Source organism: Geomonas oryzisoli (genome assembly GCF_018986915.1).
GTDB lineage: Bacteria > Desulfobacterota > Desulfuromonadia > Geobacterales > Geobacteraceae > Geomonas > Geomonas oryzisoli.
The window spans coordinates 1,750,831-1,808,501 of record NZ_CP076723.1; the positions used below are offsets into that span (position 1 = coordinate 1,750,831).

The window sequence follows — 57,671 nt, forward strand, 5'->3', positions numbered from 1 at the left end:
GGGCGGCTGGTACTGCAAGTGGCTCGGTCTCGCCTGGCACCTGGGCCGGCTCGGGCGCTGGCCCGCGCACGCCGACCGCGACCGCGTGGAGCGGCGCATGAGCTACCCGGTGGGGGCGTCGCTCATGGCGAGCCGTGACTTCATCGAGACGGTGGGGCTTCTGTGCGAGGATTACTTCCTCTTTTTCGAGGAGCTCGACTGGGTGCTGCGCGCGAACGGTCGCTTCCCGCTCTCTTGGGCGCCGGAAAGCCTGGTGTACCACAAGGTGGGTGCGAGCGTCGGGACGAGCAGCAATCCGGCCCGCAAGAGCGCTGCCTGCGACTACTGGAACGTGAGAAACCGGATCTTCTTCACACGGCGCTTCTTCCCGTGGGCGCTGCCGACGGTATACCTGGCACTGTTATGCACCCTGGTGACCCGGCTGCTGCTCGGGAGGTGGGACCGGGCGGCGATGATACTGCGCCTGCTTTTGGGGCGTGAAGGGGGGATACAGTGAGCGGCACCAAGGAAAAGGCCATCAACCTGTTGCGCCGCACGCTCCCCGTGTGGGAATGGTTCCTCGCTCCCTTTACCCTTTTGGGCGCGCTTTTGTTCGCGTTGATCAGGAGGGGAGGCATCGAGCGTCTGCCGCTTACCCGCAGGATCCTCCTCCAGGTCGGGGTGTTCCCTATCTCGCGCCACTACTACGAGCCGCAGTTCGACCATCGGGCTATGCGCCGTCCGCTGGATGCCGAGCGTCCGCTCCCCGGCATCGATTGGAACGAAGCCGAGCAGATCGAGCTTTTGGGCCGTTTCCATTACGCCGACGAACTGTTGCAGTTCCCCGAAAGGCCCCGGGACGGGCGTATCGAGTTCCACTACGACAACGCCATGTTCCCACCCGGCGACGCCGAGATCCTCTACTCGATGGTCCGTCATTTCCGCCCCGGGAGCGTCATCGAAATAGGAAGCGGCAACTCCACCCTCATGGTGGTGAACGCGCTCCAAAAGAACGCCGAGGAGGAGCAAGGGTACCGCTGCCGGCACATCTGCATCGAGCCGTACGAGATGCCTTGGCTCGAGCAGACCGGCGTCACCGTGCTGCGCGAGCGGGTGGAGAGCGTGGACCGCGAACTGTTCGCGACACTGCAGGCGGGGGACATCCTCTTCATCGACTCGTCGCACATGATCAGGCCGCAGGGGGACGTGCTCGCCATCTACCTGGAGATCCTCCCCCTGCTGCGTCCCGGCGTCCTGGTGCACATTCACGACATCTTCTCGCCGCAGGACTACCCGAGGGAGTGGGTGGTCGACGAGGTGAAGTTCTGGAACGAGCAGTACCTCCTGGAGGCCTTTTTGACCATGAACCGCGAGTTCCGCGTGGTAGCGGGCCTCAGCTACCTGAAGCTCAACCACTATGACCTCCTTTGCGCCTGCTGCCCGGTCTTTGCCCGGCAGGGGGGCGGCCCCGGTTCGATGTGGCTTAGGAGGGAGCAGGCGCGGCCATGAAGATAAGCGTCATAACGATCTGCTACAACAGCGCCCGCCACATCGAGAAGGCGATGGCGAGCGTCCTTGCCCAGTCGTACCCGGATCTCGAGTATATCCTCGTGGACGGAGGCTCCGTCGACGGCACGGTGGACATCATTCGGGAACACGCGGCGCGGGATGCGCGGATAAAGTGGGTCTCCGAGCCGGACCGCGGCATCTCCGACGCCATGAACAAGGGAGTGGCCCTCGCCACGGGGGAGGTGATCGCCCACCTGCACTCGGACGAGTACTACCTGGACCGGGAGGTGCTGGCCGAGGTGGCGGCGACCTTCCGCCGCTCTCCCGGAGCACTCTGGGCCACCGGCGGCTTCCACTTCGTGGACTCGCAAGGGCGCTTTCTCAAAGAGATCAAGGTGCGCCGTTACTGTTACCGGAGGCTCATCCACTCGAACATCATCCTGCACCCGGCCACCTTCATACAGCGCGACGCCTTCCTTGCCGCCGGAGGCTTCGACCTCGGTGTCCACTACTGCATGGACTACCATCTCTGGCTCAGGCTCGGGGCCATGGGCGACCCGGTTCCCATCCGCCGGGCCGTCGCCTGTTTCGGTGTCCATGGCGGTAGCCGTTCGCTGGCTCAGGCCGAGGCGGCCTACGCCGAGGAACTCAAGGTGCGCCTGGATTTTCTGAAGAGCCGCTCCATGTGGCAGTTTCCCTACCGACTCGAGTACCAGGTGAAGAAGCGGCTGAACCGGCTCTTCGTGCGCAGGCTGTTCGCGGCTGCGGACGCGCCCCCAAAGGAGGCACCGTGACCGGCTTACGACCGAAGGTGTCGGTGGTGATTCCCTGCTACAACCACGGCATCTACCTCGACGAGGCGGTGGACTCGGTCCTCGCGCAAAGCTTTACCGACTTCGAGATCGTCATCGTCAACGACGGCTCCACCGATCCCTACACGGTCGATCTCCTTGCGCGTTACCGCCGCCCGAAAACCCGGGTCCTGCACACCGAAAACGCCGGCGTCTCCAGTGCGAGAAACAGCGGCATCGCAGCCGCCCAGGGTGACTACATCCTGCCGCTCGATGCCGACGACCGCATCGCCCCGAGTTACCTCGAAAAGGGGGTCGCCATACTCGACGCCCGCCCCGAGGTCGGTATCGTCTACTGCGACGAGCAGATGTTCGGGGAGCGTGACGACGTCTGGATCATGCCCGAGTACGATCCCGTCGCGCTGCTCTTCGACAACCAGATCTTTCCGTCCGCCTTTTTCAGGAAGAGCGACTGGGAGAAGGTGGGGGGATACAGTTCCCGCTTCGTCTACGGGTGGGAGGACTGGGACTTCTGGATCACCATGTCCACTCTTAAGAAAGAGGTGACAAAGATACCGGAGCTGCTGTACTATTACCGCATTCGCAGCGAGTCTCGCGATCATTCGATGCGTGTATGGCAGAAGATCGCGATGATGTCGCTCATAATCCTGCGGCACAAAACCCTGTACTTGAATAACACCCACCTTCTTTGTCACAAGATCCTCCAGTTGACGATCAAGTACATGAAGTCGGCTTTTCTTCGGCATGACAAACACACCGGCTAAGGTCCGACATTGTGGGGCTCGTTTTGAACAACAGGAGAGGCTCTAAGTCTGACATGGCAGAACAGCAAGAGATTGTCATAACGCCCGGGACCGGCGCGCTCCACTACTGGCGCGAGATCTGGCGCTACCGTGAGCTGTTTCTATATCTGGCATGGCGCGATATCGTGGTCCGCTACAAGCAAACGGCGATAGGGGTTGCGTGGTGCGTGATCCGGCCGCTTTTGACCATGCTGGTGTTCACCCTGGTGTTCGGCATGCTCGCCAAGCTCCCTTCCAACGGGGTTCCCTATCCGCTGATGGTCTTCGCGGCGATGCTCCCCTGGCAGTTCTTCGCCAGCGCTCTCTCCGAAAGCAGCAACTCGCTGATAGGTAACGCCAACCTTCTCACCAAGGTCTACTTCCCCCGGCTCATCGTTCCCGTCGGTGCCATCATGGTGAGTCTGGTCGACTTCCTCGTCTCCTGCGTGATCCTGGCCGGGCTCATGGCGTGGTACCGGTGCGTCCCTGACTTCAGGATACTGCTGCTTCCCGTCTTCCTCCTGTTGCTGGTGCTCTCGTCCCTGGGGGCAGGGCTATGGTTCTGCGCTCTCAACGTGCAATACCGCGACTTCCGCTACGTGGTGCCGTTTCTGCTGCAACTGGGGCTCTACGTTTCCCCGGTTGGCTTCTCCAGTTCCATCGTCCCCGATGCGTGGCGCTCCCTGTATTTCCTGAACCCGATGGTCGGCGTCATTGACGGCTTCCGCTGGGCGCTTCTTGGTGACGGCTTTCCCGTCAACTGGTCCGGTCTCGCCTTCTCGTCGCTTCTTGCGGTTCTCATACTGGCCAGCGGGGTATGGTACTTCCGCATCACTGAACGCAGTTTCGCGGATGTGGTCTGAGCATGGCTAGCGTCATTACGGTGGAAAATCTGGGCAAGAAGTATCTTCTTAACCGCCAGGCGGGGCGGCAGTCTTACGTGGCGTTGCGCGACGTGCTGGCGGAGGGGGCGAAAAACGCCGGGCGGCGCCTTCTTGGGCGAGGCGGCGCGGTCTGCGGCGCCGCCGGCCAGGAGGATTTCTGGGCGCTGCGGGACGTTTGCTTCGAGGTGAAGCAGGGGGAACGCGTCGGCATCGTCGGACGAAATGGAGCCGGAAAGTCGACGCTGCTTAAGATCCTGAGCCGCATCACCCCCCCTACCACCGGGAGCGTCCGGCTGCGCGGCAGGGTGGCGAGCCTGCTCGAGGTCGGTACCGGGTTTCATCCCGAACTCACCGGCCGCGAAAACATCTACCTGAACGGCGCCATCCTCGGGATGGGGCGGAGCGACGTCCGCAGGAAATTCGACGAGATCGTCGCCTTCGCCGAGGTGGAGAAGTTTCTGGACACGCCGGTGAAGCGCTACTCGTCCGGGATGTATGTGCGGTTGGCTTTCGCGGTCGCGGCCCACCTGGAGCCGGAAATCCTCATTGTGGACGAGGTGCTGGCGGTCGGAGACACGCAATTCCAGAGGAAATGCCTCGGGAGGATGGAGCAGGCGGGGAGAGACGGTCGTACCGTGCTCTTTGTCAGCCATAACATGGCGGCGGTGAGGGAGCTCTGCAGCAAGGCGATCGTCCTGTCTGCCGGGCGGAACATCATGGAGGGGGGGACCGACGAGGCGATCACCACGTACCTCAACTCGCTGCAGCCTTCCGCCAGGCGGGACGTCATCAGGTCGAAGTGCGACAGGTTCGAACTGAAGATGCCGTACTGGGTGAACCGCAAAGGCGAACCGGTCACGGGATACCGCTTCGGCGACGACTGCATCCTGCGCTTCGAATTCAACTTCCTTGTCCCGGTGCGGCGCATCAACCCCGGCTTCGCGGTACGGGAAGCGCAGGGACGGCGCATCTTCACCTCTCACCTACTTGACGACGGCGCCTTCGCCTTCCCCGATCAGTTCACGGGGAAGGTTGTCATCGACACCGACCTCAATCTCTGCTCCATCGCACCCGGAACCTACGAGGTGGTCTTTGGCGTTCGCGATGAGAACGAGCAGAACGTGCTCTTTTCGGAAGGGGAGCTCTGGCTTGAGATCAACCGGTCCGGACCGGCTAAAAACGGCGCCGAGGGCGTGCTGTGGCACACCAGCAGCTGGCAGTTACAACGGGATATCCAATGACGAAAAAGACAAGCCTCATCATCACGACCATCAACGAACCGTCGGTTGCCGTCAAGGCCTTCTCGGCCATCGACGGCCTGGCGCTGACCGTCGTGGGGGACAAGAAGACGCCGCAGGCTTGGTCATGCGCGAACACCACCTATTTGCCGGTGGACGCGCAGCAACAGCTGGGATACGCCATCTGTCGCCTGCTTCCGTATCATCACTACGCGCGCAAGAACGTCGGTTACCTCCACGCCATGAAGTGCGGGGCGGAGGTGATCATCGACACCGATGACGACAACGTTCCCAAGGAGGGGTGGGGCTTTCCTGCCTTTTCCGGCGACTACCTCCAGACGCCGCGGGACCACGGTTTCGTCAATGTCTACAGCTACTTCACCGATCAGCACATCTGGCCGAGGGGGTTTCCGCTCAACCTGATCAGGCCGGGCGGCGCAGCCCTTCCCCCCCTTGCCACGGGCGACATCCGGATCGGTGTCTGGCAGGGGCTTGCCGACGGCGACCCGGACGTCGATGCCATCTACCGCCTGGTGCTGAACAAGCCGTGCACTTTCAAGGAGAAAGAACCTCTCGTTCTCGCCGAGGGGACGATCTGCCCGTTCAATTCGCAGAACACGGCCTTTGCACGCGAGGCATTCCCGCTGCTCTACCTGCCGTCCTTCGTCACCTTCCGGTATACCGACATACTGAGGGGGCTTGTGGCACAGCCGATCATGTGGCGGTGCGGCCTTCACCTTGGCTTCACTCAGGCGACCGTCGTGCAGGAGCGAAACCCTCACGACTACATGCAGGATTTCGTTTCCGAGATCCCCTGTTACCTGCACGCCGACGAGGTGGTCGAGGTCGTCTGCGGCGCCCTGCGGGGTGACTCGTCGGTGGCCGACAACCTGTACCTGGCCTACGACGCCCTGCGCCGGAAGGGGATCGTCATGGAAGCCGAAATGGAGCTCCTCTCGCTTTGGCTGAAGGATCTCCCATGACCGGCACGAACGGGGAGCCGATCCTTCTTTCCATAATCATCCCGTCCTTCAACCAGGGGCACTTCATCGAGAACGCGATCCTGAGCGTGACCAAACAGAGCTATCAAAACTGGGAGCTCATCATCCAGGACGGCAATTCCGGTGACGAGACCGCGGAAATCTGCCTGCGCTACACCGCGGCCGACCCGCGCATCAGTTTCGTGAGTGAGCCCGACCGCGGTTACGCCGACGCCGTCAACAAGGCGCTCAAGCGCTGCCGGGGGACGGTCGCGGCCATCCAGAGCTCGGACGACTTCTACGCGAGCGACAGCGTCTTTTCCGAGGCAGCGCGCATCTTCCGGCAGCACCCTGCGCTCGTGATGGTTTCCGGCTACTCCGTTCTCGCCGATGCCGATTTCCGCCAGGTGCTCGCCCCGTTCGACCCGCAGCAAAACGGCTTCATCCGCCCGGAAACCGTCTTCACGCTCACCAATCATTTCGCCCAGGGCGCAACCTTCTTTTCCGTGGCCAGGGCGCTGCTGGTCGGTGGTCTCGACGCCGAGGTGGACATGGTCGCCGACACCGATTTCTGGGTGCGGCTCTCCAATTACCACCCCGCTGTGGTCAATAGCGTGTACCGCACCTCGCAGACGTGGGCCTGCGTCACCATCCACGAGGAGCAGAGGAGCACGAAGCTGCACCGCTTCTATCTCGGCCGGGCGAAAATGGCGCTACGGCATCTTAGAGACGACAGGATCCGTCTCGACCACGGCTTCAAGGAGCGAAACGCCATGAACCTGATCGCCACGGCCTACGATTACTACCGCCTGATCGGCGAGGATACCGCGCCGGTGGAGGAGCTGCGGCAGTCACTTGGTGCGAGCTCCCCGTGCGAGCCCCTGTGGCGGCGGGTCGCAAGCCGGCTTGGCAGGGGGCGGCGCATCGCCGAGGACAGCTCCATGCACAGCCTGACCACTCACGCTCTTGGCCACAACCTCAAATGGTTCTAAAGAGGGTATGGATATAACCGCGCCGATTCTTTTTCTCGTGTTCAACCGCCCGGAGACGACGCGCAGGGTCTTCGAGGCGATTCGCCAGTCCAGGCCGTCACGCCTGTTCGTCGCGGCCGACGGCCCGCGCGGGGAGGTAGCCGGTGAACGGCAGAAGTGCGAGCAGGTCCGGGCGATAGCCACCGCGGTCGACTGGGAGTGCGAGCTCGTCACCCTTTTCCGCGACCGCAACCTGGGGTGCAAAAAGGGGGTCAGCTCGGCGCTCGACTGGTTCTTCAGCCACGTCGAAGAGGGGATCGTCCTGGAAGACGACTGCCTCCCCGAACCCTCGTTTTTCCGGTACTGTCAGGAGCTTCTCGCCCGCTACCGGGATGACGCCCGCGTCATGCAGATCTGCGGTCTCAACGTCCTCGGGGAGTGGCCGGGGAGCGGCCACAGCTATTTCTTTTCCGGCTACGGGCCGATCTGGGGGTGGGCCTCCTGGCGCCGCGCCTGGCGCCACTACGACGTGGAGATGAAGCTGTGGCCCGAAGTGAGGGGGAATGGGGTGTACCGTGACTTGTGCCAGGACGGTGCCGAGGCGGCGTACCGGCTGCAACTCTACGACCGGCTGCACGCCGGCGAGATAGATACCTGGGACTACCAGTGGGGATTCGCCAAGATGGTCAACTCCGGGCTCTCCGTCATCCCCGCCGCAAACCTCGTTACCAACATCGGTTTCGGCGCTGATGCTACCCACGTCAGCGACGCTACCGATCCTTATGCCGAGCTGAAGGTGTACCAGGCCGACTCAGTGCTCAGGCATCCGCCGTACCTCGTCCGTGACCGGCGCGCCGACCGCAGGTACCTGGAGGAGTTTGTTGGTGTGAAGCCTGCTTCGTTCCGGGAAGCGGTCCTGAATCTGGTGAGACGGAGGGGAAGATGAGCGAGACCCCCTACGCCCTGCTCATGTCGACGGCGAACCGGCTCACCATGAGTCACTTGCGGGAGTTCTGGCGCTCGCTGCTCGTCCCGATGGATTACACCCGCACCAGGGAGATTCCGGCGCTGCTCGCGCAGAGCGGGATCCTCGAGCGCAAGGGAGAGCCGCTAAAGATCCTCGACATCGGTTCGCCCCAGATCCTTAGCCTCACGCTTTGCCTTCGCTGCGATGACTGGGAGGTCACCTACCTGAACCCCTTCGAGCCCGAGTTGGAGGACATGCGCCGCAAGGCATCGGCGCTGGGAGTGAGTTCGCTCAACATCCTGAAAGGCGATATCACGCGCCAGGAGGCGCTGGCCGATTTGGGTACCTTCGACTACGTATTTTCCTGTTCCGTCTTCGAGCACATCCACCCGGAGCATGGCGGCGATGTGATCGCCTCAAGGAACATAGCCCCCCTCCTGAAGAGGGGGGGGAGCTTCGTGTTCTCGGTCCCGTACGCCAGGGAAGGGTTCCACGAGTACATCGAAGGCGATGCCTATGCCGTCAAGGGGGACGCCTCCAAGAAAACGTTCTTTCAACGCTTCTACGACGAACGGTCTCTGCGCGAGCAGATCCTGGCGCCTTCGGGGCTCACCACAGCGGGGCAAAGGTATATCGGTGAGCGGCGCTATCACGGAGACGACATACGCAAGAGGATGGCCTTCCTCATCGGTTTCGGATGGCGGGCCCTCGTTCTGGGGAGGTTCTTCCGCGCTATCTCCGGCTTCTTCATGGAGGAGTCGCCGGAGTACACAACGCTTGCCAAGCCGTACCTCGCGGTATGCGCACTGGTTAAGGAATAGATGACAGTTATGAAGATCGGGCTTATCACCACCCTCGACACCAACATCGGCGACGATTTCATACGCGATGGCATCCGCGGTCTTCTTTCGGAGCGGTACCGGGGGCGGACCATCGAGTTCGTCAGCGTCAATAAGCACTCCCCGTTCACCGTGTACCCGCCCTGGCATCCGGTCCACGTCCGCAACCTGGCCGGTCTGCTTCCGCTGGGACGCGACCGCGTCAGGAGCGCCATCGAAAGGGTATGCTCCCGCATCGGGGAAACCAGATTCGATTCCTGCGATCTCATCGTCCAGTGCGGCGCTCCCGTCTTCTGGCCGGAATGCAGCGCAAGCGAGTGGGCGGTCCCGCTGTGGCACCAGGTGGTTGGGCGGCTTAGCAGCCGGATCCCGGTGCTGAACCTCGCCGCAGGTTCCTGCTATCCGTGGGAGCGGCAGCCCGTAAAACTGGAACCGGAGGCGGATGCGAAGTATGTCAGGGACATCCTTGGCTACTGCCGGCTGACCACCGTGCGCGATCCGCTGGCCGAGAGGCTGTGCAAGTCCGTGGGCGGCGACGTCGTTCGCCTTCCGTGCAGCGCCTTCCTCGCCTTCGAGCCGCCGGCTGCGCGCGAACCGGAGTACGTCCTCGTCAACTACATGCCGGGCGGCGGGCACTACGAGTGGGACCAAGGTATCGATCCCTCCATCTGGGAGGGGACCGTCCGGCGCCTCGTCGCTGAACTGCGCAAGAGCGAGAAGGTTGCCTTCCTCTGCCACGATGATCGCGAGCTCGCCCTGGCGCGCGCTCTCGCTCCGGACCTCCCCGCCTTTTTGCCAAGGAACTCGGTGGAGTACGGCGCATGCATAGCCCGGGCGAAATTCGCCCTCTGCAACAGGATGCACGCCTCGGTCGCCATGGCGGGAATGGGGATACCGTCCATCGCCGTCTGCACCGATACGCGACTGCTCATGGTCGCGGAACTGGGGCTTCCCGCCTATTACGTGAAGGACGCGACCCCGGACCTGCTCCTGGAGCGGACCGGGCAGATGCTGCGGACTCTCGACGACGAGCGTGAGCGGCTGCTGACCCTGCAGGCGCAAACGCGGCAGGGGTACCTGGCCGCGCTGGACGGCGCTCTCTCCGCGTCATGAGCCGCTTAAGGGTACTGATCCTCAGGCCGGACAATATCGGCGACCTCGTCCTCTTCAGCGGGGCGCTCCCTCACATCAGGGAGCTGTACCCGGATGCGGAGATCACCCTGGCCGTGCAGGAGCATGTTACCGGCCTTTTCCTCTCCTGCCCCTTCATCGACTCCTGCGTCCCGGTCGGCACGCTTTCCTGGTGGGGTATCCCCGGGCCTGGTGGGGGACGCCTGCAGGCCCTTGTCAAAGCGGTCATCGACGGCGTCAACGGCGTTCGGAACGCGCTGCGGCCCCCTTTCGACGTAGTCATCTGCCCCTTGAAGTCCCCCGACCGGCATCACCTCGAGCTGGTGGCCCTCCTGCACGCGCCGCAGCGCTACGGCGTCGCGGGCTGCACCCTCAACCTCCCGCAAGCCGGCCTCCCGGCGAGGTTGCGGCCGCGGACGCTCTTCACCCGCTATTACGACGTCTCACAGGAGGACCCATGGCGGCATGAGCTGCAGTTCAACGCCGACTTCCTGCGTTTCGTCGGCTGCCGCGATGTCGCCCCTCATGATATCGCGCCGGTGTTATGGCTTTCCGAGCGGGACAGCCGCCATGTGCCCGCGCTACGGGATCCGGAGCGGAAAACGGTGGCGCTCTTCCCCGGGGCGGCCGCAAAGATTCGCTGCTGGGATGCGGCCAACTATGGCGAGTTGGCCGGGCGACTGCAACTCCCGGTAGTGTATGCGATATTCGGCAGCCCCGGCGATCACGGACTCGCTGTCGAGGTAGAGACCGCCATCAAGGCACGCTGTCCCTCGGCGACGGTAGTCAACCTGGCGGGACAGACCACCCTCAGGGAACTGGCCGCCTGTATCGGGCATTGCAATCTTTTCATCGGGTCGGAAACTTCGGGCCTGCACATGGCTATCGCCGCCGGCGTGCCGTCCGTCGGCATCGTCGGGGGGGGGCATTTCGGCAGGTTCGTGCCGTGGGGCGACCCGGAGCAGCATATCTTTCTGACCACGGAGCTTCAATGCTTTCACTGCAACTGGAAATGCGACAGGGGAGGGGAGTGCATAGCGAGCGTCACCGCCACCGAGGTCGCACAGGCGGCAACGCAACTGCTGCAGCGCCCCCAGGAGTGCCGTTCATGACCTTAGCTCACATGCCGCTACGCGCCGGAGGAACGCCGTGGCGCGCGTAAGGCTTTCCGTGATAACCCCGGTGTTCAACTGCGCACGCTTCATCGAGTTTTGTCTGGAGAACGTGATGCGGCAGGAGTGCCCCGAGGTCGAGCATGTCATCGTCGATGGCGGCTCCACCGACGGCACCGTCGCCATCATCGAGCGGTACGCGGCGCTCCATGACCACATACGGTACGTCTCGGAGCGGGATGAAGGTCAGTCCCACGCCATGAACAAGGGGATCGCCATGGCGCGGGGGGAGATCGTCGGTTTTTTGAATGCCGATGATTACTACGAGCCGGGAGCGCTCAGGGAGGTCCTGACCCAGTGGGACGGGCTGCCGGAACCCTCCCTTTTGGTGGGAAACTGCAACGTCTGGGACGATGATGGCAAACTCTGGTTCGTCAGCAGACCGGCCGGTATCAGCCTCAACAACCTCCTCCTCGGGCGCTACGTCGAGGCGTTCCCCATGAACCCGGCGGCGTACTTCTACCACAAGTCCCTGCACCTCAGGGTGGGCCCTTACCGCGTCGAAGAGCACGCCGCGATGGACCTCCACTTCATCTTCCGGGCGGTTCAGCACGCGCACGTGACGTACCGGGACCGCACCTGGGGGAATTACCGCTACCTCGAAGGGACCAAGACCTACGAGGGTGACAAATGCGGCGCGAACCAGGCGAGGGTACGGCAGATCACCGAACAGTACCGCCGGCAGCAGCCCGCGTTGCGCCGGATCCAGCTTGTCCTGCTCGAGAAGTTCGGGCGGCTCTTCCGCAAACCTGCCGGCGTCCCGGAGATACATTGAATGGAGCGGATACCGTTCGTATCGGTCATCATCCCGACCTACAACCGTGCGCACCTGCTGCTGCTCACGCTGGAGAGCTTTTTGGCGCAGGACTACCCGCGCGATCGCTACGAGATCATCGTCGCCGACAACAACTCAAGCGATGCTACCCGCGACGTGGCGCAGCGCTACCCGGACAGCTCGCCGGTGCCGGTCAGGTACCTGTTCGAGCCGCGCCAGGGGGTGCACTACGCGCGCAACGGCGCCGCCGTCCAGGCCAGGGGTGAAATCCTCTACTTCACCGACGACGACATGGTCGCCGAGCCGGGGCTTTTGCGGGAGTTGGTCAAGGTGTTCGAGCTGGCCCCCGATATAGGCAGCGCCACCGGGAAGGTGATCGGAAGGTTCGATGAGCCTCCCCCACGGTGGGTCAGGCGACATCTGATCAACTACCTCCTGAGCCTCACCCCCGAGGCCACGCCGGAAGAAGTGGTAATTTCCGAGACGGATATGGTATATAGCTGTCACCAGGCGGTCAGGCGCGATGCGTTCTTCCGCTGTGGCGGATTCAACCCGGAGAACACCGCCGGCGTCTGGATCGGCGACGGGGAAACCGGGCTCGGCATCAAGCTCGCCCAGAGCGGCTACCGCTTCGCGTACACGCCGCACTCGGTGATCCACCACCTGATACCGGCCTCGCGGACCACGCTGCGCTACCTGGTGCAAAGGATCGGCAACCAGGGATACTGCGATTCGTACACCGCCTACCGCACGCACCGCAACCGGGGACGCCTGGTACGGGGGATGCTCTGGCGCAACAGCGCCGGTGCCCTGAAGACGGCGCTGGTGACGGCGGGGCGCCTCATTCTCGGGAAGGAATCGTGGCAATTCATTCCGGCCCGCATCGCCTACCTGCACAAGAGAAACCTTTACGACCTCAGACTGCTCAGTGACCCGGCGTTTCGCGGCATGGTGGAAATAGACGACTGGCTGTCGCAACGCTGATCAAGGAACCGACATGATCGAACAGATAACCGAGGATGGAAAGATTCTCGCCATCATCATCCCTCACTCCTTCGCGGAGCCGGGAATCCGGTTCTTCACTCCCGACGACTTCTCCCAGCAGCTGGCCTACATGTCGCACCCGCAGGGGAAGGTCATCGATGCCCACGTGCACAACGCGGTGCTGCGCGAGGTGGTGTACACCCAGGAGGTGCTCTTCATTCGCAAGGGGAAGTTGAGGGTCGACTTCTACAACGACGGGCGCGAATACCTGGAAAGCCGGGTCCTCGTAGCCGGGGACGTGATCCTGCTCGCCTCCGGCGGCCACGGCATGGAAGCGCTTGAGCCCCTGGAGATGATCGAGGTGAAACAGGGACCGTATTCCGGTGACCAGGACAAGTCCCGCTTCGACGGCGTGGCGTGGCAGAACATCGTGCTTCAGGAGAGATGATGGACTTCATCCCGGTAAACGAACCGCTTTTGGACGGCAACGAGAAGAAGTACCTCGCCCAGTGCATCGACACCGGCTGGGTCTCATCGGAGGGGCCGTTCGTGCGCAGCCTGGAGGAGATGTTCGCGGCGCGCATGGGCAGGAGGTACGGGGTAGCTGTGTCAAACGGAACGGTCGCCCTCGAGGCTGCCATCGCAGCGCTCGAGCTGCCCCAGGGGAGCGAGGTGATTCTCCCCACCTTCACCATCATTTCCTGCGCCGCCGCGGTGATCCGCGCCGGTCTGGTCCCGGTTGTCGTGGACGCCGACCCCGCCACCTGGAACATGAACGTCGACCGGATCGAGGAAAAGATCACCCCCAGGACGTCGGCCATCATGGCCGTGCACATCTACGGACTACCGGTCCCTATGGCCCCGCTTCTGGAGATCGCCGAGCGCCACGGCCTGAAGGTCATCGAGGATGCGGCCCAGGCACACGGGCTTTGCTGCCAGGGCAGGCCCTGCGGCAGTTTCGGCGACATCAGCACCTTCAGCTTCTATCCGAACAAGCTCGTCACCACCGGGGAGGGAGGTATCATCCTCACCGATGATCCCGTGCTCGCTGAGCGGTGCCGGTCGCTGCGCAACCTCTGCTTCCAAGAGGGCAAGCGCTTCTTGCACGAGGAACTCGGCTTCAACTTCAGGATGAGCAATCTTCAGGCGGCCCTGGGAGTTGCCCAGCTCGAGCGGCTCGACGAGTTCGCCTCCCGCAAAAGACGCATGGGAGAGCGCTACAGCGCACTACTTTCGCAGATGCCTGGTATCACGCTCCCGGTTCCCGCGACGCCACACGCCGACAACATCTACTGGGTCTACGGCGTGGTCCTCGACGAGAGTATCGGCTTTGACGCCGAGGAGGCGATGCGCCGGCTTTCCGCCCTGGGTGTCGGCACGCGCCCCTTCTTCTGGCCGATGCACGAACAGCCGGTCCTGCGCAGGCTGGGACTCTTTGCCGGTGAAAGCTACCCCGTCGCCGAAAGACTCGCCCGTCGCGGCTTCTATCTGCCCAGCGGTCTCGCTCTTACCGATGTCCAGATCGAGCGTGCGGCTGCCGCGCTCGCCTCCGTCATCGGGCCGCAGACCGGCTCAGCATCGGATGTATCCGGCCAGGTGACGGCATGACCGTATTCGGCGCCTACGCCCATTACTACAACCTTCTGTACCGGGACAAGGACTACACGGGCGAGGTGGAGTACCTGGACGGTCTCATCCGCCGCCACCTCCCGTCGGCCGGCAGCGTGCTCGATTTAGGCTGCGGCACCGGGCGGCACGCGCTCTTGCTGGCGGGCCGCGGCTATCGCGTGACCGGGGTCGATGTCTCCGAGGAGATGTTGCGAACGGCCCGGGCGCAGGCCGTGTCGGCCACCTCCTTCCACCAGGGAGACATCCGCACTATCCGGCTCGGGGAGAATTTCGACGTGGTGGTCTCCCTGTTCCACGTCATCAGCTATCAAAGCGGCAATGCCGACCTCGCGGCGGCCTTTGCAACCGTGAGGGAACACCTAAGGCCGGGCGGGATCTTCATCTTCGACTGCTGGTACGGCCCGGCCGTCCTGAGCGATCCGCCGGTGGTGCGGGTCAAGCGGCTCGAGGATGAGGAAGTTCGGATCGTCAGGATAGCCGAGCCGGTCCTGCACCCAAACGAGAACCTGGTCGACGTAAATTACCAGGTCATGGTGTGCCATACGGGGACGGGCGTGACCGAGGAGCTTCGGGAGACGCACCGCATGCGTTACCTGTTTCTTCCCGAGTTGGAGGCCATGCTCCGGCAGGCCGGACTCCATCTTGACGGCGCCTTCGAGTGGATGACGGGCAACACGCCGGGTGTCGACACCTGGGGCGTCTGCTGTGTGGTGCGGGGATGAGGCGGATTGGGCTTTTTCTCGATGTCGAGCCGCATCTCGGCGGGACCTTCCAGTACAACCAGGCCGTGCTACACGCCCTGGCAGCGCTCCCGTCAGCCCACTTCCAGGTCGTGGTCGGCTACACCAGCGAGCTGTGGCGGGAGTATCTTGGCGAACTGCCCGTTGAGAGTTTCCGGGTCCGCTCCGGGATCATCGGGCGCGGTGTCGGCTACCTCTGGCACAGGCTCGACCTGCCCCTGGGCCCCTGGCGCGCGGTCAATCCCCTGTTTCACCCCATGGCGCGGGATCTCCTTGGCAAGAAGTGCGACCTCTGGATATTTCCCTCCCAGGACACCCGCGGCTGCGAGTTCCCGGTCCCCGCGCTCATCGCCATCCACGATCTCATGCACCGCTACGAGAGCCGCTTCCCCGAGGTGGGTACGCCCCGAGAGTTCAGGATACGCGAGAAGCAATATGCTTCCATCTGCCGTTGGGCGCGAGGAGTGCTGGTCGATTCGCGGATAGGTGCTGCTCAGGTGAGGGAGTCGTACGGGCTTCAGGAAGAGCGGATTCACGTCCTGCCGTTCATCGCCCCCCCCCATGCGTGGAACGATTCGCCGCCGCCGGGGTTTGATGAGCGGTACCACCTGCCGGAGAAGTTCGTGTTCTACCCGGCCCAGTTCTGGGAACACAAAAACCATGCGCGGCTCGTGCATGCCATCGCCCGCCTCAAGGGGGACTTCCCCGATCTGAAACTCGTGCTGGTCGGGTCGCTGAAAAACGCGTACGACGGCCTGGTGGCGTTGATCGGGGAGCTGGGACTCAAGGACGCGGTGCAGTTTCTGGGGTACGTGCCGGACGAAGATATGCCTGAACTGTACCGGCGCGCCCGCGCGCTGGTGATGCCGACCTTTTTCGGGCCCACCAACATCCCGCCCCTGGAGGCCTTTGCCGCCGGCTGCCCGGTTGCGATATCGGACCGCTACGGCATGCCTGAACAGGCGGGCGACGCAGCCCTCTTCTTCGACCCGGAATCGGTGGAAGCCATCGCCGAGACGGTTCGCAGGCTCTGGACCGATGACGCCCTCTGTGCCGAACTGGTGCGGCGCGGCACGGAGCGCGCCGCCTCCTGGGGACAGGTTCAGTTTGGCCAGCGGCTGCAGGAGATCATCGAAACCATCACCTGATCCGGCTTTCACCCCACTCATCATGCACCTGAGGTTACTGTCCTAAATGTCCCACCCGACTGCACTTGCCCTCGCTCTTTCGCTTTACCTCTTTGTAGCCGCCGCTTATTACGGCCTGGGTAAGGGTGTCGCGCGGGTGCTCGGAATGGCCGCGGGCAGCGACAAGCCGGCGCACTCCGTGATGAGCCTGATCTGGCTCGGCTGGGCCTGCGCGCTTTTCCTGTTTCAACTGCTTCATTTCTTCCTGCCTATCGCTTCGCAGGTGTCGCTGCCCGTCTTCTCCGCCGGTGCACTTTGTTGCCTCGTCTGTCTGGCACGAGGCGGGCGGCGTCCTTCCCCGTCCGGCTCCTGCACCCCCGTCCCCGTTGCCGGCGCGATCCTGATGCTTGTCCTGGCGTCCTGGCTCGTCTCCAGAGCGATGCTCCCTCCGACCAACTACGATACCGGCCTCTACCACCTCAATGCGATTCGCTGGATCAATACCTACCCGGTAGTGCCCGGGCTGGGAAATCTCCATGGCCGGCTTGCTTTCAACCAGTCGTTTTTCACCTTCGCGGCTTCCTTGACTGTTCCGCCGGTCTTCGAACACGGCAGGTTTCTCGGTAACGCCCTGCTTTTCCTGTTCGTCGCGGCGACCGCCTGGACCTCCCTGACACCCGTCCTGCGCAGGCCTTCTCTCATCGTGGAAGCACATCCGTTTCGTTTTCTTCCTTCCTTGTTCCTACTGCCGGTACTCGCCTTTATAGCCATCTCTTCCAACGGCATAGCATCACCGGCTCCGGATCTTGCTTCTCTGCTGCTTCAGTGTTGCATCTTCTTGCTGCTTGGAGAGGGCATAGCCGATTGGCAGGACGGTCATCAGGACCAGGACTACCGGGTAATGCTCCTTCTGCTCCTCGCCTCAGCGGCGGTTACCGTGAAACTCAGCAACCTCGCTTTCTCGAGCGTCATCGTCTGTTTTGCCGTTGCGTACTGGCTGAAAACGCGAGGCCGTACTATCAGGAGCGGTTTTACCCTCTTCACGCCGCCCCTGCTTATGTTCCTGGTTTGGGCAGGGCAGGGCGTCATGCTCTCGGGAGTACCGCTTTATCCTTCAACTGCCGGTCGCCTGCCGGTCGACTGGGCCGTGCCGGTTGAAAGGATCGTCAGCGAGGCCCAATCCGTTTATAGCTGGGCGAGAACTCCGGGGGCATCCCCAAAAGATGTGCTGCACAATTGGGGCTGGTTCCGTCCCTGGCTGGTAAGGGTGGCCACAGGAAACGTACTCGATGTGACCTATCCCTTGCTCCAGTTCCTGTTTTTTGGTATCTGCGCTCTTATTGCGGGACTGTTTTCGAAAGTACGCCGCCGCAACTTGCTGCAGTGGGCTTACCTGGTGCCGGCCGTCATGTCACTGGTTTTCTGGTTCTGCACAGCACCTGATCCCCGGTTTGCCAATGCAGCTTTTTTTCTGCTTTCCATTGCATCGGCTCTGGTGTTTCTCTGCTCGGTGCAGGGATTGCTTTCTTCCCGTTTGTATGCGGACATGATCTGTCTGGTGTTTCTGATCGGCAATCTCCTGCTGGTCAGGCACCTGGTCTATAATGCCTCGGAGATCCGGGCGATCTCTACTTCGGGATGGCACCAGGTTCAACGGGTGGCCCTTGAGACAAGAAAGACCTCATCAGGGTTGACGGTGTACACCCCGTGCGAGGGTGATCAATGCTGGGATTCCGCTCTTCCCTCGACGCCGTACTTCAACCCCCACCTCAGGCTCAGGGAGCGAAATAGTGTTGCGTCCGGGTTCACAGTCATGTAGTGATAATGGGGATTTATCCAGGGGCCGCTTATGAAAAAAACAATCCATAACCTTTATCGCAAGGCCGAGGCGTTTTGGGGCGGCCGCAGGCTCAGCAACTCACTGGACCGTTTCCCCTCGCAGCAGTCACAACTGCTGCTCTACCACATGTATCGGGAAATGGCACAGCGGCCGGACCGGCAGCTGCCAAGCTTCGCCGAGGTCGGCTTCCGCTGTCACTCCCAGTTTGAGGAAGACGGCATCCTCCTCTATATCTTCGCCCTCATTGGCACCACCAACAAGACCTGCGTCGAGATCTGCGCCGGCAACGGCATAGAGTGCAACACCGCAAACCTGATCCTGCATCACGGCTGGTGGGGGCACCTCTTCGACGGCGATCAGCGCAAGGTGGAACAGGGGCTTGAATTCTACACGAACTCGAAGCAGACCTTCCTCTACCCCCCGCGCTTCAACCGGGCGTGGGTGACCGCAGAAAACGTCAATGACATCTTCACCTCGTCCGGTGTCCCGGCCGAGATCGATCTCCTCTCCCTCGACCTTGACGGCGTCGACTACTGGGTCTGGAAGGCCATCGACAAAGTCCGCCCGCGGGTGGTCGTCTGCGAGACCAACAACGTGATCGGGCCCGATCAGGCCCTGACCGTCCCGTACCATCCCGCCTTTGAACGGCCAAAGCAGGATTTCGCAGGTGCATCCCTTGCGGCCATGACCTCGTTGGCAAATGAGAAGGGGTATCGTCTGGTCGGAACCCACCGCTACGGGTTCAATGCCTTTTTCATCTTGAGAGGAGTCGGCGAACAACTGCTGCCTGAAGTTCGCCCGCAAGACTGCCTCGGCGATCCTTACAGCACCGAGGCGCGTGCGACGAGGTGGGCGGAGGTAAAGGACATGAATTGGGTGAGAGTGTGACACATCCGGATTGCGCCGGCAGGGCGGACCAATCGCATATGCGCAACGTCATCTGCTGCTGGAACGACAGGAATCCCTCCCATTTCGAGAGCCACGTCCCCCTCTTGTTCTCCGGGCGCAGGAACCTGGCACTGGGTTTTTCCAACGAGATCGACCTGCTCTTCCTCAATGGCTTGGATCTGCTCGGGGAGAGGTACAAGGAGCAGTTGGAAGAAGTCGGGTACCGGCTTCACGACGTCAGCGATCTCTACGCCGGCACTGCCGACAGATACGCAGCCCTCTGCGCTTTTGGCGGATACGAGATGAAGTGTTTCCTGAGATGGCCTGTCATTGCCTCGTATTTTCGCGGTGACCGGATCATTCACTATGACGGGGACATCGTTTTCAACGAAGATCCCGCAGTCATCGGTGTGTTGTTACAGGGAAGTACCTTCGTCCTGCAGGGGTGCCCTGCCGTCACCTGCATCAGCGACCTTGACTGGTTCTCCCGGTATCAGGAGCAATTGGACCTGCTGGTGGAAAATCCGGAGGGCTATTCGGCTCGTGCCTGGAAAGAGCGGGATGGGTGGCGGGTCTCGGAGACGCAGAAGTGGGCCGGGCAGCGCTCGCGGGAGGTCATCTCCAGCGACCAGGATCTGATCTCCCATCTGATCCATACCGACAGGATCCCGCAGGACCGGCCGGCGCAGCTCGCCCCGCTCCTCGGCTCCTACGCGGTTTTCGAAAACCCCCTCTACCTGCACGGCTGCACCTTCAACGACTTTCCCGACCCGATAGGCTACGAGCGCAGGTCCGGCATCGATTACGTGGGGGGCAAACGCGTCCTGACCTGGCACATGCAGAGCGACTTCAACCTCTACCTCTCCACCTTCCTGTTCCGGAAACGGTTCATGCCCTGGGTCGGGGGGAGGCTTGCCAACCACCTGGTCGAGCCGACGTTCCCCTACCGGCTCGGCTCCCTGTTCAGCCGTCTTTGCGGCGGTTACACGCGCCTGGACGTGTACCGGTACTTCTTCGAGCGCCACGATTTCGGCGAGGTCTTCGCCGACCGCACCTGGTGGGACAGGGGGGCCTTCCGCTGATGTCTCGCGAACCCAAGGCTCGCCGCCTCATGCCGGCAAACAACTGGCTGGTCCTGCTGGTCGTTGTCGCCTCCTTCTGGCTCTTCTCCGCCGTTGTCACGAACTTTCTGGAAAGATGCCAGGCGGTTGTGGCTGTGGTGGTGCCCGGGGACACCGCGGCGCAGCCTGACCCGCTGCCGCGCGGAGCCCGCGCCGCGATCGAGATGCTCCACGCCGCCGCTGCGGACAGGTACCGGTTCAGCGCTGGGGTCGCGGCCGACGGTGCGATGATGCAGCGGCTCGTCGAGGGGGCGTACCCGCTGGTCGTGGCGGACGAGGCACGCTACCTGGTCCGCCTCGAGGGAGAACCCTCGCCTGTTGGCTGCGACGCCCTGGCAAGGCGAAAGGGGGTTGCCCTTGATCTTTGCCGTTAGCGCGCTCTTTCTGTATCTTTGCGGGCTCGGTCTCCTGGTGACCCTTTGCGGCACCTTGCCCCTCGGGAGGCAGACGGCGACTGGGGAGCGCTTCCCGGCGCTTGCGGCCCTCGTCCTCGTGTCGGGTCTTCATTTCGACTATCTGCTCCAGCTGCTGCTGAAAGGGGTGGACCCGGCTCTTGCCGCGGGCGCCTTTTTCAGCGTCGCGGGGCTCGTCATCGGCTTTGTTTTCCTGCGAGCCCGAGTCCCTGGTACAGGTGCCGCCTCCGCCGGGGCAAGCGGCAGTCGTGACGTGGTGAAGTGGGGCGTCTTCGCGGCGCTCTTCGTGATGTTCGCGGCTCCCATCGTCCAGGAGCCCATCTTGGCCTGGGACGCGAGGTCGATCTGGTTCTTCCACGGCAAGATCATCTACTTCAACGGCGCCCTGGACCGGGCCGGGTTCACGCCCGCCGCGGTCTGTTTCTCGCACCCTGACTACCCAAAACTCGTTCCCGTGCTTTCCGCCCAGCTCGCCCGTTTCGCAGGCTCATGGGACGACTTCCTTCCCAAGGCGTCACTCCTTGCCCTTTTGCTCCCCGCGCTCCTGGCGCTGTTCTCCTTCTGGGAACGCGCCCGGTTGAGTTTCCTGTTCCTCGCCGGCCTGTTCCTCTTCGGCGTGCAGGGGGAACTGCTTTGGAACGGGCTCATGGACGGCTACCTCGCGCTCTATGCCGGGCTGGCGCTCCTGTTCCTGGGGCGGTGGTTCGAACGGGGTGAAAGGGGCGATGCCTGGTGCGCGGCCGCGTTTCTCGGCGTGGTCCTGAACCTGAAAAACGAGGGGATGGTGTATGTGGTGGTTGCCGCCTCCGTCTTCTTCGTCTTGGTCTGGATGCGGGACCGGTCGCTGCACCGGCTGCGCCTTCTGTTCGCGGACCGCCGGTTTTGGCTGCAGGTGGGGCTCCCCGCCGCCTGCTTCCTGGTCTGGACCTTCAAAAAGAGGAGCTGGGGACTGGTCAATGATCTCGACCTCGGTGTCCGTTCCCTCGGCAGGATAGGGGCGCACGTACAGGCAGGAGCGCTCGGCACGGTCGCCCAGGCACTGCTCGTCGACGCACTGCTCTGGAAGGCGCTGCTCCTGTTCTTCGCTGTCGCAGGGACGGCACGCCTCGCCAGAGTGCGCGTACCGTTCCAGGTGTGGATCTTCCTCGCCGTATCGTTCTGCTACTTCCTGGCCGTCTTCGCGGTATACCTCGCGACCCCCGCCGACCTCGCCTGGCATCTGGAGACCAGCGCCGCGAGGACCGTGCTCCCGGTAATGAGCGGACTCGTGGCTGCGGTGTATGTCATCCTGGGGGTGATCGAAGCCCCCCCCCGTACACAGGAGGGGGAGGGAGACCTTGAATGATTGTTGTCTTTTTCTTTACATGTCCAGTCAAACCGCGTATTTTACCCCTCTTGAACCTCCCCGGCACGAGGTCTCCCCGCTAAAAAACACGCCCATCAGGGCTTGGTGCCGGAGCCACTTCTTTTCAAATTTGGAGTCTGGATGAGACTGTCCGTAGTCATACCTGTCTATAACGAGAAAGACACCATCACGGTGATCCATCAGGCTGTCAAAAGCATTGACATCGTTTCCGAAATCATCGTGGTTGACGACGGTTCGACCGACGGAACCGGGGTGATTGCCCAGGGGCTCGCCGATGACATGACGCGCGTGCTGCTGCACGAGCAGAACATGGGGAAAGGGGCTGCACTGAGGACCGGCTTTCGTCACGCCACCGGGGATATCGTCGTGGTTCAGGACGCGGACCTGGAATACGATCCGGCGCAGTACCCGAAACTGATACGCCCCATCCTCGATGGCAAGGCCGACGTCGTCTACGGCTCACGCTTCGTGTCCGGAGACTACCGCCGGGTGCTGTACTTTTGGCACATGGTCGGCAACTCGTTTCTTACCCTTCTTTCCAACATGCTGACCAACCTGAACCTCACGGACATGGAGACCTGCTACAAGGCCTTCCGGAAAGAGGTTCTCGACCAGGTGGTCATAGAGGAAAACCGCTTCGGGTTCGAGCCGGAAATAACGGCGAAGCTTTCCAAGCTGAACGTCAGGATCTACGAGACCGGCATCTCTTATTCGGGCAGGACGTACCAGGAAGGGAAGAAGATAGGGTGGAAGGACGGCTTTTCCGCCCTCCGGTGCATCCTTAAGTACAACCTGTTCCGATGAGGCTTCGCTGCGGCGCCAAGCCGCTTCAGGTGCACATGGAAGGCAACCATTCTTTCCTGAGTTACTGTTTCGGCGCAGTGCTGATCGCAGCTGTGGCCTTCACTGTCAGCTACCGATCGGCTCATGTAACCATGCTGCTGCACAACCTCTCCACTCCGCGGAGCGGTGAGGTTGAGGTGCTGCCGCCGGAAGCGGTCTCCGTGCTGGATTGCGTAAGGCAGAGCGGAGCGAAGTCGGTCCAGTTGTCGAAACTCCTCGCTGACAACAGGTTCCTGGCACAGCCCATCACCGAGAGCATCTACCCCGCGCTGGTCACCGACCAGGGGCAACTTTACGTTTCCTACCTGTCTGAACCTCTGCCGGCTGGCTGTGTATCTCTGAAAGAAGCGAAAAGGGTGCGCATTGCTGCTTGCCGTTAGTCTCATGCTCCCATACCTCGCCGGGCTTGGTGCCTTGCTCTTTCTCGTCTGTGGGGACCTGCTGCAGGATGTCGCAGCGTCGGACTGTGCCGCGCTGCAAGGCCTGGCCAACGCGCTCATCTTCGGAGTCCTGGTAAATCACTTCCTCGTTCTGCTGTTGCCCGGCCTTGAAGCCGCTGCCGTGGCAGGCTCTTTTCTGTCCGGCGCCGCCGTACTCGCCCTTGCCGTCACCAGGAGGCCGGCAGGACAGCTCGCCCTCCGCTGGCTGTTACCGTCGCTCGTGCTCTATCTCGCCTGTTGCTACCTTGTCACATGCGAGCCTGTCTCCGGCTGGGATGCCCGGTCCATCTGGTTCTTCCATGCGAAGATGGTCTTCTACAACGGTTCCGTAGATGCGGGCGGCGACTGGACGCTGCCCTCCATGGGGTTTTCCCACACGGACTATCCCCTGCTGATTCCCATTCTCGCCGCCCAGGTCGCCTCGGTGGCAGGGTTCTGGAACGAATATCTCCCCAAGATGAGCCTTGCCGCGCTTCTTTTGCCGGCTTCTTTGTTCCTCCTGTCAATGCTGGGCAGGCGGTGGTGGCACCTGGTATTCATCTCCCTTCCTGTGTTCTTCCTGGGGCCGTGGCTCACCAACGGCTACATGGATGGTTATGTAGCCCTGTATGCAGGTTTTGGCTGCTTCTTTCTCGGTCGATGGATTGACGGGGGCGGCCGGCTCGACCTCGTTTCGGGAGTCCTGGCAGCCGGAGTCGTCCTCGATCTGAAGAACGAGGGGATGCTTTACGTCGTCATTGTGGCAACCGTACTCTGCTGTTTTCTGCTGCTCAAAAGGAGACGGCTCTCAACCCTGCACTGGGTTGGCTGGTGGAAAAGTAGTGCACTGCTTTTCGTGGTAGTTTCGGGGTGGGTACTTTGGGAAAGGGAAAAGCATTTTTTCCAACTGAAAAACGATCTCCAGCTCGGTCTCGGGTCGTTGGCGACGGTGCAGCACCGGTTGTCGGAAGGTGCCCTCCCTGTTATCTTGAAATACCTGTACGTGACGGACAACGTCAACCTGAGCCTAGGAATCTTTCTCCTTAGCCTGATTTACAAGGTTGGTAAAAAAGAGCACCTGGAATGGAGCGCGGCGTTCTGTGCGCTTACCGCAGTGATTTATTTCTGCGGTATCGTGACCATTTACCTTGCCACTCCTCACGACCTGATCTCCTTTCATCTCCCAACCGGCGACAGGACCATGCTCCCTGTGCACATCATGCTCCTCACCGCTGCCTTCTCGCTGTTCGCCGCTGACACCGGCGTGCCGGCACACTGAAAATGCGGGATGTCGTCCTAACATAGCCCCATATTCTTTACAACGTGCGCGGCATCGGGTATGTTATCGCCCCGTAAATCAACGTGGAACTAAGGAGTTTTTTGTGGGTATTCTGGACGCGGTCATACTGGGCATCGTGGAGGGGCTGAGCGAGTTCCTTCCCGTTTCTTCCACCGGGCATCTCATCCTGGCATCGGCTCTGCTGAAACTGCAGCAGTCCGAGGCGCACAAGGTGTTCGAGGTGGTCATCCAACTGGGGGCGATGCTTGCCGTCGTCGAGGTGTACCGCAAACAGCTCTTCGCCCGCCCCGACCTGATCAAGAAGGTCTGTTTCGCTTTCCTGCCGACCGGCACCATCGGTTTTCTGCTCTACAAGCTGGTCAAATCCTTCTTCCAGCCTTCGCTGGTGAGCTACATGCTCATCGCCGGCGGCGTCGCCTTCATCGTCATCGAACTGTGGATGAAGGACCGCCCGGCGACTACCCACACCCTGGACGAGATCAGCTACAAGCAGGCCTTCTCCATCGGTCTGGTACAGTGCATCTCCATGGTGCCGGGAGTCTCGCGCTCCGGGGCAACCATCATGGGCGGGCTTCTCTTCGGCCTGGATCGCAAGGACGCCACCGAGTTCTCGTTCCTGCTGGCGCTTCCCACCATGCTCGCTGCCACCTGCTACGACATCTACAAGAACTACACCGTGTTCCATATGGGAGACTGGGAGAACATCGCCGTCGGATTCATCACCTCGTTCATCTTCGGCGTGATCGGCATCAAGGCGCTTCTCAGGTTCGTCACCAGTCACACCTTCATCCCGTTCGGGGTCTACCGCATAGCGGTCGGGGTGCTGTTTTTAGTTTTCCTCTTCTAGGAAACCGGCCGTTCGCCCAACCAGTCCTTTTTTGACCTGCATCAAGCCACTCCTCTCCCGACAGTCCTATACTCGGATCCATGGAAACAGTCCGACCGGACGATACAACGAGTAGGAGAGGTGACACATGGCAAGGTTGATAGATGAGCTGAAAAAGGACCACGTGGCAATCGAGGATATGCTCAACCGCGTCAAGGATACCAGCATTACCAACAAGGAAGCGCACAGGCTCCTGCTGGCGGCGCAGTCCACGCTGCTTGCGCATCTGCGCAAGGAGGACGCGCAGCTCTACCCGGTATTGAACCGGGCCGCGCAGGCCGACCAGGGGCTGAAGCGCACGGTGGACTTCTACGCGAAGGATATGGAGGAGATCTCCAGCAACGCCGTCGCCTTCTTCAAGAAGTACTCCGCCGACGACGCGCCGATCGACATCGAGTTCGCCAAGGCCCTGGGCAGGCTCTTCGCAACCATTTCCCGGAGGCTGCGCAGCGAAGAGAACACGCTGTACGCCGCCTACGAGAAGTTGTCCCACTGATCCTTGCACACCGGGAACACAGGGGGTGCGCCTCCGTCGTTCCCGGCTTTTTCTTCTGTCCTCCCGCCCCAGGCAATACCACACCAGAGCAGGCTCCCTTTCAGCACGGCATCTCCGCATTTCTGCGGGAATAACAGTACCAGGTCAGGCCGATGCAGCTCACGTAGAAGGCGAGGAAGCCGTACAGGGCCGCGTGGGGGGCACCGGTCAGCGTTATCGAGCTGCCGAAGGCCTTCGGTATGAAGAAGGCGCCGTAGGCCGCGAAAGCGGAGCAGAAGCCGAGCACCGCCGCTGCCTCTTTTGCCGCTTCGGCCGCAGCCTTGGCTTGAGCCTCGCGCCTGAGGTCGCCCGCCGCGCGCTGGCGCTCGGTCAGGAAGATCACCGGGATCATCCTGAAGGTCGACCCGTTGCCGATGCCCGTGGTGACGAACAGGAGGATGAACATGGTTAAAAAGCCCCAGAAGCTGCCGGGGTCCCCGTGGCTGGGCAGGAAGTGGAGCACCCCGAAGGCGGCTGCCGTCATGGCGACGAAGTTCCAGAACGTGACCCTGGCTCCGCCCAGCTTGTCGGCGATCCATCCCCCGACGGGTCGGAGCAGCGCCCCGACTAGGGGGCCCAGGAAAGCGTACTGCATCGGGTTCACCGCCGGGAACTGCGACTTGATCAGGAGCGGGAGCCCTGCTGAATAACCGATGAACGACCCGAAGGTGCCCAGGTAGAGCCAGCACATGATCCAGTTGTGCTTGCGCTTGAAGATGACTGACTGCTCCTTGAAGGACGCCTTGGCCTCGGCGATGTCGTTCATGCCGAACCAGGCGGCCAGGGTGGAGAGGGCGATGAACGGGACCCAGATGAAGCCGGCGTTCTGCATCCAGACCGAGGTGGAGACCCCCTTGACGACGCAGACCTGTGGTTCGCCGCACAGAGCTCGGAACGTGCCGGTGGTAATTACCAGCGGCACCAGGAACTGCATGACGCTGACACCGAGATTGCCAAGGCCCGCGTTCAAGCCGAGAGCCGTCCCCTTGAGGGCCTTGGGGAAGAAAAAGCTGATGTTGGACATGCTGGAAGCGAAGTTGCCGCCGCCGAGGCCGCACAAAAAGGCCAGCAGCAGCATGGTGGTGTAGCTCGTCCCCGGGTCCCGCACCGCGAAGCCGATACCGACCGCCGGGATCAGCAGCGACGCCGTGCTGATGGTCGTCCAGACCCTGCCGCCGAAGATGGGGACCATGAAGGAATAGAAGATGCGCAGGGTAGCCCCGGAAAGACCGGGCAGCGCGGCCAGCCAGAACAGTTTGTCGGCGTCGAAGGAGAACCCGATCGACTGCAGGTTCACCACCACCACGCTCCAGACCATCCAGACCGCGAAGGAAAGGAAGAGGGATGGGATGGAGATCCACAGATTGCGGTAGGCGATAGCTTTACCCTGCTGTTCCCAGAACTGCGCGTCCTCCGGGTTCCATACTGCCAGTACTCGTGACGACATCATCCCTCCATAGATTGTCAAATGCCCTAAACTTCGATATCTAAATGACTCAAGTGCTGCATCCCCACGCGCCATGTCGTCCCCTCCCCAGGAGGGGGAGGGACAGGGAGGGGGAAATCGTTGTTGCTCCAAAAACGATTACTTCGACCGCCACCGGTACAAAAGCGGCGGGTCCTTCAGGAAATCAAACGGCAGGTAGAGCATGTGCACCAGCTTGGTGAACGGCAGCACGGCTACGATCAGGAAGGCGCAGGCGGCGTGCAGCTTGAACACCAGCGGGAGGTCGGCGACGTACTCTATCTGCGGCTGGAACGACACGATGGACCAAAGGTAGGGCACCGCCGTGTGCAGGTACCACTGCGAACCCCAGCGCATGAAATAGCCGATGTAGATCCCGGTGCCGGCCTGGAACAGCAGCAGGTACAGGATCAGCCAGTCCGAACTGAAGGTGACCCGTTTCAGCATCCCCGAGTTCACGCGGCGCAGCAAAAGGAGCAGCACCCCCAGCACGGCGAAGGCACCCAGTCCGAAGAGGACGCTTTCCACCCCGAGCAGGGTTTCCGGATTGCCGAGCAACCCCTTGAAAGCACCGGGAAACGCGAAACCGACCACGTGCGCCAAGAGGATGGGGAGGATGCCGTAGTGCCACGGGTTGATCCCCCAGTAGAGGGCCTTGCGCTCCAGGAACTGGGTCGAGTAGGCGGTCCAGGTCAGCCGGTTGCTTAAAAAACGGTACGGGGTGACCAGGAGCAACAGCGCCAGGGCCGCGTAGGGCAGGGCGATGAAGATCAAAGAGTTCAGCATGTTGCCTCCTCATGGCAGTCCGCGCTACACAAAAGCTCGGCCGCCTCGACCAGGGTGAGCCACGGGGACGTGTCGCGCTCAACCGAACTCCCGAGCAGCTTGTTGATCCCGGGCAGAACCAGTTTCTCGATGAACTCGCGGCGGACCGCGTCTTCGCCGCGGCCGGCGAGGTGTGCCAGGAAGGCGAGCACCACGCCCAGGTGGTCGGGAAGCTCGTTCACCGGCGCCTCGAAGTCGTGTCTGCCGTACTCCTGTTTCACCTGGATCATGTAGCCGCCTTTCTTCTGGTTGTCGCCGTAGAGGTGGTGACCCAGGTAGGGAGCCGCCGCGGGGTTGAAGTCGAAGCGGGCCACGTAATCCTCTTGCAGTTCCGCCAGCGTGGAATCGCTCAGCATCTCCCCGAAGAGATGGGTGCGCGAGTCGATGCCGCTCCGCCTCAAGTAGGAGGAGAGGGCGTCGTAGGACGTCAGCAGCTCTTCCCGCTGCTGCGGGTACTCGAAAAGCCGCGACAGGGCATGGTAACTCTGCTGCATGCTCATTTTGCCCCTCCCCTGGTCTTCTTGAGGATGCCGAAGCCGGCCTCCTGCTTGCGCCGTTGCGGGTCCTGCTCCTCGCGCTGCTGGGGCGGAATCACGTTGCGCTCGTTGTAGCCCGCCACCGTGAAGAGCCGGTACAGCCGCTTTGCCGCCGCCTCGTCCAGTCCCGCCTCCTGGAGCAGCGCCGGGTCCGCCGGCAGCCCCAAATTCTCCGCCCGCATCTGGACCCGGATGGCGATCAGCTTCTTCAGCGTCTCCTCGATGACCGCCTCGTTGCCGCCGGAGAGGAGGCTCGCCAGGTACCCGATGGGAACGCGCAGGGTCTGAAGCGCGGGGATCATGCCGTGCTCCAGGAGTTTGTGGGTATCGCCCCAGGTGGAGAGGACCGGCGACAGGGAAGGGATGTAGTACGCCATGGGGAGGGTCCTGAACTCCGGGTGCAGCGGGAGCGCGATACGGAATTCCTTCACCAGCGCGTAAACCGGCGAGGCGACCGCCGCGTCCAGCCACTGCTCCGAGATCCCGTTTTCCAGCGCCAGCCTGCGCACCTCCGGGTCGCGCGGGTCGAGGATGACCTCGCGGTGCGCCTCGACCAGTTCGGCATCCCCCTTGAGGGCGGCCGCCTCAACCGCGTCCGCATCGTAAAGAAGCACACCTACGTAGCGGATGCGCCCGACGCAGCTGTGGGCGCAGGCGTTGCACTGGCCGGTTTCCACGCGTGGATAGCAGAAGATGCACTTCTCCGCCTTGCCGGTGTTCCAGTTGAAGTAGACCTTCTTGTACGGGCAGGCGCTGGTACAGAAGCGCCACCCCTTGCAGACCTCCTGGTCCACCAGCACGATGCCGTCCTCGCCGCGTTTGTAGAGGGCGCGGGAGGGGCAGGAGGCGACGCAGGCCGGGTTCAGGCAGTGGTTGCAGATGCGCGGCAGGTACTGCATGAACATCGAGTCGTAGGATTCGATGACCTTCTTGTCCTTGAGGTTCAGGTCTTTCGCGGCGTAGACCTGGGACCCGGAGAGGTCGTCGTCCCAGTTGGGTCCCCCCTGGATCTCCTCGATCTTCTTGCCGGAGATCTGGGAAAACGCTTCTGCGACGGGCTGGTCCTTCCCCTCCTTGGCGCCGGCGAGGTTGCCGTAGTCGAAGTCGAAGGGCTCGTAGTAGTCCTCGATCTTGGGCATGTTGGGCTGGAAGAACATGTTGGCCAGGGTCGGGCCTTTGCCCATCGACTTCAGCTTCAGTTTCTTGCCGTCGACCACCCAGCCCCCCTTGAAGCGCTCCTGGTCCTCCCACTGCCGGGGGTAACCCACGCCGGGCTTGGTCTCGACGTTGTTCCACCACATGTATTCGGCGCCCTTGCGGTCGGTCCAGATGTTCTTGCAGGAGATGGAACAGGTGTGGCAGCCGATGCACTTGTCCAGGTTGAAGACCATCACTATTTGAGCTCTTACATCCATATTTGGCTCCTTGGAATCTTGCTTTGAATTCCCCCCTCCCGGCCTCCCCCCTCCGGGGGGGAAGAGTGCACGGTACCGGAGTCCCCGCCCCCGGAGGGGGAGGGTTAGGGAGGGGGAAGGGCGGCGATCTTTTCCTCTACTTGAGCTTCCTGACCACCACGTAACTGTCGCGGTTCACGCCGGTTGGGCCCCAGTAGTTGAAGTAGTAGCTGAACTGGGCGTACCCTCCCAGCATCAGGGTCGGCTTCAGGCGGATGCGGGACAGGCTGTTGTGCACGCCGCCCCTTTTGCCGCTCTTCTTCGACTTCTTGATGTTCAGGGTCCGCTCCGGCGCGTGGTACATGACGGCGGCGCCCCTGGGGATCCTGGAGGAAACGATGGAGCGGCAGACCACCACGCCGTTGGCGTTGTAGACCTCGATCTGCTCGTTGTCCTCGATGCCGGCCCCGGCCGCATCCAGGTGGTTCAACCAGACCGCCTGCCCGCCGCGCGAGAGGGTGAGCATTCTCAGGTTGTCCGAGTAGGTCGAGTGGATCCCCCACTTGCCGTGCGGCGTCAGGAAGTTCAGCACCAGCCCCGTTTCGCCCTCGGTCTCGTCGAGAAGCGCCGGGTTCAGCTTCCCCTTGAAGGTCGGGAGCCCCTCGTAGAACTCGCGGTAGTACGGGTGATCCAGGTAGAGCGACTGCCGCCCGGACAGGGTGCGCCAGGGTACCAGGTGCTCCACGTTCAGCGTGTAGGGGGAGTAGGGGCGCCCGCCGTTCACCAGGCCGCTCCAGATCGGCGAGCTGATCACCCGGCGCGGCTTCTGGGTCACGTCCTCCCACTTGACCCGGATCTCTCGCGCGCCTGCGGATATCTGCGCCAGCGGCTTGCCGACCCGCTTCTCGAGATTCTGGTAAGCGCGGTGCGCCAGTTCTCCGTTGGTCTCGGGAGCCAGCGACAGGATCGCGTCCGCCACCACCTTTTCATCGGCCAGGTCGACGTAGCTCTTGCCGTTCCAGCTCCGGTTGGGAAGCTCCCTCAGCAGCTTCTCGTGCTCGTCGTCGGCGTCGTAGTAGTTGCCGTGCGAGCCTAAGTGCCCGATGTTGGGGCCGAGCGAGAGATAGCGGTTGTAGAGGTTCACGTAGTCGCGCTCGACGATGGCCAGGTTGGGCATGGTCTTACCCGGCACCGGCTCGCATTCTCCGAGCTTCCAGTCCTTGACCGAGCGCTGGGCTATCTCGCCCGGTGTGTCGTGCAGAAGCGGCGCGGCGATGATGTCCTTCACCGGCTCGGGCAGGTGGGTCGCCGCCAGTTCGCTCACCTTCTTCGCGATCTGGCTGAAGATCTTCCAGTCCGACTTCGACTCCCAGGACGGGGGCACCGCCGCGTCCATGCAGTTCACGAAGGAGTGCATGTCGGTGGTGTTGAGATCGCTCTTCTCGTACCAGGTGGCCGCCGGGAGCACGATGTCCGAGTACAGGGTCGAGGTGTCCATCCTGAAGTTCAGGTCCACCACCAGGTCGACCTTCGCCTCGGGTGCCTTGTCGTGCCAGACGATGTCCTGCACCTGCCCCTTGGCGACCTCCTTCGCGGTGGCGCTCGCATTGGGGGCGCCCAGCACGTGCTTCAGGAAGAACTCGTGCCCCTTGGCGGAGGCCGAAATGGCGTTGCCGCGCCAGATGAACCAGACCTTCGGCGAGTTGCCGGCGGCATCCGGGTCCTCGATGGCGAAGCGCGTCTTGCCGCTTTTCAACCGGTCCACCAGCCAGGAGCGGGTGGCTTCGTCGTCACTGCACCCCTCGCTCTTGGCCTGCTTCAAAAGCTCCAGCGGGTTGGCGTTGAAGTGCGGCGCGAAGGGAAGCCACCCAAGGCGCACCGCCTTGGCGTTGAAATCCGCCGCGTGCATCGGCATCTTGTCGCCGGTCTCGGGTTTGAAGTAGTCGACGAAATTGCGGTCGTAGCGCCACTGGTCCGAGTGCATGTACCAGAAGCTCGGCGTGTTCTGCAGGCGGGACCCCTTGACCCAATCCTGCGCCATGGCGATGGAGGTCCAGGGAGAGAGCGGCGCCACCTTTTCCTGCCCCACGTAGTGGGCAAGCCCCGCGCCGTTTCTCCCGACGCTCCCGGTGAGGATGAGAGCCGTGATGGCGGCGCGGTAGATGAGGTCGTTGTGGTACCAGTGGTTCACCCCGGCGCCGATGATGACCATGTTGCGCCCACGGCTCTGCTCGCCGTTTTCGCCCCACTCGCGCGCGATCTTGATCAGCGTTTCGGCGTCGATGCCCGTGTGCTTTTCCTGCCACTTGGGCGTGAAGGGGAGGTCGGAGTCGTAGCCGTGCGGGTAGTCGCCGGAGAGCCCCCGGGAGACGCCGAACTGCGCCATGAGGAGATCGAAGACGGTCGTTACCACGATCTCGCCGTCCGCCGTCCGCACCCGCCGCACCGGCACCTCGCGGAGCGCGTCCTGTTCACCCTCGAAGCGGAACAGGACCTTGCGTGTCTCCTGTCCCAGGAAGGTGATTGCGGGGTCGATCTCGGCGCCGTCGACCACGTCCTTCATGTCGAGGTTCCACTGCCCCTCCTGCTTGCTCCAGCGCGAGCCGAGGCTGCCGTTGGGGACGCGCACCTCGCCGTTTTTGTCGGCGACGCACAGGCACCACTCCGCGTGCTCCAGCGAGGCGGAGCGCTCGAAACGCGCCGCGCGCACCAGTTCCCCCTGGCGCCACACGGGGACTGGCTCCGCAGGTGCCTGTCCCCCTCCCGTCTGCCCCCCTTCCGGCGTAAGTTCCACCAGGAACGGGAAGTCGGTGTACTTCGTTACGTACTCCTCGAAGAAGGGGACCTGGCGCTCCGCGTAGAACTCTTTTAGGATCACGTGGTTCAGCGCCATCCAGAAGGCGCCGTCGTGCCCCTGCTCGACGGGGAGCCAGGCGTCCGCGAACTTGCTGGCCATCGAGTAGTCCGGCGACATGACCACCACCTTGGTGCCGCGGTAGCGCGCCTCGGTGAGATAGTGGGCGTCCGGGGTGCGGGTCATCGGGACGTTGGAGCCGCACAGCACGATGTAGGAGGCGTTGTACCAGTCCGCGGACTCGTTCACGTCGGTCTGCTCGCCCCAGACCTGCGGTGAGGCGGGGGGAAGGTCGCAGTACCAGTCGTAGAAGCTCATGGCGACGCCGCCGAAGAGTTGCAGGAAGCGGCTCCCCGCCGCGTAGCTGATCATGGACATGGCCGGGATGGGGGAGAACCCGATCACCCGGTCCGGGCCGTGCTTCTTGGCGGTGTAGATGCTGGAGGCGGCGATGATCTCGGTGACGGTCTCCCAGTCGCCGCGCCGGAAGCCACCCATGCCGCGCTGCCCGGTGTAGGAGGCGCGCGCTTCCGGATTCTCCACGATGCTCGCCCAGGCCTCGACCGGGTCGGCGTGGGCCTTCTTCGCCTCTATCCAGCGGTCCAAAAGCGCCCCGCGCAGGTAGGGATGCTTCACGCGCAGCGGGCTGTAGAGGTACCAGGAGAAGCTGATGCCGCGGGTGCAGCCGCGCGGCTCGTGGTTCGGGATGGTACCGTCGAACTGCGGGTAGTCGTTGGCCTGCAATTCCCACCCGACGATGCCGTCCTTCACGTGCACCATCCAGCTGCAGCCGCCGGTACAGTTGACGCCGTGCGTAGAGCGCACCACCTTGTCGTACTGGGCGCGGTTGCGGTAAAGCTCTTCCCACTGGCGGTTGTGCGCCGAGCAGTCATCCTTGATCCTGTTATGTGACATTACTTGGTTCTCCTCTTGAACAGCAGGACGGCGATGAGGCAGATGGCGAAGAAGCCGAGACCGGCGGCCGGATACGGATCGCTGGCGGGATGCTTCCTGGCGGCGGAGTCCTTGAACAGCGCGGTGAGCGCCGTCGACTCCTCGTCGGTCAGGGGGCGGTCCGCATAGATCTTCTTCATCACGGGGAAGCTGAGGCTTTTCAGTACGCCCCGCACGCCGTTCTCGCCCATCTTGCCGTAGAGGTTGGTGAGGTCGGCGGCGAGAGCGCCGCCGTATATGCCGGGGTAGTCGAAGCGGTGGCAGGACACGCAGGGGGCGCCCCCCTTGGCGAAGCGCTGCTTGCCGGTGAACAGGTCGCGCCCGGTCGCGAGCAGTTCCTTGGTCACCACGACTTCAGCCGGCTGCTGCGGTGCCTCGGCCTGGGCCGGTGCCGTCGCAGCCGGAGCCGGTTTATCGCCGGCGGGAGCGGGAGCGCCACCGCCGAGGAACGCGACGATCTTCTCGGCATCGCCGCGGTTAACGCCGACGTTGGGCATCTCGAAGCCGTACTTCTTCACCAGTTCCGCCTGTGCCGGATCCTTTTCGGCGGTCAGCTTGCCGGGATCGGTGACGATCTTCACCAGCCACTCGGTGGGGTGCTTCGCTCCGACCCCTTTCAGGTCGGGGCCGCCGCCGTCTCCGCCGCCGATGGTGTGGCAGGAGGCACAGTGCTTGTCGAAGAGCTCCTTCCCCCCGTCGGCACGGGCCGTGCCGGTAACGGCTGCTACCATCATGATTGCGATAATAAAACGGATCGGTGTCGACGGCGAATGTGGCATGGAGGCTCTCCTTCAGCTTCTGGCGTTTCGATACGTCATGCCGGTGCGGCCAAGGCAGGGCGTCGCGATGTTGTAAACACTTCGGATAGAGGAGACTCTAGAACAGGAGTTTGTTAAGGTTCTTGACCTAAATCAAAAAATCGAGAATCCATTTTGCGCTAATGAGGCCTAGACGGAGTTACGTTTCATTATAACGTCGCGTTTGGATTTTGCAGGTAGGGAGCAAGGTGAGGTTATGGTGCGGGAAACCATGCCGACGTGCGTGGCGGTTGGATTGGGGGGTGGCGTAGGTTATGCGCGCCTTGACAGTGGTCCAGCCCATTGTACATTTGCTCCGGAGATTTACCGTGAAGACAGGGGAGCACAAGTCACAGTGGAAAAAATCAGAGTATCTGTCAACGACCTGATGCAGCAGGGCTATGTCTACTACCGAACCGAACCGGTGGGAGAGAACTTTGATCCTGAGTTCAAGCCGGATCTGACTCCTAAGGAGATGCTGGAGATGGGTGTCTTCGGGGGCAGGTACATGACCGACTGTCAGGGTGAGTTCCCCAAAGAGTGGTTTGAGAAGGCGAGGCTCTGTCATGAGCGGCACGTTCCGGAATACAACTTCTTCGGCGTCAATGCTTCCAAGCCGCTATCCTACTGGCGCGAGAAGGGGTGGATCTACAGCGACGACCCGCGCGGCTGGTTCCAGTGGTACTGCCGCTACTACATGGGGCGCCGCTGCCCCGACGATGCGCGCCAGATCAAGCGCTGGAAGGCGATGACGCGGCACATCGCCCAGATCAGGCACAACTGCCCCGAGGGGGTCCTCACCTGCCGCAAGAGGCAGCGCCAGGCCTTGTTGCATTGGGCCTACGACAGCCGGAAATTCTGAAAGGCAGGGCGAATGATTATTCGCCCGCCTTTGACTCGCCTGACTCGCCTCCCTTCGGCTCGCCACCTACACCACCTTCCCCTCCTTCACGTTTCGATGGCCAGTGCGGGAAATTCGGCGCTGAACCGGGGGCTTACGACCGTCCCCAGGGTGACCCATTCCACCAGCTCCGGATCGATGCAGAGCCGTCCGCTCATCAGCGGTTCACCCGGGCGCACCCCTTCCAGCCAGAGGATCCGCTTCTTCGCGAACCAGTGGTCCGTCGAGAAGAAGCGCTGCACCTCGATCCTCCTTCTCACGTCGTGCCCGGCCAGGATGTACTGAGCCGTCTCGCCGGTGGGGAGGATGGAGCGCTGGTCCGCTCCGGTCACGCCGCCGAATTCCGGGAGCTCTCCCCCCTCGGGAAGCAGCTTACCCAGGATCTTGTTGAAGAAGCCGGGGCGCAGGTGGGGCGCCAGGGCGATCATCACCACGGCGAACTCCTCGCGGGTGGGGTCCTGGCTCTTGATGAACATCTCGATCGGGGAGTCCTCGCTGTAGAACTCCAGGGGAGGGGGAAGGAACTCCTCGGTCTGTTCCAGGCGGACCCGGAGGTACCCTGAGACGAGCTGGCTGAGCCATTCCAGGGCGAGCTCAAGGTTCACCGCGTCGTCGCTTTGGGGTGGGTGGCGGCTATGCTTCGGCATGGATCACGCCTCCCGATGCCTGCAGGAACGAAAGCACCATCTCGGGGTAATCGCTGCGGAAAAAGGTTTCATCCCCCGACCCGAGAGCCGCCCGCACATGGTACTCGCCGTTGTTCACCCGCACCACCTGGACCACCGGGTCGGGCGCCAACACCTCTTTCCTCTTGGCCGTCAGTTCCTTGTCGGTGATCAGCCTGCGCGCGGTTTCCCTGGCCTTGTGCTCGGAATCGAACACGGCGACGGCCAGACAGGAGAATGGCTCGAACTTGTAGCTCTCGACCTCGGGAGAATAGTCGTCGATATCGTTGATGCCCAAGTAGCCGAGCTTGAGCGGCTCGATCGCGACCTGCACCCTGAAGTGGAGGGTGACCCGCCAGACGAAGTCCCACTTGGATGCCCACCCTTTATCCTCCCAGTATTCACTGTAGTAGTTGCACCGGTACGGCTTTATGCCCCATTTGAGCGGCTCCGCCCCCAGGTCCAGTGCGGCGATCAGCGCGCTCACGAATCTCTCCGATCCGCCCCCCACCTGGTCGGAATCCCCCCGGGTCAGGATGAAGTCCACCACCGTTCCGTCTGCGCCGACTGAAGGATGCCACAGGTATAACATGCTCATTTTCGTCCCTCTCCTGGTCCGCGGAAGTTGATCGTTACCGTCTTTTTGTAACTGCCGGAAAGCTTGGCGTACATCGAGCTGTTCTCCCGGTACGGCACTACCTCGAGCCCCTTGCTGCGCATGATGTAGAGGATGAACGGGTACTGTTTTCCTCCCAGGGGCCCCCAGAGGTGGTGCACCTCCTCCAGCGTCGGCGAATAGATGTCGAAGATCAGCTTGAACGACTGCAACTGGTCCAATGGGACGATTGGGACGATTGGGACGATTGACGTGGTGATCGAGGCGGGGTCCACCGTGGTGGCAGATCATGGGCCTCATCTCGGTGTCGTTACCGCGGAAGCCGGCAAAGGTTGTCAAAGCGGCGGGTTGCAGGGTTGCCGAAACGTCGGGAATCTCCGCCGCAGCTGCCACGCGTAGCCCTTCCTGGTACTAAACAGGGTAACGAGAAAGAGCGTTTGATGATTATAATTAGAATAAGTAAATTTAACTTGGTGTGGTGAGGTGTCAACAATGCCGACAAAAAAAGGTTGGATCGGTAGTAAAGAGTGGTGCACCTGAACCAGAGTTTCCCCCTTGAGAAAGGGGGGGGCAGGGGGGATTTGCCTCTTGATTAGGAAGAAAAGCTAAAAGAGGAGGGAGGAGGAGAGGCTCTTATCCGAGCCCAGATGAATAGACGCCCCCCTGGCACCTGCTGCTGTGGCAGGGGCGTATCGGTGGCGTCACGAAAGGAAAGTCTCGAACCGGAGACAGGCAGTGACCCGGGCGTTTATGCCGCCTTCAGGGCGCGTCTTCGGTCATGTCCGGCATAGCTGCCGCCCATACCGCGCACAGAGTCGTGGCCGATGCGGACGTAGCCGTCGGAGCGGAAGAACCCCAGGATCTTCCCCTGCATGATCAGGGAGTCGAGAAGGTAGTCGTGCACCTTTGCGCTCTGGAACTCATCGTACACCACGCGTATCAGCATCGTCTTCTCCTCCCGCGGAAGGCATCCTCTCATACGAAATCGCATGGCACGGACAACCGGACAGGTGTGAATGACAATGGATGCCAACTGCTGCGTTACGAATCCCTCCAGGACTGTTACTGACTGACATCGCTGTGCCGCTTGCAGAATGACGGATAGAGCGAGCGGTCTGCGTCATGTCTCCATTCTAACAAAATAATTGGCACATGCCATCTCAATACTTTCCTTGGTGAGCTTGGCGGGGCGATCGTGATAGCGAGATTCGACGATGATCTGCTCTATGAGATCGCGCGGATGACAGGCATTGGGCACGGCGCCGTACTGCTTGTAACAGTAGCTGATCAGGTAGTCATAGGCTTCCTGGTTGAAAGGGACCTCGTTCGAGTCGCAGACCATCTTGAAGATCCTCTGGAACTCCGGCTCCGTGGGGCGGTCGATCTCCACCTTGTACCTGATCCTGCGCAGGAACGCCTCGTCCAAAAGCTGGGCAGGGTCGAGGTTGGTGGCGAAGATGACCAGCATGTCGAAGGGGACGGCGAACTTCATCCCCGTGTGCAGGGTCATGAAGTCGATGTGCCGGTCGAGAGGGACGATCCAGCGGTTCAGGATGTCCCGCGGCTCGATCTGCTGCCTGCCGAAGTCGTCCAGGATGAAGATGCCGTTGTTGGCTTTCAGCTGCAGGGAGGCCTCGTAGTACTTGGAGATCCGGTTGAAGTCGAGGTCGAGCATCCTCATGGTCAGTTCGCCACCCACCATGACCACCGGCCGGCGCACCAGGACCCAGCGCTGGTCCACGTGTTCGGGGAGCAGGGCCGGGGGGACCGGGATGTGGTTCACCGGATCGAAGACACTGATGATCTGGCCGCCGACGTCGATGGCGTAGGGTACGTAGATGAAATCGGTCGGGACGCGCCCCACCGCCTCGGCTATCGCGGTCTTGCCGTTGCCGGGAGGTCCGTAGATGAAGACGGTTTTCCCAGAGGTGATGGCCGGTCCCAGGCGCCGGAAAAGGTCCTCCCGGCAGACCAGGTGCGAAAAGGCGTCCCGCAGGGTCTGGTCGCTGATGGTGATGAACTTGACGGTCTGCAACTCTACCATGGTCTGGTACTCGTCGAGGGTGACCGGGGCGGGGCCCGCGTAGCGGCACAGGTCCATCAGCTCCAGGCTGCGCTTTTGCCCGGATTCGGTGACCTTGAAGCTGTAGGTGGCCGACGCGTAGCTCGTGGCTCCCTTTATCTCGACGAACTTCTCTCGCTTCAGCACCTCCAGCGCCCGGTTCACGATGGTGATGGGGAGCTTGATCCGGTCCACCACGTCCCCCATGCGAAACTCCCCCATGAAGACGATGTGCTTCAGAACCAGATCGGTTACAAAGGAGAGATCGAGGCCGGTATCCTCCACGCACTTGGGCGGTGGGGGATTTCGTTGGTACTGCTTCTTAATGTCCTGCTCGGAGACATGGCCCAGGGCTACCAGATTGTTCCCGAGCCGCCCTCCAAGCCTGCGCTGCCGTTCCAGCGCCTCGTCAAGTTGCGCTTGGGTAATGATATTTTCTTTAACCAGCTTCTCCCCGAGAATGAACATTGCTCCCCCCGTAACTGTCATAAACGCGGTTTCGTGGTAAGATTTACCTCAAAACTTCGCTATGTAAAGAACCCGCACACTCATTGCCTCAGAAATATAGTCCTTGTTTAAGGCTTGCTGTCGGATTATAGTATTGTCACATTTTAACTAAAGAGTCCAGCTAACTCGCTGACTCTCTAGGGGAGGCGGCATGGGTAGGCTTGATGTCAGGGTCCGCACGCATCTTGACTCCAATGTTTGCTACATCGCGCGGGGAGACAGGCCGGAAGAGCAGGTGACAGTCACAGAGCTCAGCCTCAGCGGCGCGCTGGTGGTCGGCCTTTCCACCCAACTGAGCGAGATCTTCGCCATAAGGCCGGTCATTCCCGGCACAGGCGAGGTGGAACTTCTGGCCAAGCTGGTGCGGCAGGGGAGGGGCGGCGCCGCCATCCGCCTGTTCTACTCCGACCACGACACCATGCAGGCCCTTTGGGAACACATCAGGGACAACCTCCCCCGGACCGATTCCTGCCCCTACTGCGGCCACCCCGACGATTCCCGCGAAGGGTCCTGCGACAAGTGCAGCCTCTACCTCAACTTTGCCAAAAAGAACTACCTTGAACGGCACATCGAAAACACCTTCGCCCAGCGCCTCAACATCCGCTTGAGCCGGCTCAACCTCGAGCACATCCAGAAAATCATCCACTTCGTCGACTCCAAGCTGCTGAAGATCCAGCATCGCTCCCCCGACAAGGAGTTCGTCGGCACCAGCCCGGCGATGCTGTCCGTCTTTTCCATGATCCGGAAGGTGGCGCCCACCGAAATGAGCGTGCTCCTTCTGGGGGAGAGCGGGACCGGCAAGGAACTGACCGCCAGAAGTCTGCACCACCTCAGCACGCGCAGGGACGGCCCCTTTGTCGCCGTGAACTGCGCCGCCATACCCGAAACCCTTCTGGAGGCCGAGCTGTTCGGGTACGAGAAGGGGGCGTTCACCGGGGCCTACGTCACCAAGAAGGGTAAATTTGAATCGGCCGACGGCGGCACGCTGTTTCTGGATGAGATCGGGGACCTTCCGGCCAGCCTGCAGGCGAAACTGTTGCGCTTTCTCGAGGACAGGCTGGTTCAGCCGGTCGGCTCCGCGCACTCCAAAAAGATCGACGTGAGGATCGTCGCCGCCACCAACTGCGACCTGCAGCGTGCCATCGGCCAGGGGCATTTCCGCACCGACCTCTTCTACCGGCTCAACTCCTTCACCATCAAGCTCCCCCCCTTGCGGGATAGGGGAGATGACAAGGTGCGGCTGGCGAGGTACTTCCTGGAAAAATTCTCCCGTAGCGAAAACCGGCCCATGGAATTCTCCGACGGTGCCCTGGACGCCATCCGCAGCCACGCCTGGCCCGGCAACGTCAGGGAGCTGGAGAACAAGGTGAGGAGGGGGTTCCTCATGGCGCCGGGCAAAGTAATCGACCCGGAGTGCATGGAACTTGACCAGGTAGAGGACGCCGCAACGGTGCCGGAGCCGGTCTTCAGGCCCGGGGCATCCCAGAAGGAGTACGTCATTCAGGTGCTGGAACAAAACGATTACGTCATTGCGCGGGCCGCCCGCCAGCTGAACATCAGCCGCCCCAGCATGTACGCCCTGATCAGGAGGCACGGAATCAACAGGGACAACGTGAAATAGCCACCACTCCCCCCCCTGTGTCTGCACGCCCTTTACACGTCATTTACAGTCAGCTTTACACATCCTTTACACCTTCCGGACGTTTTGCCTTCCGCGCCGGAGCTGCCCGCAAGGTACAACAAATCTCTAATCCTTGGTAATCAGATCGTATTTAAGAAATGTCTCTCACATAAATGAGGTGCGGCACACATTGTGCTGATGGTTTACTGAACCAAAACGGGGCACGCGAATTATAAAAACCTAATGTAATGGCATGACGTATACGGCAACATTATAATAAGATAATTTTTTTTGTGGCCAATAGTGGTATTGACAATGTTTAATAATGGAAATATAAATTTGTATAACGGCTGACCGTGTCCTGAGAGAGTCTCGCTGCGACCATTTATGAGCAAACTTAAAAAACTCCTAATTTCCCTGTGGTCGAAGCTTGGCGGCTGTAAAGGGCAGGGGCTCGTCGAGTATGCGCTGTTGCTGGTGCTGATAACTATGGTGGTTTTTGCCATGTTGGTGGCCTTTGGTCAGCGGGTCAACAATACTTATGAGATTGTGAATTCCAGCGTGCAAGGGGCTGGCATGTGAACTTGGTAAGTTCCAAACCTTTCGTATCTCGCGCCGAATGTCGGCGTAATATAACAAAAAAGGAGCCGTGACATGACTGATTGGATCAACATGTTGTATATCCGCCTGCTCACCGGAGTATCCTCTCTCAAAGACCAGAAAGGCCAAGGGTTGGTCGAGTACGCCCTCATTCTCGTTCTGATCGCCGTTGTGGTTATTGTCATTATGACCTCTCTCGGGGCGAAGACGAACAATGTGTTCTGCAGGGTTGACAACGCGATGACGAGATAGGACTAACTCGCAATCGATTGTAAAATGCCTATGGAGAGTAAAGGCCTATGAGAGTATGTTAATCTTTCATGGGCTTTTATTCTTTTCTGTATTAGTGTTCTTGACAATGTCTACTTTTTGTATAAATGATTACCAATGCTGTTGTGGTGGATAGTGATATCTATTGGGGAATTACAATGAATAACCATAAGGGGCAAGCGATAGTTGAGACTGCGATAATACTTCCCTTGCTTATTGTGCTGGTTATGGGCCTTTTTGAATACGGAAGGTACATGTATCTGAAGAACACGCTCAACAATGCCGCGAGGGCAGCCGCAAGGACAGCGGTCGTGACGCCCAAGTACGATTCTGTGACCCACAAGGATGGAATGGCGCCAAGCGACACCAGCCATACCTTGAGCTGCACGGATGCCGAGTTCATAGCCTCCCCGGGGAACGGGGCAGTGTACAAGACGGTCTGTAACTCGATCTTCAACGGGATCCCTAAAAACGAGGTGGTGGTGAATATCGCATATACGGAATTGGCCACTCCTGCAGGACTTAGCGCGGGTGACAGTGTCAGCATCCAGCTTACCTGGGACAAATATGAGGCCCTGCTTCCCAAGCTTATTCCGATCACCAACATACTTACAGGTGAAGCCTCAATGCGTTATGAATAATCTGCCTATCCTCAGGAGGTGCTATGACTCGACCAAAGGCGGTAATTGTTGTTGCGATTCTTGCTCTTGTCTTCGCAGGGATTGCAGCTTGGCTCACCTTCAGTTACCTGCAAGGGGAGACAGATAAAACCAAGGCGGCGCAACCGCAGAGCATCGTCGTTGCGGCCGCTGATATCCCTACTGGCAGTACCATTGGCGAACCGCAGTTGAAGGTGACCTCTTGGCCGAAGGACAGCATCCCCCAAGGCAGTTCAGCAGATCCTAAACTTCTCATAGGCCGCGTTGCCATTCGTCCCATCTCAAAGGGAGACGCTGTCACTGAGCAGAAACTCAAACCTAAGGCTGCTGTGGGCGGCTCAGGTTTCATGACGTACATCATTCCTCTCGGGCATCGCGCAGTGACGGTCGCCGTCAATGAGGTTGCTGGTGTGGCCGGCTTTATAACTCCCAATGACCGGGTTGATGTCGTTCTCACCACCTCCATTCCGACATCCCAAAACGAAAAAATCAGCAAAATTATTCTTCAGAACGTGCCGGTGCTGGCCACCGGACAGATCACGGAGCAAAAGGAAGGGAAACCGGTGGTGGTTCCCACCGTCACTCTTGACCTCACCCCCGATGACTCCGAGCGGCTTGTCCTTGGCGCCAGCAGAGGATCGCTGCAACTGCTGCTTAGGAATATAGCTGATTCCGGACCGACCGACGCGAGGGGGGCGACCATAGCCAAGGTGCTTGCCGGTTCGGCCCCACCGCCCGCCGCTGCACCGGTGTCCGCACCGGCACCTAAACAGGCCAAGGTGGTGGCGAAGCGTCCGGCAGTCAAGAAGGTCCGCGTTGCGCCGGTCTCACAGGCACCTGCCCCACGTTCCAGCCACACCGTGACCCTGATAGACGGTGGCGTACGCACCACCAAGGAATTCGTCCTTCAATAGATCCGCTGACATCCAGCTCACGAATGAGGTGCTTTGATGATAATCGTCCTTAAAAAACAACTGCAGTTGCTGGTCTGGGCGTTGTTGGTGACCTGTGCGTGCGTGACGGCGGCACATGCCGGCGTAGCTCTGGAGGTAGGACTCTATAAGAGCATCCTGGTGGACTTCAAGAGCCAGAACAAGAAAATCGTTTTGGTGACCCTGGCCAACACGAAGAAGGAATCCCAGGAAAAGGATGTCGAGCAAACGGTTCAGGTTGCCAAGCCGGGCACCGCCGACCCTAGCAACGTGGCCCCCGCCAGTGCGGCAAGGAAGAGATCTTCTGAGTCGGATACGGGCAACACCAACAAGTTTGTGGTGCCCGAGGTTCTGTCGGAATACGTGCTTAAACTGGACGGCATTAGCATCGGCAGCACCAGCATGATCATCTGGACGAAGGCTGAGGGTGACGAGCGTCCGGTTCCCACCTTCTTTGACCTTAGAGTCGTAGGCGACCGTGAAACGATACAGAGCCAGATGAAGGATATTGCTCCCAAAGACAGCATCGAAGTCCAATATGCCAACGACACTGTCGTGCTTTCGGGTAACGTCGCAAACGACCAGACCAGGAGCAAGGCCCAGGATCTCGCAAAGGCCTTCTCCTCCAAAGTCATCAACAACATAACCGTCAACGAACCGCAGCAGGTGCTGCTACAGGTGAAGGTCGCACAAGTCGACAAGACCTCCCTTAAAAAGCTTGGCATCAGCTTTCTGGTCAAGGGCAACACGGGTGAAGGGTTTTCCAACCTGGTTTCCGGACCGTCCGGAGCTCTCACAGGCACAGCACCGGCCTTGGGTGACTTTTCATCTCTGGGATCTTTCCAGGCAGGCGTGTCCTATTTCCCATCAGGTCTAAGCACGGTACTTCAGGCACTTAGTTCAAAGGGGCTTGCCAGAGTTCTTGCCGAGCCGAATCTTTTGGTGAAAAGCTCTCAAGAAGGCAACTTCTTGGCGGGGACCAAGATCCCCCTGAGCATCATCGAAAGCTCAAACGGTACAGCAACAACAACCATCAGGTATGAGACCGTCGGCATAAAGCTTAAATTCAAACCCGAGGTGTTAGAATCAGGCATGATCTCCCTCAAAATCAATCCTGCGGAGGTAAGCAGCATCCAGGGGTATCTGCCGGTAAACGGGTATCCTATCATTGACACCCGTAACGTTGATACGAGCGTCGAGCTGAGAGACGGTGAAAGCCTTGTCCTCGCAGGCCTGCTTCAGGAGGAGGAAATCAAGAACATGTCAAAGATCCCCCTGCTCGGTGATATTCCCATTCTGGGGGCTCTGTTCCGTTCCACCAGTAAAGACATCAAAGAGAAGGAGCTTGTGTTCTTCATAACCCCGAAGATCGTTAAACCTTTGGCGCCAGGGGTAAAGACCGAATTACCAACCGACAAGAAGCTTGCTCCTGAGCAGGAGAGGGAACTGTCATGGATGCCTTTAGGAAAATAAGGAGACGCGATCAGAAAGGGTTCGCGCTGGTTTATATCGCCCTCATGATCGTAGTCCTCGTGGGATTCGTAAGTCTTGCCGTGGATCTTGGTTATATCTATGTGGCCAAGGGCCAATTGCAAAATGCTGCCGATGCTGCTGCACTCGCTGGTGCGTCGATGAATCTGTCAGATTCTTTAACGGTTAGGGCCAAAGCGAAACAGTTTGCGGCAATAAATAAAGCGGCTGGCGATCCTGTCGTAATCACAGACAGTGACATTACCATCGGTCACTGGGATGCTGCCACATCCAGTTTTACGACCTCATCTCCCATCAATGCAGTTAAGGTGGTTGCACGTAGAACCGAAGCCGGCGCTAGTGCCGCAGAGCAAGGAAAGGTTCAAACTTTTTTCGGCAAGGTTTTCTCGTTGTTGCCAAGCGGTGGAGAAGGATGGGCAGAAATGTCTGCGGCAGCTTCTGCCATTGCCGCTCGTCCGCCTAGACCAACCATCCCTGTCGCACTGTGTCAGACTGCCTGCTCTAAAACGATTCCTCCCGAACTTAAGTTCTTCTTCAAGGAAGCTGGTCCAGGTGGAACCCCGCCTCCTCCTGAACTTACATTGGGATGGACGGACTTTTCTTTCAGTTCTCAAGCGACTGATCTTGGCCCCCAAAGCGACATTGCGAAATACATACACGGGGAATTACATCCTCCTGACGTCTGCAACCAAGCGATTTATACCAACAATGGTGTAGGCGAGGCCGTCCAAGAGTTGATGCAGGAATTCAACGCCAATAAAAATTCCGACGGTTACTGGGAAGTCATTGTTCCCATCCTTTCCGATGGGGTCAACAAGGATGGCGTAAGCGTCCCAGCGTGCCCACCTGGGGATCAGCCTATACCTTATCCGCTATCCAGCTTTGCTATCGCATGGATTTCCGATGTTGTAAAAGGGGCTTCTCCCGGTGTCACCTTCAGTAAGCTTGAATGTCTGCCATGTAACGATCCTAGACTGGTTGGCGGTACACCTACTTTGGTCAAATAGATAGCACATAAGGATCCTGAACTCTATGCCTCCACGTATCAGTTTAGCCATCATCGACAGCGACGCGTCCGCCCGCGAATCCATCGAGGTAACGCTGAAACCGTTTTCCGAGACCATCGGCATCGTCGGCTCGGTCGATAACTTTAGCGCCGGTCTGAGGGTAATCGAGAAGAGCGCGCCCAATGTCGTTATTCTTGAGGTCAGCGACATTCAGCGTGGCATGCAGGAGGTGCAGCACATCACCTCCAAGTTTCCCCGGACCTCGGTCATCGTCAGCTCCTCTGAGAAGAGCTCCGACTGGATTCTCTCGCTCATGCGGGCGGGAGCCGTGGAGTACATGCTGCGCCCCCTGACCCAGGACGAGCTGAAACTCGCCCTGCAGAAGGTGGGACGCTTCATCTTCTCCAAGACCGAGGAGGCACCTCGCGCCAAGATCATCTCCGTATACTACCCCACCGGCGGGACGGGAACCACCACGGTCGCGGTGAATCTCGCCGCCGGTCTCGCCTCGGAAGGGGTCAAGGTCGCCCTCGTCGATCTCAACCTCTACTCCGGCGACATCGGCACCTTCCTCGACGTCAGCCCGACGTACACCCTGAGCAGCGTCACCAGCAACATAGACCGTCTCGATGCCAACTTCTTGATGACGGTCATGACCAGGCATGCATCTGGCCCCTTCGTTCTCACCGAGCCCAATGAGGTGGATGACGCCATTTCGATTACCCCCGATCAAGTGCACCGCATCCTCTCCTTTTTAAGAGGCGTGTTCACCTATGTCGTGGTCGACTGCGGCGGCCCCCTGGCTGGCTGCAACATGGCCATCTTCGAGTCTTCCGACCTGATACTGTTCACCACTGCCCTGAGCCTTCCCGCCCTTAAGAACAGCAAGCGCTACCTCACCGCAATGGAGCGGAAAGGACTGCGCAAGGACCGGCTGAAACTGGTCGTGAACCGTTACCTGCCCAAAGCCGACATCCAGGTCAAGGACGCCGAGAAGGTGCTGGGGCACACAGTTTTTCAAACGATACCCAACGATTACCTCGACGTGGTCAATTCCATCAACAAGGGTATGCCGGTCGTAAAGTACTCACCGGGGTCTGCGGTCAGCAAGGCGATCCTCAACCTGGCGGAGCTGGTGGCAAAACCCTAACTCCAGTTGGGCGTGCGCCGGTTGCAGCCGTGCTACCGGAGCGGACAAATCAATCGCCACGGCCGCTCCGCTCGCAGTTCAAGAGGTCTTATCTATGCCGAATAATCCATTTCAGATGCCCGGGATCACGAACGATCAGGAATTTTTCCAGGACCTGAAAAGCCGCATCCACCGTCGTCTGATCGAACGCCTCGACCTGGCGAAACTGGATCTTCTTGGCGCTAACGAGCTCAACCGTGAGATAGGCTTCGTCATTGAGAACCTGATCATCGAGGAAGGGGTTCCCCTGAACCAGTTCGAGCGGGACCGCCTGGTCGTGGAGATCCAGCACGAGACCTTCGGCCTGGGTCCGCTGGAGCCCCTGCTGGCTGACCCTCACGTTTCCGACATCCTGGTGAACAAGAGCTCCCAGGTTTACGTCGAGCGCTTCGGCAAACTGGTCAAGACCGACGTCTGTTTCAAGGATAATGGGCACCTTTTGCAGATCATCGAGAGGATCGTCTCCAAGGTTGGCCGGCGCATCGACGAGTCATCCCCCTATGTCGACGCGAGGCTTCCGGACGGCTCCCGCGTCAATGCCATCATCCCGCCGCTGGCCCTGGACGGGCCGGTCCTCTCCATCCGTCGTTTCGGGCAGGATCCGCTCAAGATGAACGACCTCATCAACCTGGGCACCCTCGACCCCCGCATGGAGAAGATCCTGGAGGGGGCGGTACGCACCAGGCTGAACATCCTGGTTTCCGGCGGTACCGGCACCGGCAAGACCACCATGCTGAACGTGCTCTCCGAGTACATCCCCCATGACGAGCGCGTGGTCACCATCGAGGACTCCGCAGAACTCCATCTGAAGCAGGAACACGTGGTACGCCTGGAGACCCGTCCTCCCAACATCGAGGGGAGGGGGGAGGTGACCCAGCGCGACCTGGTGCGCAACGCCCTCAGGATGCGCCCCGACCGGATCATCCTGGGCGAGATCCGCGGCGGCGAGGCACTGGACATGCTTCAGGCCATGAACACCGGTCACGACGGTTCCATCTCTACCGTTCACGCCAACACTACCCGCGACGCCCTGGCCCGTATCGAAACCATGGTGCTCATGGCCGGCATGGACCTGCCTGAGCGTGCCATACGCGAGCAGGTGGCGTCGGCTCTGAATGTCGTGGTTCAACTGGTCAGATTCTCAGACGGTACGAGGAAGGTGGTCAAACTCTCCGAAATAACCGGCATGGAGGGGAACACAGTCGTAATGCACGACGTCTTTGTGTTCGATCAAAAAGGCATCGACAAGGAAGGGAGGGTTGTCGGCAGCTATCGGGCAACGGGGGTGAGGCCGATGTTTGCTGAACGTTTCAGGGTCTACGGCTTCGAGCTCCCCCAGGGGATCTTCGAGAACTAGGAGGAGGGCCACTTGCTATATATTGTTGTCATAACCTTCATAGCCGTCTTTCTTCTGCTCTTTGCGGTTTACCTTGCAGTTTCCGCAGCCAGGACGTCTCCCAAGTATGAGCTGAAAAGGCGCCTGCAGCGCCTGGCGAAAGATTCCTCCGCACAGGGAATGCCGGAAGACCTGCGCGCGGAGATCATCAGGGAGATCCCCCCCCTGGACAAGCTCCTCGGATCATTTCCGCTTACGCGTGACTTGGACAAGAAACTGGACCACGGTGGTCTCGACGTGACTGCTTCTCGGTTTCTCGTCCTCACCGCGTCGGTTACCGTCTGCCTCTTCGTTCTGATCCTTTTCCTGTTCAAGTCCTTTTGGGCTGCGCTATTAGGAGGCATCATCGTCTCTCTGCTGCCCTTCGCTTATCTTCATTTCAAAATTCAGCAACGCCTGGAGAAGTTCACCGAGGTTTTTCCTGACGCCCTGACCATGATCTCACGTTCGCTGCGTGCCGGCCATTCCTTCACCAGTGGTATTCAACTGGTCGGCGAGGAAATCCAGGACCCGGTAGGTGAACTGTTCAGGACCGCCTATGAACAGCAGCTGCTCGGACTCAGGATCACTGAGACCTTGAGCAACCTCAACGAGAGGATTGATAGCCTTGATCTCAGGTTCTTCACCACCGCCATCGCCATCAACAATGATGTTGGTGGTAACCTCTCGGATATCCTTGAAAACCTCGCGAAGACAATCCGGGAGAGGTTGAAAATAAGAAGGCAGGTTCGCGTGTACACCGCACAGGGGCGGATGACGGGGTACGTTTTGGGCGCGCTGCCAATATGTACCTTTTTGATTTTTAATATCCTCAATCCCGAATACGAGTCGCTTCTTTACAAGGAGACGAAGGGGCTGTACGTCTTGGGGCTCGCCGTGGTCTTGCAGTTGATCGGCTTCTTCGTGATCAGGAAAATCATCAGGATTAGGATTTAGGGGGGGACGGTGGTCTTCGCAATAACTGTAATCGTTTTCATCGCCGTTGTTCTCCTGACAGTCGCCGCAATATATCCTTATCTGTCGCGGCGGGGTGTTGTGCAGAGCAGGCTTGAGAAGTTCGAAGTGCAGGAGGTGAGCAAGGTCGAACTGGTCCCGGAAGCACCCAAATGGTACGACCACTTGGGGCAACTGGGGCGCTCGTTGAAGTTATCAGCCAAGGAGCAGGGAAAGTATACCCAGATGCTGGTTGCGGCCGGGTACAAGCGGGAGAGCGTCTACGTCTTTTTTGGTTGCAAGATCCTGCTCACCATACTCCTTCCCGTCTCCTTCGTGCTCTTCTACGTCATGGCCAGGGGGCTGTCCTTTAACCGGTTGATGATTCTCACGACGATAATTTTGGCCATCGTGGGCTATCTGGCGCCCAGTTACTGGCTGTCGCACCAGTACAACGAGCGGAAGCTGAAGATCTTCCATACCCTACCAGACATACTCGACCTGCTCACGGTCTGCGTGGATGCCGGGCTCAGTATGGACGCCGCACTGATAAAGACTACCGAAGTGCCCCAGTTTGCCAATGACCCGCTTGCCAAAGAAATCAAGGTGGCGACCATGGAGACAAGGGCCGGTAAGCCGCGCATTGAAGCGCTCAAGGACATGGCTGCGCGCACCATGGTCGACGATGTTAAATCTTTCGTTACCATGCTGGCTCAGACAGAGCGCTTCGGCACCAGCTTGAGCCAGGCCCTCACTGTTCATTCGGACTCCCTACGCACCAAGAGGAAGCAGATTGCTGAAGAAGCTGCGGCCAAGACCACCATCAAGATGATTTTCCCGCTGGTCATGTTCGTCTTTCCTGCGCTTCTGGTCGTCATTTTGGGACCGGCCTATGTTCAGATCAGCAAAACCCTTTTCAAATAAATACGCCTCATAAGGAGACACGTCATGCACTTTGATTTAAACACCGCTATCTTGATGATAATCGCAGTCGAATTGGCTCTCATTTACTCGAGGCTCTGCAAGAAGTAGCAAATCCTGATATCAATTTATGAGGAGGGGGCATGCGCTATTTTAATAAGGTGGCTCTGATACTATTGCCGGTGTTGATGCTGGCCCTGGCGGGATGCGGCTCGAGTTCCAGCGGCAAAACCGACCCGTTTAACCCTGGCGGGACTGTCGGCGGCACTACGTCCGGTACCCCCCCCTACAGTCTCACCCTCACCCCCGCCAAATCAGCGGCGTTCGCCAACGAACAGCTGATCGTCACGGCGGTGTTGAAGGATGCCTCCAACACCCCGATCGCCAACCAGACTGTGAACTTCTCGATCACGGCGGGACCGGCCACAGCGGTGTCGACCTCCGCCAGGACCGACTCCAACGGTGTCGCCCTGGCCTTTGTCAGGACCGGCGCCACCGCCGTCACCACCAACGTCATCGTCCAGGGAGCCTCGACGGTGAACAGCAAGAGCGTGGTCGGCTACGGAAACTTCCAGGTCTCTCCAGCTGACGCGAATCTCAACAGCACCAGGCTGTCCCTCAGCATGACCTCCCTGGCGGTCAGCCCCAACCAGGAACAGGTTATCATCGCCACGGCCAAAGACGGCTCCAACAACCCCCTAGCGAATCTCGCGGTCACTTTTAGGGTGGCCGCAGGACCGGCATCCATGGTGATAACGAACTCTTTCACCGATGCCAACGGCCAGGCCACCACCATAGTCAAGGCCGGCAATCCAGCCGCCGTCTCCAACGTCATCATCGAGGCGACCGCCACGGTGGGCGGTAACGCCGTCGTGGCCAATATCCCCTTCCAGGTGGTGCCAACCACCATCTCAACCGTCAACTACACTATGACAATGGCTGCCAGCAAGCTGGTTGTGGATAACAACGAGGAGTTTTTCGTTGCGGTGACGCTAAAGGATTCCGGCGCAAACCCTGTGGTAGGCCAGACCGTCAACTTCAGTATCGCCTCGGGGGAAGCAGCGGTCATCACCCCCACAGCGGTCACCGACTCGCTCGGCAAGGGGATAGCCCGTATCCGTGCCCTAAACCCCGCTTCGACGTCTGCCGTCATCCTGCAGGCCTTGGCCACCATCGACGGCACCGTGGTTACGGCCCTTGCACCCGTGCAGATCACGACCCAACCCCTCTCGGCTTCAATCATCAAGATGACGCTTGCAAGCGATAAACAAACCGTAGGCATCAACAGCGACGTCATCCTGACGGCAACCGTAACCGATCTGCAGTCTCCACCGAAGCCGGTGCAGGACAACCCGGTCACTTTCAGCGTCGTTGGTGGTTCGGCCAACGTCCTCGATCCATCAGGCAATATCCAGGAACCCTTCACGGTTAATACTGATTCCATGGGCAATGCCGTGTGCCGCCTCAGGTCGGCTGCGACTCCCACTAGCTCGAGCATAATCGTGAAGTCAACCACCACGGTTAACGATAAGGAGGTCACTGCTTACCACACCATCGATATCGTCCGCCAGAACAGCTATGTTATAAACTTCCTCACCTCGGGCTCCGCAAGTGATCCAAGTGGCAACCTCAACCGTCTTTCCGGGACAGTTGCATTTGATTTCGTAGGTACTGTGACCTTTAAACAGCTGGTGCCTTTCCAGGTGCTCGACAACAACGGCATCCCTCTGCCCAACGTCGCAGTCGCCCTGGAGATCTCTAACACTGGCAGGAACCTCGATACCAGGATTGAATTGGTGCCGCCCCTGCCCGGAGTACCAGTTGTTTATCCCTTTGATGATCCGCTGAAAATTACGGTAAGGACCGATGATCACGGCATGGGGATATTCACCTGCAATGTCAGCTTGGCAGCGCCGGGAGCCGGGATGACCAATACCGAATCGGTGATATACCAGGCAACGGCCACCTCGGGGGGCGTCTCCATGCTCTCGTATGGTGGTTTCATCGCCACCGTCACGCAGGACAAGGCACCCTAGCTGAAGGCTACTCGTCCCGTTTAGGAACAGCCGCCTCAATGGCTGCTCCTTGCCCACGATCAAAGTATGAGGAGGCATGATGCGCAGAGTTATCTTCCTGATGATTTTTATTTCAACGGTAACAGCAGGGCCCGCCATGGCGGCTGACATCGACGGCAGGCTCGGCCTGACCGGCAAGGTCGGCTTTCTGATGCCGGTCCAGGATGACTTCATCACCGGGGTCGATGATACCAACACTGGCCTTGCTGCTGGTGGAGGCCTCATCTACGGTGTTGGCAAGAATGTCGTCGCCGAACTCGACATCACGCACGTCCCAACCCTCAGGGTGGAAGCGGCAGGTGCGAAGGTTGGGGAGGCGACCTTGACCGATATTTCACTTGGGCTTCAGTACCGCTTTACTCCGGAAAAGCTCCTTGTCCCTTACTTGGGAGCCGGTGTCGATCTCATCAAGGGGAAATTCACCAACCTAGCCGACCGCAGGTACGGCCTTGAGTGGACCACCGGCGGGCACGTCAGCGCCGGTGTCGATTACTTCGTAACCAGGGGCATCGCTCTGACTGCCGAGCTGAAAGGGATCTTCGCCCCCGCTGGCAACATCAAGACCACGCCGCAGGAGTACAACCCCAACAGCTTCGTCGGCACGGTCGGCATCCGGTTGTTCCTGCCGGAAAAGATGTTCGACTAGATGAGGGCCATTGACCACACCTCGGGCCGCGTACTGGCAGGAACCGTCTCCGTCGCGGAGAGTTTCCTGGCTAGGCTCAAGGGTCTGCTCGGTAGGGATCGACTTCCGCCGGGGCAGGCGCTGTGGATCAAGCCTTGCAACAGCGTACACACCTTCGGCATGAAGTTTCCCATCGACGTGGCGTTTCTGGACCGGGAACAGCGGGTGGTGGCACTTGTCACCACCCTCGCCCCGAACCGGATTTCCGGCTACCACCCCACGGCGTCCAGCGTGCTAGAACTGCCGGCCGGTACGCTGGACCTAACGGCAACCGTCGTCGGTAACAAGATAGAGATTGCTTGAATGCTCCCTCCCGTGACGGAGGGTACCTTTTTGCCGCTTCGTGCAAGGGGAGGGGGGGGGCGGCGCGTTTACCGGGATGATTTTTTATGAACTGTTCCAGCAGTATTCCTCGCGGCAAGAACTGTCGCTCTCTGTTGTTGTTTCTGCTCTTCCTGGTTGGTATCTGTGCGGCCGCGGTTTATATCGGCGCCGTTCCCACCCGTAAGTTCGGACACGACATATTCTTCCTGCTCGACAACGGGTGGCGGGTGGTCACGGGGCAGCGTCCGCACCTCGACTACACCAGCCCATGGGGCCCGCTCTCCTTCTTGGTTGTCGCATCAGGTCTTGCGGCCTCGCATTACTCCGTCGACGCCATCGGCTATGGTAACGCGATGTTCGCATTCGCCGCAGGCATCTGGGCCTACCGTCTTTGCCGCGACACGGTGCCGCCCGGCCCGCGGTTCCTGGTTTGCCTTTACCTGGCGCTACTGGTGGTTTCCCCGTATTCCCTGGGCTGGGGGGCACTCAACTCGAGCCACGCCATGTTTTACAACCGCTACGGTTACGCGCTGCTCGGCGTGCTGATGATCGAGTCTTTCCCACAGGGGGGCGACGTGCCGTACGAGGACCGGCTAGTTGGGGGAGTTTCCACCGGTGCAGTCACCGCTCTGTGTCTGTTCCTGAAGGCTAATTACTTCGCCGCAGCGGTTCTTCTCATCGGAGCTTCTTTCTTGTGGAGGCGTTTCGACAAGAGGCGCGTGACCGGCATCGGCGTCGGATTCTGTCTGGTGAGCCTCGCCTTTTTGGCGTATCTCCAGTTCGATATCGGCGCAATTTTGCGGGACCTCGGTATCGCAGCCGGCGCACGGTCCAAAAGCTTCAGCTACACAGAGGTGTTACAGAAGTTCACGCTCAACGCGCTCTCCCTTTTGTTCGTGCTCCTGTTGACCATTCTGAGTGCCCGTGCGAAGGGCGAGGGGAAGGGGGCTCGCCGCCTGGCCGGCGTTCTCCTGGGCTGTATCATCTTCGCGATCGACATGCTGCTTTTGTGCAGCAACCAGCAGTACTCGGAACTGCCGCTTACCGCGATATATGCCCTGTGGGTGACCGTCGACCTCAGCGCCTGGAGCCGGAATAACCCTGGTAAGTCAAGGCCGGTCTCTGTCGGTGTTAAGGGTACCGTCCTTGTCGGAACGGCTTTCATCCTCGTTTCCTTCTGCAGCCAGGCAACCGGACTTGCTTATGGCGTCATGCAGAAGGCGCACCCCTCTGGCCTTGCCTCTGTAACGCGGTTCACGGAGCCGCGCCTGAAGGGAATGCTGCTATACGACAACGAGGCCGAGCCGGACAGCAACGGCAGGCTGTACGTCGAATCGGTCAACGACGGCATCCTTTTGCTGCGGCAGAGTTCCGCTCCATCGGAAAAGGTCCTGACCATGGACATGATGAATCCTTTTCCCTACGCCTTGGGGCGGCCCGCTCCCAAGGGAGGCATGGCCGCCGTCGCTTATAACTACACTTTCAGCGACAGCCACCGTCCCTCCGAGGCGAGGTTTTTTGGCGATACCGACATCGTCATGGTGCCGAAACGGCCCACGGAGCCGGGGCGGATGCACGATGGGCTGATGAGGATCTACATGCCGGCGCTGCAGTCCCGTTTCCGACTCGCGGCCGAGTCCAATCAGTGGTACCTCTACAGGCGAAAATGACAGAGATCAGCTCCTCCGCAACTGTCTCCCCTGGGCTCGCCTCGTTCCCCGCCTTCCTCTACGGCCTCCTTATCGCTGGCCTTGGACTTGGCGTCTACCTGACCGGGGTGCTGCTCGGAGTCTTCAGGCTGCTATTGCAGGTGGACGGCCAGTGGCTCTGGGTGGTGGACAGGATCGTCTGGTACAGCGGCATCCCGGTCGTCGCAGGGCTGATCCTCATCCTGTGCGACCTCTTCGTCCTGCTCCCTTACAAGCGTGGCAGCCGGGTCGTGCGCTGGGCTCCCTCCAAGGAGCTGAGCCTCACGGTGGTGCTGACCGCATTCAATGACGAGTTGAGCATAGGGCACGCGGTTGAGGACTTCGCAGCGCATCCGCTGGTTCGGCGTGTCGTGGTGGTGGACAACAACAGCACTGATCGCACCTCGGAGGTGGCCCGAAAGGCAGGTGCCTTCGTGGTGCATGAACCGGTGCCGGGATACGGCAGTTGCGTCTATCGCGCCCTGCGCGAGGGGCTGCGCTACACCGATACCGATCTCACCCTCTTGTGCGAAGGGGACATGACGTTCAGGGCCTACGACATCGAGAAGTTCCTGGCCTACCTGCCACACGCGGACCTGGTTAACGGCACGCGCATTAGCGAACAGTTGCGGGAGCAGCGCACCCAGTTGAGCACCTTCATGTACTACGGCAACTTTTTCGCAGGCAAACTGCTCGAGGTAAAGCACCTGGGCAAGGGGACCTTCACCGACGTCGGCACGACCTACAAACTCTGCCGCAACCGCCCGCTGGAGCGACTTTTGCCGTACCTGAACCCGGCCATAAACCTGGAATTCAACGCCCATCTCCTGGATACGGCACTGGCCCGCGGGATGGCGGTGGTGGAGTGCCCCATCACCTTCCACAACCGGGTCGGCTTCAGCAAAGGGGGCAACTCCAGCAATTGGAAGGCGCTCAAGGTGGGGACGCGCATGATTCTGGGCATCGTCTTCGGATGGAGAAAACGGCCGTGAGTATGAAGAGTTACCACGAGATACGTCTTCCCTACGATGAGCGCAGGGACCTGCTCTGGAAGACGCTGTGCGAGTCCTATTTCCAGGCCCTGATCCCGGAGGGCGCCTGCGTGCTGGAGTTGGGGGCTGGATACTGTCATTTCATCAACCATATCCGCTGCGCCCGCCGCATCGCCCTCGATCTCTGGGAAGGGATGCCGCAACACGCGGCCCAAGGGGTGGAAACGGTCATCGGCTCCGTCATCGACTTGAGCGGCATTGCGGAGCGATCGGTGGATTTCGTCTTCGCCAGCAACCTCTTCGAGCACCTGTCCCAGGAGGAGTTCGCGCAGACCTTGGCTCAACTGCGCAACAAGCTCACCCCGGGAGGAACCCTGAACCTGTTGCAGCCCAACTACCGGTTCGCCTACCGGGAATACTTCGATGATTTCAGCCACCGGACCGTGTACACCGATGGCAGCCTCAGCGACTTCCTCTCCTGTCACGGCTTTAGGGTCATCTACTGCGCGCCGCGTTTTCTCCCCCTGACCATCAAATCGGCCCTGCCCGTGTCGCCGCTGCTGATTCGTCTCTATCTGAGGCTTCCGTTCAAGCCCCTGGGGAAACAGATGCTAATCCGCGCGGTAGCGGCGTAGCGCGGCGAAGCCTGTAATGATTACTGGTGAAGGTGGTATCCATTGAGCAACTACGACCGCAAAAAGACTTTCCTCCTTCCTTCCATTGGCGACGTCCTGTTCATAACCATTTTTTTGATTATTGCGCTGTACTCCGGGAAATCGCTCCTCAACGACGGCGATACCGGCTACCACATCCGCGCCGGCGAATACATGCTGCGCACGCACAGCATCCCGCACCATGACATGTTTTCCTTCCTGTCACCGCCGCTTCCCTGGACCGCCCACGAATGGCTCTCCGAGGTGATCATGGCGCTGGTGCACCAGGCGTACGGGCTTACCGGCGTGGTCATCTTCTTCGCCTTTTTCCTGGCGCTCTCCTGCTTCCTGCTTTTCAAGATGATGCAAAAAGAAGACTGCGACATCCTCGTCGCGCTGTTCGTGGTCATCCTGGTCGGGGGCGCAGCGCAGCTGCATTGGCTGGCCCGGCCGCATGTCTTCTCGCTGGTCATCATGGTGGCCTGGTACTACATCCTGGACCTATACCAATACCGCGGAAGGAACCACC

The 57,671-nt window shown here is 60.4% G+C and carries 58 protein-coding genes (2 of these 58 only partly in view); 47 read left to right on the plus strand and 11 right to left on the minus strand.

Going from position 1 to position 57,671, the window contains the following annotated elements; all coding sequences use genetic code 11:
* From KP004_RS07760 to KP004_RS07895, 28 genes are all read left to right on the plus strand, one after another.
* Positions 1-496, plus strand: the 3' portion of a protein-coding gene (locus KP004_RS07760; protein WP_216801763.1) for a glycosyltransferase family 2 protein. 491 nt of this gene lie to the left of the window's left edge; the window shows 496 of its 987 coding nt (coding positions 492-987); its start codon lies off the left edge, out of view; the stop codon is at positions 494-496.
* Positions 493-1,488, plus strand: coding sequence for a class I SAM-dependent methyltransferase (locus KP004_RS07765; protein ID WP_216801764.1), 996 nt, complete (start codon positions 493-495; stop codon positions 1,486-1,488). Before KP004_RS07760 ends, KP004_RS07765 begins: the two co-directional genes overlap by 4 nt.
* Positions 1,485-2,282, plus strand: coding sequence for a glycosyltransferase family 2 protein (locus KP004_RS07770; protein WP_216801765.1), 798 nt, complete (start codon positions 1,485-1,487; stop codon positions 2,280-2,282). Before KP004_RS07765 ends, KP004_RS07770 begins: the two co-directional genes overlap by 4 nt.
* Positions 2,279-3,064 carry a glycosyltransferase family 2 protein gene (locus KP004_RS07775; protein WP_216801766.1) on the plus strand — a complete coding sequence of 262 codons (786 nt, stop codon included), beginning with the start codon at positions 2,279-2,281 and terminating at the stop codon, positions 3,062-3,064. Before KP004_RS07770 ends, KP004_RS07775 begins: the two co-directional genes overlap by 4 nt.
* Before the next feature lie 53 nt (positions 3,065-3,117).
* The gene (locus KP004_RS07780) at positions 3,118-3,945 is read left to right on the plus strand and encodes an ABC transporter permease (protein WP_216801767.1); all 828 of its coding nucleotides are present in this window, start codon (positions 3,118-3,120) and stop codon (positions 3,943-3,945) included.
* Positions 3,946-3,947: 2 nt separating this feature from the next.
* Entirely contained in the window at positions 3,948-5,207 is a 1,260-nt protein-coding gene (locus tag KP004_RS07785; RefSeq protein ID WP_216801768.1) for an ABC transporter ATP-binding protein, read from the plus strand.
* Positions 5,204-6,187, plus strand: coding sequence for an STELLO glycosyltransferase family protein (locus KP004_RS07790; protein WP_216801769.1), 984 nt, complete (start codon positions 5,204-5,206; stop codon positions 6,185-6,187). The genes KP004_RS07785 and KP004_RS07790 overlap by 4 nt, the downstream gene beginning before the upstream one ends.
* Positions 6,184-7,176, plus strand: coding sequence for a glycosyltransferase (locus tag KP004_RS07795; protein ID WP_216801770.1), 993 nt, complete (start codon positions 6,184-6,186; stop codon positions 7,174-7,176). The genes KP004_RS07790 and KP004_RS07795 overlap by 4 nt, the downstream gene beginning before the upstream one ends.
* A 7-nt stretch (positions 7,177-7,183) precedes the next feature.
* Positions 7,184-8,101, plus strand: coding sequence for a glycosyltransferase family 2 protein (locus tag KP004_RS07800; RefSeq protein WP_216801771.1), 918 nt, complete (start codon positions 7,184-7,186; stop codon positions 8,099-8,101).
* Positions 8,098-8,943, plus strand: a complete 846-nt coding sequence (locus tag KP004_RS07805; RefSeq protein WP_216801772.1) for a class I SAM-dependent methyltransferase — start codon at positions 8,098-8,100, stop codon at positions 8,941-8,943. The genes KP004_RS07800 and KP004_RS07805 overlap by 4 nt, the downstream gene beginning before the upstream one ends.
* Positions 8,944-10,074 (plus strand): polysaccharide pyruvyl transferase family protein, encoded by a 1,131-nt coding sequence (locus KP004_RS07810; protein ID WP_216801773.1) that lies wholly within the window; start codon positions 8,944-8,946, stop codon positions 10,072-10,074.
* Positions 10,071-11,204, plus strand: a complete 1,134-nt coding sequence (locus KP004_RS07815; protein ID WP_216801774.1) for a glycosyltransferase family 9 protein — start codon at positions 10,071-10,073, stop codon at positions 11,202-11,204. The genes KP004_RS07810 and KP004_RS07815 overlap by 4 nt, the downstream gene beginning before the upstream one ends.
* Before the next feature lie 37 nt (positions 11,205-11,241).
* Positions 11,242-12,039 carry a glycosyltransferase family 2 protein gene (locus KP004_RS07820; protein WP_216801775.1) on the plus strand — a complete coding sequence of 266 codons (798 nt, stop codon included), beginning with the start codon at positions 11,242-11,244 and terminating at the stop codon, positions 12,037-12,039.
* Positions 12,040-13,023, plus strand: coding sequence for a glycosyltransferase family 2 protein (locus KP004_RS07825; RefSeq protein ID WP_216801776.1), 984 nt, complete (start codon positions 12,040-12,042; stop codon positions 13,021-13,023). It abuts the gene before it with no gap.
* Between the two features lie 13 nt (positions 13,024-13,036).
* On the plus strand, positions 13,037-13,471 hold the full coding sequence (locus KP004_RS07830) for a cupin domain-containing protein (RefSeq protein ID WP_216801777.1): 435 nt from the start codon (positions 13,037-13,039) through the stop codon (positions 13,469-13,471).
* The gene (locus tag KP004_RS07835) at positions 13,468-14,631 is read left to right on the plus strand and encodes a DegT/DnrJ/EryC1/StrS family aminotransferase (protein ID WP_216801778.1); all 1,164 of its coding nucleotides are present in this window, start codon (positions 13,468-13,470) and stop codon (positions 14,629-14,631) included. The genes KP004_RS07830 and KP004_RS07835 overlap by 4 nt, the downstream gene beginning before the upstream one ends.
* A complete protein-coding gene (locus KP004_RS07840; RefSeq protein ID WP_216801779.1) occupies positions 14,628-15,374 on the plus strand; it encodes a class I SAM-dependent DNA methyltransferase in 747 nt (248 codons plus the stop codon). Before KP004_RS07835 ends, KP004_RS07840 begins: the two co-directional genes overlap by 4 nt.
* Positions 15,371-16,540, plus strand: coding sequence for a glycosyltransferase family 4 protein (locus tag KP004_RS07845; protein ID WP_216801780.1), 1,170 nt, complete (start codon positions 15,371-15,373; stop codon positions 16,538-16,540). The genes KP004_RS07840 and KP004_RS07845 overlap by 4 nt, the downstream gene beginning before the upstream one ends.
* Before the next feature lie 46 nt (positions 16,541-16,586).
* Positions 16,587-18,338, plus strand: a complete 1,752-nt coding sequence (locus KP004_RS07850; RefSeq protein ID WP_216801781.1) for an LIC_10190 family membrane protein — start codon at positions 16,587-16,589, stop codon at positions 18,336-18,338.
* Between the two features lie 30 nt (positions 18,339-18,368).
* The gene (locus KP004_RS07855) at positions 18,369-19,247 is read left to right on the plus strand and encodes a hypothetical protein (RefSeq protein ID WP_216801782.1); all 879 of its coding nucleotides are present in this window, start codon (positions 18,369-18,371) and stop codon (positions 19,245-19,247) included.
* 38 nt (positions 19,248-19,285) lie between these two features.
* Positions 19,286-20,329, plus strand: coding sequence for a hypothetical protein (locus tag KP004_RS07860; RefSeq protein WP_216801783.1), 1,044 nt, complete (start codon positions 19,286-19,288; stop codon positions 20,327-20,329).
* Complete coding sequence (locus tag KP004_RS07865) at positions 20,329-20,742, plus strand: hypothetical protein (RefSeq protein ID WP_216801784.1); 414 nt, start codon at positions 20,329-20,331, stop codon at positions 20,740-20,742. Before KP004_RS07860 ends, KP004_RS07865 begins: the two co-directional genes overlap by 1 nt.
* Complete coding sequence (locus tag KP004_RS07870) at positions 20,726-22,126, plus strand: hypothetical protein (RefSeq protein WP_216801785.1); 1,401 nt, start codon at positions 20,726-20,728, stop codon at positions 22,124-22,126. Before KP004_RS07865 ends, KP004_RS07870 begins: the two co-directional genes overlap by 17 nt.
* Before the next feature lie 141 nt (positions 22,127-22,267).
* Complete coding sequence (locus KP004_RS07875; RefSeq protein WP_216801786.1) at positions 22,268-22,951, plus strand: glycosyltransferase family 2 protein; 684 nt, start codon at positions 22,268-22,270, stop codon at positions 22,949-22,951.
* The gene (locus KP004_RS07880; RefSeq protein ID WP_239026980.1) at positions 22,948-23,370 is read left to right on the plus strand and encodes a hypothetical protein; all 423 of its coding nucleotides are present in this window, start codon (positions 22,948-22,950) and stop codon (positions 23,368-23,370) included. The genes KP004_RS07875 and KP004_RS07880 overlap by 4 nt, the downstream gene beginning before the upstream one ends.
* A 4-nt stretch (positions 23,371-23,374) precedes the next feature.
* A complete protein-coding gene (locus tag KP004_RS07885) occupies positions 23,375-24,688 on the plus strand; it encodes a hypothetical protein (RefSeq protein WP_216801787.1) in 1,314 nt (437 codons plus the stop codon).
* A gap of 103 nt (positions 24,689-24,791) precedes the next feature.
* Positions 24,792-25,556 (plus strand): undecaprenyl-diphosphate phosphatase, encoded by a 765-nt coding sequence (locus KP004_RS07890; protein WP_216801788.1) that lies wholly within the window; start codon positions 24,792-24,794, stop codon positions 25,554-25,556.
* 127 nt (positions 25,557-25,683) lie between these two features.
* Positions 25,684-26,091: a hemerythrin domain-containing protein gene (locus tag KP004_RS07895; RefSeq protein WP_216801789.1), complete on the plus strand. Its 408-nt coding sequence runs from the start codon at positions 25,684-25,686 to the stop codon at positions 26,089-26,091.
* Between the two features lie 100 nt (positions 26,092-26,191).
* Here KP004_RS07895 and KP004_RS07900 read toward each other — a convergent pair whose 3' ends face one another.
* The 6 genes from KP004_RS07900 to KP004_RS07925 form a co-directional block, all read right to left on the minus strand.
* Positions 26,192-27,577, minus strand: coding sequence for a NarK family nitrate/nitrite MFS transporter (locus KP004_RS07900; protein ID WP_216801790.1), 1,386 nt, complete (start codon positions 27,575-27,577; stop codon positions 26,192-26,194).
* A gap of 138 nt (positions 27,578-27,715) precedes the next feature.
* The gene (locus KP004_RS07905) at positions 27,716-28,381 is read right to left on the minus strand and encodes a respiratory nitrate reductase subunit gamma (protein ID WP_216801791.1); all 666 of its coding nucleotides are present in this window, start codon (positions 28,379-28,381) and stop codon (positions 27,716-27,718) included.
* Positions 28,375-28,920: a nitrate reductase molybdenum cofactor assembly chaperone gene (narJ, locus tag KP004_RS07910; protein WP_216801792.1), complete on the minus strand. Its 546-nt coding sequence runs from the start codon at positions 28,918-28,920 to the stop codon at positions 28,375-28,377. Before narJ ends, KP004_RS07905 begins: the two co-directional genes overlap by 7 nt.
* Positions 28,917-30,371 carry a nitrate reductase subunit beta gene (gene narH, locus KP004_RS07915; RefSeq protein ID WP_216801793.1) on the minus strand — a complete coding sequence of 485 codons (1,455 nt, stop codon included), beginning with the start codon at positions 30,369-30,371 and terminating at the stop codon, positions 28,917-28,919. The genes narJ and narH overlap by 4 nt, the downstream gene beginning before the upstream one ends.
* Before the next feature lie 136 nt (positions 30,372-30,507).
* Positions 30,508-34,119: a nitrate reductase subunit alpha gene (locus tag KP004_RS07920; protein WP_216801794.1), complete on the minus strand. Its 3,612-nt coding sequence runs from the start codon at positions 34,117-34,119 to the stop codon at positions 30,508-30,510.
* The gene (locus KP004_RS07925; protein ID WP_216801795.1) at positions 34,119-34,937 is read right to left on the minus strand and encodes a c-type cytochrome; all 819 of its coding nucleotides are present in this window, start codon (positions 34,935-34,937) and stop codon (positions 34,119-34,121) included. Before KP004_RS07925 ends, KP004_RS07920 begins: the two co-directional genes overlap by 1 nt.
* 373 nt (positions 34,938-35,310) lie before the next feature.
* Between KP004_RS07925 and KP004_RS07930 the strand changes: the two genes are divergently transcribed.
* Entirely contained in the window at positions 35,311-35,817 is a 507-nt protein-coding gene (locus KP004_RS07930) for a hypothetical protein (protein ID WP_216801796.1), read from the plus strand.
* Positions 35,818-35,903: 86 nt separating this feature from the next.
* Here the strand turns inward: KP004_RS07930 and KP004_RS07935 are convergent, their stop codons facing one another.
* The 5 genes from KP004_RS07935 to KP004_RS07955 form a co-directional block, all read right to left on the minus strand.
* Positions 35,904-36,503 carry a hypothetical protein gene (locus KP004_RS07935; protein WP_239026981.1) on the minus strand — a complete coding sequence of 200 codons (600 nt, stop codon included), beginning with the start codon at positions 36,501-36,503 and terminating at the stop codon, positions 35,904-35,906.
* Positions 36,490-37,119, minus strand: coding sequence for a hypothetical protein (locus KP004_RS07940; RefSeq protein WP_216801797.1), 630 nt, complete (start codon positions 37,117-37,119; stop codon positions 36,490-36,492). Before KP004_RS07940 ends, KP004_RS07935 begins: the two co-directional genes overlap by 14 nt.
* A complete protein-coding gene (locus KP004_RS07945; protein WP_239026982.1) occupies positions 37,116-37,358 on the minus strand; it encodes a Pvc16 family protein in 243 nt (80 codons plus the stop codon). Before KP004_RS07945 ends, KP004_RS07940 begins: the two co-directional genes overlap by 4 nt.
* A 527-nt stretch (positions 37,359-37,885) precedes the next feature.
* The gene (locus tag KP004_RS07950; RefSeq protein WP_216801799.1) at positions 37,886-38,083 is read right to left on the minus strand and encodes a GSU3473 family protein; all 198 of its coding nucleotides are present in this window, start codon (positions 38,081-38,083) and stop codon (positions 37,886-37,888) included.
* Positions 38,084-38,257: 174 nt separating this feature from the next.
* Entirely contained in the window at positions 38,258-39,667 is a 1,410-nt protein-coding gene (locus KP004_RS07955) for a DUF8689 domain-containing protein (RefSeq protein ID WP_216801800.1), read from the minus strand.
* A gap of 274 nt (positions 39,668-39,941) precedes the next feature.
* Here KP004_RS07955 and KP004_RS07960 point away from each other — a divergent pair, with 274 nt between their 5' ends.
* The 18 genes from KP004_RS07960 to KP004_RS08045 form a co-directional block, all read left to right on the plus strand.
* On the plus strand, positions 39,942-41,327 hold the full coding sequence (locus KP004_RS07960; RefSeq protein ID WP_216801801.1) for a sigma-54 interaction domain-containing protein: 1,386 nt from the start codon (positions 39,942-39,944) through the stop codon (positions 41,325-41,327).
* A 387-nt stretch (positions 41,328-41,714) separates the two neighbouring features.
* Positions 41,715-41,909, plus strand: coding sequence for a Flp family type IVb pilin (locus KP004_RS07965; protein ID WP_216801802.1), 195 nt, complete (start codon positions 41,715-41,717; stop codon positions 41,907-41,909).
* A 72-nt stretch (positions 41,910-41,981) separates the two neighbouring features.
* Positions 41,982-42,179: a Flp family type IVb pilin gene (locus KP004_RS07970; protein WP_239026983.1), complete on the plus strand. Its 198-nt coding sequence runs from the start codon at positions 41,982-41,984 to the stop codon at positions 42,177-42,179.
* Positions 42,180-42,304: 125 nt separating this feature from the next.
* Positions 42,305-42,838, plus strand: coding sequence for a TadE family protein (locus tag KP004_RS07975; protein ID WP_216801803.1), 534 nt, complete (start codon positions 42,305-42,307; stop codon positions 42,836-42,838).
* Positions 42,839-42,861: 23 nt separating this feature from the next.
* Positions 42,862-43,770: a Flp pilus assembly protein CpaB gene (cpaB, locus tag KP004_RS07980; protein WP_216801804.1), complete on the plus strand. Its 909-nt coding sequence runs from the start codon at positions 42,862-42,864 to the stop codon at positions 43,768-43,770.
* 36 nt (positions 43,771-43,806) lie between these two features.
* Positions 43,807-45,261, plus strand: a complete 1,455-nt coding sequence (locus KP004_RS07985; protein WP_216801805.1) for a type II and III secretion system protein family protein — start codon at positions 43,807-43,809, stop codon at positions 45,259-45,261.
* The gene (locus tag KP004_RS07990) at positions 45,240-46,286 is read left to right on the plus strand and encodes a pilus assembly protein TadG-related protein (RefSeq protein WP_216801806.1); all 1,047 of its coding nucleotides are present in this window, start codon (positions 45,240-45,242) and stop codon (positions 46,284-46,286) included. The genes KP004_RS07985 and KP004_RS07990 overlap by 22 nt, the downstream gene beginning before the upstream one ends.
* A 25-nt stretch (positions 46,287-46,311) precedes the next feature.
* Complete coding sequence (locus tag KP004_RS07995) at positions 46,312-47,436, plus strand: CpaE/TadZ family protein (RefSeq protein ID WP_216801807.1); 1,125 nt, start codon at positions 46,312-46,314, stop codon at positions 47,434-47,436.
* 115 nt (positions 47,437-47,551) lie between these two features.
* Positions 47,552-48,832, plus strand: coding sequence for a TadA family conjugal transfer-associated ATPase (locus tag KP004_RS08000; RefSeq protein ID WP_239026984.1), 1,281 nt, complete (start codon positions 47,552-47,554; stop codon positions 48,830-48,832).
* 12 nt (positions 48,833-48,844) lie between these two features.
* On the plus strand, positions 48,845-49,807 hold the full coding sequence (locus tag KP004_RS08005) for a type II secretion system F family protein (protein ID WP_216801809.1): 963 nt from the start codon (positions 48,845-48,847) through the stop codon (positions 49,805-49,807).
* 99 nt (positions 49,808-49,906) lie between these two features.
* The gene (locus KP004_RS08010) at positions 49,907-50,728 is read left to right on the plus strand and encodes a type II secretion system F family protein (protein WP_239026985.1); all 822 of its coding nucleotides are present in this window, start codon (positions 49,907-49,909) and stop codon (positions 50,726-50,728) included.
* A gap of 140 nt (positions 50,729-50,868) precedes the next feature.
* Complete coding sequence (locus KP004_RS08015; RefSeq protein WP_216801811.1) at positions 50,869-52,761, plus strand: Ig-like domain-containing protein; 1,893 nt, start codon at positions 50,869-50,871, stop codon at positions 52,759-52,761.
* Between the two features lie 79 nt (positions 52,762-52,840).
* A complete protein-coding gene (locus KP004_RS08020) occupies positions 52,841-53,446 on the plus strand; it encodes a porin family protein (RefSeq protein WP_216801812.1) in 606 nt (201 codons plus the stop codon).
* Positions 53,447-53,788 carry a DUF192 domain-containing protein gene (locus tag KP004_RS08025; protein WP_216801813.1) on the plus strand — a complete coding sequence of 114 codons (342 nt, stop codon included), beginning with the start codon at positions 53,447-53,449 and terminating at the stop codon, positions 53,786-53,788.
* 134 nt (positions 53,789-53,922) lie between these two features.
* Entirely contained in the window at positions 53,923-55,479 is a 1,557-nt protein-coding gene (locus tag KP004_RS08030) for a hypothetical protein (RefSeq protein WP_216801814.1), read from the plus strand.
* Positions 55,476-56,489 (plus strand): glycosyltransferase family 2 protein, encoded by a 1,014-nt coding sequence (locus tag KP004_RS08035; RefSeq protein WP_216801815.1) that lies wholly within the window; start codon positions 55,476-55,478, stop codon positions 56,487-56,489. The genes KP004_RS08030 and KP004_RS08035 overlap by 4 nt, the downstream gene beginning before the upstream one ends.
* 2 nt (positions 56,490-56,491) lie before the next feature.
* Positions 56,492-57,124, plus strand: coding sequence for a class I SAM-dependent methyltransferase (locus KP004_RS08040; RefSeq protein WP_239027036.1), 633 nt, complete (start codon positions 56,492-56,494; stop codon positions 57,122-57,124).
* A 42-nt stretch (positions 57,125-57,166) separates the two neighbouring features.
* Positions 57,167-57,671: the beginning of a hypothetical protein gene (locus KP004_RS08045; RefSeq protein ID WP_216801817.1), read on the plus strand. The gene runs 1,073 nt beyond the window's last position; only the first 505 of its 1,578 coding nucleotides appear in the window; the start codon lies at positions 57,167-57,169; the stop codon falls past the right edge of the window.

Coding starts and splice junctions, on each gene's coding strand:
- KP004_RS07950 (WP_216801799.1), bottom strand. CDS start 38,083: ATGCTGATACGCGTGGTGTACGATGAGTTCCAGAGCGCAAAGGTGCAC.
- KP004_RS07905 (WP_216801791.1), bottom strand. CDS start 28,381: ATGCTGAACTCTTTGATCTTCATCGCCCTGCCCTACGCGGCCCTGGCG.
- KP004_RS07835 (WP_216801778.1), top strand. CDS start 13,468: ATGATGGACTTCATCCCGGTAAACGAACCGCTTTTGGACGGCAACGAG.
- KP004_RS07875 (WP_216801786.1), top strand. CDS start 22,268: ATGAGACTGTCCGTAGTCATACCTGTCTATAACGAGAAAGACACCATC.
- KP004_RS07830 (WP_216801777.1), top strand. CDS start 13,037: ATGATCGAACAGATAACCGAGGATGGAAAGATTCTCGCCATCATCATC.
- KP004_RS07955 (WP_216801800.1), bottom strand. CDS start 39,667: ATGTTCATTCTCGGGGAGAAGCTGGTTAAAGAAAATATCATTACCCAA.
- KP004_RS07825 (WP_216801776.1), top strand. CDS start 12,040: ATGGAGCGGATACCGTTCGTATCGGTCATCATCCCGACCTACAACCGT.
- KP004_RS07810 (WP_216801773.1), top strand. CDS start 8,944: ATGACAGTTATGAAGATCGGGCTTATCACCACCCTCGACACCAACATC.
- cpaB (WP_216801804.1), top strand. CDS start 42,862: ATGACTCGACCAAAGGCGGTAATTGTTGTTGCGATTCTTGCTCTTGTC.
- KP004_RS07815 (WP_216801774.1), top strand. CDS start 10,071: ATGAGCCGCTTAAGGGTACTGATCCTCAGGCCGGACAATATCGGCGAC.
- KP004_RS07790 (WP_216801769.1), top strand. CDS start 5,204: ATGACGAAAAAGACAAGCCTCATCATCACGACCATCAACGAACCGTCG.
- narH (WP_216801793.1), bottom strand. CDS start 30,371: ATGGATGTAAGAGCTCAAATAGTGATGGTCTTCAACCTGGACAAGTGC.
- KP004_RS08035 (WP_216801815.1), top strand. CDS start 55,476: ATGACAGAGATCAGCTCCTCCGCAACTGTCTCCCCTGGGCTCGCCTCG.
- KP004_RS07865 (WP_216801784.1), top strand. CDS start 20,329: ATGTCTCGCGAACCCAAGGCTCGCCGCCTCATGCCGGCAAACAACTGG.
- KP004_RS07845 (WP_216801780.1), top strand. CDS start 15,371: ATGAGGCGGATTGGGCTTTTTCTCGATGTCGAGCCGCATCTCGGCGGG.
- KP004_RS07925 (WP_216801795.1), bottom strand. CDS start 34,937: ATGCCACATTCGCCGTCGACACCGATCCGTTTTATTATCGCAATCATG.
- KP004_RS07840 (WP_216801779.1), top strand. CDS start 14,628: ATGACCGTATTCGGCGCCTACGCCCATTACTACAACCTTCTGTACCGG.
- KP004_RS07885 (WP_216801787.1), top strand. CDS start 23,375: ATGCTCCCATACCTCGCCGGGCTTGGTGCCTTGCTCTTTCTCGTCTGT.
- KP004_RS07985 (WP_216801805.1), top strand. CDS start 43,807: ATGATAATCGTCCTTAAAAAACAACTGCAGTTGCTGGTCTGGGCGTTG.
- KP004_RS07880 (WP_239026980.1), top strand. CDS start 22,948: ATGAGGCTTCGCTGCGGCGCCAAGCCGCTTCAGGTGCACATGGAAGGC.
- KP004_RS07990 (WP_216801806.1), top strand. CDS start 45,240: ATGGATGCCTTTAGGAAAATAAGGAGACGCGATCAGAAAGGGTTCGCG.
- KP004_RS08015 (WP_216801811.1), top strand. CDS start 50,869: ATGCGCTATTTTAATAAGGTGGCTCTGATACTATTGCCGGTGTTGATG.
- KP004_RS07860 (WP_216801783.1), top strand. CDS start 19,286: ATGCGCAACGTCATCTGCTGCTGGAACGACAGGAATCCCTCCCATTTC.
- KP004_RS07975 (WP_216801803.1), top strand. CDS start 42,305: ATGATTACCAATGCTGTTGTGGTGGATAGTGATATCTATTGGGGAATT.
- KP004_RS07920 (WP_216801794.1), bottom strand. CDS start 34,119: ATGTCACATAACAGGATCAAGGATGACTGCTCGGCGCACAACCGCCAG.
- KP004_RS07900 (WP_216801790.1), bottom strand. CDS start 27,577: ATGTCGTCACGAGTACTGGCAGTATGGAACCCGGAGGACGCGCAGTTC.
- KP004_RS07970 (WP_239026983.1), top strand. CDS start 41,982: ATGACTGATTGGATCAACATGTTGTATATCCGCCTGCTCACCGGAGTA.
- KP004_RS07935 (WP_239026981.1), bottom strand. CDS start 36,503: ATGCCGAAGCATAGCCGCCACCCACCCCAAAGCGACGACGCGGTGAAC.
- KP004_RS08040 (WP_239027036.1), top strand. CDS start 56,492: ATGAAGAGTTACCACGAGATACGTCTTCCCTACGATGAGCGCAGGGAC.
- KP004_RS07895 (WP_216801789.1), top strand. CDS start 25,684: ATGGCAAGGTTGATAGATGAGCTGAAAAAGGACCACGTGGCAATCGAG.
- narJ (WP_216801792.1), bottom strand. CDS start 28,920: ATGAGCATGCAGCAGAGTTACCATGCCCTGTCGCGGCTTTTCGAGTAC.
- KP004_RS07855 (WP_216801782.1), top strand. CDS start 18,369: ATGAAAAAAACAATCCATAACCTTTATCGCAAGGCCGAGGCGTTTTGG.
- KP004_RS07780 (WP_216801767.1), top strand. CDS start 3,118: ATGGCAGAACAGCAAGAGATTGTCATAACGCCCGGGACCGGCGCGCTC.
- KP004_RS07965 (WP_216801802.1), top strand. CDS start 41,715: ATGAGCAAACTTAAAAAACTCCTAATTTCCCTGTGGTCGAAGCTTGGC.
- KP004_RS07805 (WP_216801772.1), top strand. CDS start 8,098: ATGAGCGAGACCCCCTACGCCCTGCTCATGTCGACGGCGAACCGGCTC.
- KP004_RS07800 (WP_216801771.1), top strand. CDS start 7,184: ATGGATATAACCGCGCCGATTCTTTTTCTCGTGTTCAACCGCCCGGAG.
- KP004_RS08000 (WP_239026984.1), top strand. CDS start 47,552: ATGCCCGGGATCACGAACGATCAGGAATTTTTCCAGGACCTGAAAAGC.
- KP004_RS07850 (WP_216801781.1), top strand. CDS start 16,587: ATGTCCCACCCGACTGCACTTGCCCTCGCTCTTTCGCTTTACCTCTTT.
- KP004_RS07940 (WP_216801797.1), bottom strand. CDS start 37,119: ATGAGCATGTTATACCTGTGGCATCCTTCAGTCGGCGCAGACGGAACG.
- KP004_RS07995 (WP_216801807.1), top strand. CDS start 46,312: ATGCCTCCACGTATCAGTTTAGCCATCATCGACAGCGACGCGTCCGCC.
- KP004_RS07770 (WP_216801765.1), top strand. CDS start 1,485: ATGAAGATAAGCGTCATAACGATCTGCTACAACAGCGCCCGCCACATC.
- KP004_RS07785 (WP_216801768.1), top strand. CDS start 3,948: ATGGCTAGCGTCATTACGGTGGAAAATCTGGGCAAGAAGTATCTTCTT.
- KP004_RS07795 (WP_216801770.1), top strand. CDS start 6,184: ATGACCGGCACGAACGGGGAGCCGATCCTTCTTTCCATAATCATCCCG.
- KP004_RS08020 (WP_216801812.1), top strand. CDS start 52,841: ATGCGCAGAGTTATCTTCCTGATGATTTTTATTTCAACGGTAACAGCA.
- KP004_RS08025 (WP_216801813.1), top strand. CDS start 53,447: ATGAGGGCCATTGACCACACCTCGGGCCGCGTACTGGCAGGAACCGTC.